Raw genomic sequence first — 57,671 nt, forward strand, 5'->3', positions numbered from 1 at the left:
CTTGCATGTATTAGGCACGCCGCCAGCGTTCGTCCTGAGCCAGGATCAAACTCTCCATTAAAGACCAACCGAAGTTGATTTATAGAAAGAGCGATAAGCTCATGTTGAAACTGACGAGATAAAATATCTCTTGTTTGATTTTGCAAGCAAAATCATTTTACTCACTCGTTGTTCAGTTTTCAAAGATCAAACATTTCTCTTTCGCCGCGTTTTTCAGCAGCTATAAGATCATATCATGTCCGTTTCAAAAATGCAAGGGTTATTTTTTTCTTTTTTTGAAGATCATTTCACCCAAGCTTTTCGCTTTTGAAACTGCTGTTTTGTTGTCAGCTCAAATAATATATCATAAACCCCAGCAACTTAGCAAGCACTTTTTTTGTTTTTTTATTTTAGAATAAATCCACTCATCTTTCAGCTCATTTAAAATCAGTCGAGGGGCTAGTTGCCCCTTCATTAGCTGATGACTTCCTCTGGCTCAAATACCTCTGCAGGCCAGTGCAGTTCCACACCTTGGCGAAGAAGAACATTTTGAAAACATCCAAGATGCTCTGCTGATCGGCTCACTTCAATGGGATATACTTCGTTGGAGACACAGTAAGCCGCTAGGCTTCCCGCTGATTCTCCTATATTCCATTCTGTAGGATGCAATCGATAGCAGCCATTGGCTATTTGGGTCATCCCTATATTTTTGCAGGCAGGAAGTAAATTGCGCACCCTCACCGGAATAAGTGAGCCCAATGGAATTTCATAGGGATAGTTAGGGATGTAGAATGTTCGCTGAGATACCGTAGTTGGATGAAGATCCAAATGATAGCTACCTACACCTACACTGTCTGTATATCGCTTAGGGCCCTCTTCTCCCCGAAGCTCACGACTTACATCAAACTCAGATATCATATAATTGGCCTGAATTCGGCGTGACTCGCGAATATAAGCCGTTTTAGCCAGACCGTCAGAAGTGCCGAGAATATCACCCCGTGGTCGAATTCCCGGATAGCCGAACCCTCCATCTAACCGGGGCGCTTCGGTTTGAAGCCAATATATTAATGAACGAGTCAACTCACGCGCTCCTTCTCGATGTTTTGCCTGCTCTTGAGCGGTAACACCGATCAATGGCCCTAGGTAATAATCATTTTGCGCCCAGTTTAAAAGAGTTACCTCACCATCATTTAGCGGTTTGCTCCATATCGAGGGATCTACAATACGACGATAATCCCATAAGGATACAATGCCCTGATCGTTAGGAAACAATGTGAACTGTTTTAGTTTACTGGTATCATCCGCGTCAGTAGCAAACCAGCTCAAAATCGGAAAACGGGAAAAGGACGGAATATAATTTCTCCAGAAATCATATTGTTGCGGCCGCTCTATAATGAAGCTTTCCTGGGGAATATAGTCTACGGCAGCCACATGTGTGATAGATTGCATATCAAAAGGGTTAGCACACTCCAGTGCGTGAGGTTCACCCGTAGCAGCCCGCGACTCCGCTCCACTCGTATGCTCCACGCCCGCCATCGGAAGGAGATCACCACACTCTGTCGCATCCAGATAAAACGTTCCGTGCAGCACTCTAAATCCACACTTATGATCAGCGCTATTCGAGGTACGGACAGTTACAGAAGTAATACAGTCCCCATCCGTCTGAACGGCAATAGGCACGGTGTGATAGTATACATGAACGCGCCCCGTATTCAAATAAGGAGCGAGCATATCTTCAAGCACCCGCAGAGCTACCCGTGGTTCATGGGCCAGACGGCTTACCCAACCGTTCCCAGGATTGAGAATGGGATTATTTCGAGCTTCTTCGGTTAACGGATAGTTCTGACGGTAATAGTCACGTACACGATTACGGAACTCACGGTATGTTGCTGTGCAACCAAATTGTTCGATCCATCGATGCTCATCTGGAGGAACAGCCTGTGAAGTTAACTGCCCCCCTAACCAGTCCGTCTCCTCTGTCACGATGACTCTCATGCCAGCCTTCGCCGCCGCAAGAGCTGCCGATGTCCCCCCCAGACCTCCGCCAATCACAACAATGTCGGTATCAAGCCGTTTTTGCGTCATGGTTCGTTCCCCTTTCATTCTTGTACTAGGACTCGGTCATTTCGAAGGCAAGCCGTGCAGCGCCGATGATTCCAGCGCGATTGCCCAACAATGCCCGACTTACTTCCGTTTGAACTCCAAATTGGTGCAGATGCTTTTCCAGCATGGGCCACCAGACCTCTCCCGTGTCCGCTACTCCTCCGCCTACAATGATCCCCTCAGGATCAAGAGTCACCGAGATGTTAGCTAGAAGGACAGCTAAATCTGCGGTGTAATCATCCAGCACCTGGATTGCCTCCTGGTTACCGTGAACGGCCTCTTTCACAATCTCGTTTCCCGAGCGGTACAATTTACCGACGTGTTCCCTACCTCGACGTAACAGGGCGCTCCCCGATACATATTGCTCGGCGCACCCTTTTTTTCCGCAATTACAGGGGTGTCCTCCGGGGTATAGAATACTGTGCCCCCAATCACCGCCGCTCCAATGAGCCCCTCTGCACAAGAGGCCATTTTCCATATATGCACCTCCGACACCTGTTCCCAACGTGAGCATCACCAAGCGTCGCTTGCCTTTCCCCGCTCCCTGCCACGCTTCTCCAAGTAAAGCGGCGTTCGCATCATTATCAGCAACCGCTCGTAAAGCCAGTTTTTCTTTAGCCCACGTTACTAAGGATGTACCTTGCCAGCCAGGTAGGTTATCTGTGGCATACACAACTACGCCGCTCTCCACATTCACTCTGCCAGCAGTAGCAATGCCTAGAGCGCCTATATCTATATAGGCACCGATGCTGGTATCCCCAAAAGAACGCAACAGTCCGAGCACAGATTCTGACACCTGCGACAACACCCATTCACGTCCCCGGGAAGCGTCCGTATCCAGCCGGATTTCATCAAGCACCGATCCGTCCTGTGCCACTATGGCGGCCTTCACAGATGTGCCCCCAATGTCGATTCCAATGACTCTGTTCACAGCAGCTGCCACCACACCAACCTCCTTGTTGCCCTACATAAAAGCTTACTAACTCTTTGTACAAACCTTCTATATAATAGCAATACTTGAAATAACCATTCATAAGCACCACAAACACAAGTCATTGAACTGTCGGAGCACAAGTTTTCAATTCACAACTGAAAAATCTCAATAGCTTCGTTCAATAACGGCCCTCGCTGTTTTTTCCTTCATCTGTTTGGTGTGATTCGTATGCTTGCGAGCAAGCCCTTCGCAGATGAGGTCAATCACGAATAGTTGTGAGATTTTAGCGCCGATTGAACCACCTTCTATTGGAGCTTCCTTGCCTGCGGTCAGCAACACGATATCCGCAATGGAGGTAATGGGTGATTTCGCATAATTTGTAATTGCGATAACCGTTGCACCGTTTTGCTTGGCTTTATGCAGCATATCGTTCGTATCCAGCGTACTTCCTGATACACTAATGCCGATAGCCACATCACCCGGGTTCATGGACACCGCCATCATCGACTGAATATGTCCGTCTGCCACAGCCTCGGCGCGACGCCCGATCCGTAAGAAACGGTTTTTAGCATCCTGCGCAGAAATTCCCGAAGCGCCCACACCGAAAAATTGAACATAGCTCGCTTGATCGAGACACGCAATCGCACGACCAAGCTCTGAATGGTCCAGCAGCCCCATACTGGAGTGCAAAATATCGAGCATGTTGTGATACACCGTACGCGTAATATCTTGTTCGTCATCTGGGTCGATGTTCTCCTCGCCCATATCAGTTTTACGATAATTCTGGTTTTGCGCTAGGGACAGTCGGAAATCCTGATAACCTTTGAAACCAATCTTCCGGCAAAAGCGCATGACGGTCGTTTCGCCTGTACCTGCAAAATCCGCCAGCTCTGTCACGGAGAAATATATGATGTCTGCGGGATGCTCCAGTACGCACAAGGCGACTTTCTGCTCCGATTTCGTTAATGAAGGATAATATGTGTTAATTCGGTCGTTCATCTCCATAGATGCATTTCACTGCCTTCCTTGCGGCATCGGCAAACCGCTGCGTAATCAATTGGGGTCTGGTAATCGCCGAGCCTACGACCACTGCATGTGCTCCCATTCGGAATGCTTCCTCAACCTGCGCCGGATCATAGATTTTGCCCTCTGCAATTAAAGGAACGGGAACCAGTTCTGACGCTCTCCGAACCAGCTCCAGATCAGGACCCTCAATCCGAGTAGAGTACGGCGTATACCCGGATAACGTGGTGGATACGCAGTCTGCGCCAAGAGAGGCCGCATGAAGCGCCTCCTCCAGTGTCGAAATGTCTGCCATGGAAGTAACTCCCTGCTCATGGGCATAATCTATGAGCCTCTTCAGCTTGCATCTCGCTGGGCGCGGTCGTAATGTGGCATCCAGCGCAATGATATCCGCGCCTGCCTCTACCAGTTCCTCCATTTCACGAAGGGTAGGCGTAATGTAAATATCAGAATCATCATAATCCCGCTTAATCAAGCCAATGACTGGTAGAGAAATCGCCTGTTTAATCGCACGTACATCCGATGCGCCATTGGCGCGAATCGCTACAGCTCCACCCTGCTGTGCGGCAAGCGCCATTTTGACCATAGAATCTGCTCCATGCAACGGTTCGCCTGGCAGCGCCTGACAGGATACGATCAGTCCGTGCTGAACTTTGGATAACACACCTTCCATTCCCATAGGAATCACCCTCTCTTCTCGGCATGATGCCGTACGGTTAATCCGACTTCAAAGGTGCGGTTCCACGGCATGTAGCAATCTGTAATTTCCACGCGGCCTTCCGGCCCGTTCACATATTCATTGAGCGCCTGCTCCAGCCGTCCGTGAATAACCGCAGCCACCGAGCCTCTCGGTCCATCGAGCATAAACTTGGTAAAACCCATCTGCTCCACAATCCCGTTATTCATAGCCGTACGTACCACAGCGCAATAACAGGCATCCTCGGCGTAGCGCAGCGACAGAAAATCCAAATGTTCCTCCGTAGAGCCATAGTGGGTATACAGCATAGACTGGGCAATGACGGTGCCCAGCGTGTTAGAACTGGTATTCCAGCCTGCATAACCCGCCAGCTTAAAAAGCACTCCTTTTTGCTTCAATAGTCTAATTAGCTTGAGATCTGCTCCATTGGCGTAGCCCACATCAGCAATTGCAACATTTTGACCTGCATATTGCAGCATATAATAACCGTACTCAACCAGCTCTACTACATTCCGATGTACATCATATCCGGTCATTGCACGCTGCTGGGATGAAGCTTCTGCCATCGTGTCACCGGGTGTGTTAGCCAACAAAATCAAATCAGCCTCCATTGCCGTGGAAGCTATTAGCCCACCTGCCGCCATAATCTGATATTTTAAGGTTTCGTAAAAATAGCGATCTTCAAAAAGCGGAACTACGAATGCCCCCTGCAAAGCAGACAATCGAGGATACACCAGTGGGACTACATTATTCATCTTGTTAACCCAACGAGCCAGCAACGTACAACCCACTTCATCTGCCCCTGGGTACATGTATACATTCAAATCCAGCTCAAGCTCAGAAATACGACTTCTTAGCCGCTGCTGATCCTTGGCGGTATAGCCGTAGGGAGCCGAATCATCCTGTGGGATGATCATAAAATCAATGATACCTTCTGCTACGAGATCCAGTGCAACCTCATTGGCCTCCAAATTCACATGGCGACGTCCCAAATAATCATCCAGTATTTCCATTGGTAAACGCTCGCTGATATCAGCTAATTCGAGCAACTCTTCTGAGGTAGCGATCCCCAGCTCCTGACGATGCTCAATGAAGCCCTTTCGGAATATCTCACGGCCCCAATCGGCATAGTAATCCGGTTCTTCATCAGCCAAAGAGTATTGCGGACAACGCATAATCAGTTGAAATGCATACAGAGTCAGTTGCGGATATAATTGCTTTAGCCTGCGAAGCCGATTCACTCTATCTCTGACCTGCTCGCTCGACATACCGTGTAGTCGAGAAGGTACGATTCCTCCGTACAGCAACGTATCCATCGCAACAATGGCTCCATCAGCAGTCGCTGCGCGTTCTTCGAGCCATGCCCATAGTCTGGTCGTATCGCCAGGGGTTTTCTTTTGTCCCATCCATTCCAATGGGGGCCGCTCCATTTCCAAGTCTGTGCCTTGTGCCAGTAAATAAGGAAATTGATAATTACAGGGCCGCTCATCCAGCGGTATAAAAAGTAATCGGGTGTTTGACTTCACCGTACATTCCACCTCTCCTGAAAATTACCGTTATCCTAACGGCAAATGATTATTTTCAGGGCAGCTATGCTGCCTTGGTTTCTTAATCCATCGCAAACACTCACAAGATCAGCCGATATTTGCCTTGTTCGTCCTGATCGACATAACCCCACTGCGCGGCAGCACGGATTGCTGGATTGCTACCCAGCCGAACCTTCGCTTCTAAGCAAGCAGTGATACCGCGTCGCAGTTCTCCTGCGATTTCGTCCGTCAGAGGCGACGGCTCTTGCCCGTCAACTGCTTCGCTCGACGTGCTGCTCTCCCCCGACTGTGCATCGTCCTGTCGCTCGCTGCTGAGCGCAGCTTGACGCAACACCTGCCACAGGCCCGCGTCCAGCTCGGCACGTTCCAGCCACGGCGCGGCCTGGGACACGAACCCTGCGGCTAGATCATCGGCAGGCACGTTCCGTAGGACGCTCACCGCCTGAAGCAGCCGCTCAAAGTACATATCCAGCGCAGGGATATCGCGCATTTTCAAAGCAAGGTCCACGTCCTCATACGTGTTGCCGCCTAATCGGCTGTTCCTGTTTTGACGACAGAAAAACATCAGTTCATCCGCACGCTCTCCCGCTAACTCCCGCGCAGCCCATTCCCAAGATAGCTCAGGCATATACCGTTCACTGTTCCACATGTAGTGGGACATCGTGATGAGCGTCACTTTGGAGCATTCCCACTGATTCATCGGGTTGGCCACCATACCGGTATGTCCGCAGTCCGGTAGCCCGGAATACCGTCCGCGCAGCGGATCAAGGAATAACCGATCATGGTCACAATCATTCACCGGGATGTTATCCCACAGCCACAGCTCATGCCCAAAGTATGCATGATTATCAGCGGCGTGCTCGCGGCTAATCTGTGGAGCAAAAACAAAGTACCCCGTCCAGAACACCTTAATCTCCGGATGCAGCCGCTCACGGAAATCCTTTTTGTATTCGGTATCCCAATATGACCAATATTCCGAAGGACAGACCGTCAGCGTAAATTCAGGCAGTCGTTCAGCCAGCCATGCATGCACCTTGTTCGTCAAAAAGACATGAGCGTGACCCGAGCGGCCCAGCAAATGTCGATTTTCCCCTTTGAGTACATAGTCAATGTCATCCATTAATACAGAAAAATGACGTACGCCAATCGCAATCACGGCCGCCAGCTTTTCCGTCAATTTGAGGAAATCTTCATCGCTGCCAAAGCTCAGGTCGTTCCCTGGGCTGATACAATAATGAAAATCAACCTCATGCCGTTCGCAGGCTTCCTTTAATTCGCGAATCTGGTCAAACGTATCCTCAGGGTACGGTTCTCTCCATAGCTCACGATGATATGGATCATCCTTGGGGGCATACATGAACGTGTTCATCCGGTGCGTAGCCATAAAACGGACGGCATCCAGCCGATCCGCGAAACTCCACGGTTTCCCATAGAAGCCTTCAATAATTCCTCGGACCGGAAAGGAAGGCTCATCCCGAATAGACATCACCGGCAGAGTACATCGCTCCTGTTCCACCTGAAGCAGGAGATGCAGGGCATCCATGCCGTATTTGAGCCCTCTTTTATTAGAAGCGTGGATTTCAATCCGCCCGTCCTTCTGAATGTCCAACCGATATCCGTCTGCAGCAAGCGTTCCGTCATATTCGAGCATCAACTGTACGCTTCCCCGTGTTTCAGTCCGTACACCCGGCCCTGGAGGTACAATGAGCTTGATCGGTCCCTCAGGGTCCAGCACACCTTCATACTCCTGATTCATTGCAAAGCGAGAGGACAGTTCACAGATCAGTCGCGGTTCGGAGATAACCAGCCTTTCCCCGCTGTCAAACACATCACGAAAATAATATTGTATCTCCTGCCGCGATAGCCCTACACCTGAATGAGGCCCCATTCCTTGGGACAATTTCATCGCAATCGTCTCCTTCCCTTCACAGGCTCTTCGTAGCCGTAACTACTGGCTTATCCTTTTACCGCTCCCGCCAGACCTTCCATATAGTAGCGCTGTGTAAACAGGAACAATATAATGATCGGCAGTACCGAAATCATTGTGCCTGCAGCAATCCAGCCGAAGTTATAGGCAAATTGACCGTTGAGATACGTGAGCGCAGCTGCCAGCGGATATAGCTCCGTATCGTTCAAAATAACGATAGGCCACAGAAAGCTGTTCCAGAACGACATCGCCTCCAATAGAGAGATTACAGCCAGCGCTGGCTTGACCAGCGGAAGCACCAGCTGCCACCAAATTCGGAACTCCGAAGCGCCGTCCATTTTACCGGAATCACGCACATCGGTAGGGATATGAATAAACGTCTGTCGCATTAGAAAAATGTTGAAAACGGAGACTGCCCCAGGCAACACCACACCCAAATAGGTATTGCCTAGATGAAGCCCCTGAATGGTCAGATAATGCACAATAAATGCGGTGTAGGAAGGAATAATCATCGTGGCAATCAGCAGCGTAAACACCAGATTTTTACCCTTAAAACGAAATACAGCCAAGGGATATCCTGTCAGACTGGCGAGCACCACATTGAGCACAACGCCCAACACCGTAATGATGACCGTATTCAGCATATACTTTGGAAAATTCATGAACTGCCACACCTGAACGTAGTTGTCGAAATCAATAAAGGTCGGAAAAATAGCGGGTGGCGTTGAAAAAATGTTGCGGCCTGGCATGAGGGATACGCTGAGCAGCCATAGGAACGGTCCCATTAAAAAGAGGGCGAGTAGCACTAGAAGCACGTATATGACCGTCATTCTCAGTATTCGAGCAAGACTGCGCATGATGCGGCTGCTTTCCTTTTTAGGAAGAGATGAGCGTAGCATTTTGTCATCCTTTAGATTCATCAATAGGGATTGACACCGCCTTTCCTATTGAATCGGAATACGATAATACTAAGTACGGCAATCATTGCACCGACAATTAAGCCAAGCGCGGAAGCATATCCAAAATTAAACTGCTCCATGCCCTTTTGAAAAATATACAAGCTGGATGTCAACGTGGCCGTTCCCGGCCCACCCTTGGTTAGTACATATACTTCATCAAATACGCGAATAGCTGACATGAGCGATATAAGGGTACAGAACAGAACGTAGGGTCTCAGCAGCGGAAGAGTAATATGGACAATCAGACGCCATCGGCTTGCTCCGTCGACTCTAGCGGCTTCGTACAGATCTTGGGGAATATTTTGTAATCCAGCCAGATAGAGCATCATATAATACCCGAGTCCCTTCCACATTGTGATGAACATTAGTACATACAAAGCCAAGTTGCTGTCCGATAACCAGTGTATGTCTTTGCTAATCAAGCCGACCTGCATGAGCAAGTAGTTCACTATGCTGTTTTTGCCCAACAGCCAGCTCCAAATTAAGGCTACCGCTACCATCGAAGTCACAACAGGGATGTAGTAGGTCGTACGAAATATTTTAATTCCCGGGATACGGCTATTCACAAGCACAGCCATCAGGATGGAGAAAATTTGAAGAAAGGGGACAATGAGCACGTACAACAATGAGTTCCAAATCGAAATAAGAAAGTTACGGTCCTTAAACGCCGCTTCAAAATTATCCAAGCCGACAAAATGGGTGTCTGATATGACAGAGTAGTCCGTCAATGCCAGCGGAATGCTGTAAATAATAGGCCAAAATACAAAGACGGCAAGCAATAACAGTCCCGGCGTCATAAAGGCCCAGGCCGTAAAGGACTCCGACCTCAACCATTTGATCATGCTGCATCACCACCTGATTTTGATAAATGAACAGGGGAGTATTCACTTACTCCCCTGTCAAACCTATCGCTTTAAAATATCGTTCACTTCCTGCTCCAAAGCAGTAAGCGTCTGCTTCGTATCCGTGCCATTCAATACCATATTTTGTAAAGCTCGCGCGATGGCACTATTCACATCTTTGGCATTAGGCACACCGACCATATAATCTGTCGCCTTATCCAAGCTTTGCGCGGATACTACCTTGGCTTGTGCTTCTAATGATTTGTCAGACTGAGTAAAATATGGATCTTTAATGGAGTCTTTCGTGGAAGGTAGTGTATTCGCCGCTTTAGAAAAAGCTGTTTGACTCTCTGCGTTTGTCAAGAAAACAGCAAATTTCACTGCTTCGTCCACATGTGCAGACTTAGCAGGTACGACCAGGTCCATGGAGTTGGAGAGCCGCACATCGGCTTTGCCGGTTGGGACAGGGACAGCAATTGTGTTCTTATAAACATCCGGCGCTGCCGTTTTGATAAAATTGATGAACGTCGGGCCTGCCAGCTCGAAAGCAACCTGCTCGCCGGCATAATATTTCACTTGCTGTGAGAATTCAGCGTCTTCCTTGAGTACAATGCCATCTTCCATCTGTTTCTTTAGATTATCAATCATAGTGACTGCTTCTGGTGTGTTGAACGCCGCTGCTGTCTTTTCTTTATTTAGGATAGGAATGCCGTCTACAGCGAAAAGCTTGGATACAAGCTGCTGAGCATAGCCTGCCTTGCCAATTTTTCTATTAATCTGACGGCCCCATTCAGACAATTCCTCCCGGGTTTTGGGCGGATGAGCAGGGTCCAATCCGGCAGCTTTGACCAGCTTTGTATTCATGTAAAGCACTTCTGTACCGGTATACCAGGGTAGCGCATAAGCTTTACCGTTAATAACTGTAGAATTATAAATACCCTCGAAATAAGCAGCCTTTTCATCGGGCGACAAATGCTCATTCATATCAACAACAGCACCCTTGGAGCCCATTTGGCTAGCAAATTCTGTATTGAGGTTGACTACATCTGGACTGCTGTTGCTAGCGATACTTGTCAACAGCTTGTTGGTTACTGCGTCATAAGGGTAATCCTTCCAGTCAATTTTGACATTGGGGTTCTTCTGCTCATAATCGGCAATCACCCGATTGAAATACGGGGTAAATGTAGGTTGTAGTGCAATGGTCCAAAATTGCAGTGTTACTTTCCCTCCGTCAACCTTTTCCGACTTTGATCCTCCACCACCGCAGCTGCTCAGCAGTACAACCAGCGCTAGCATAGATACAAGCAACCGTAACCTGCCTTTCGCTTTCTTTGTCACATGGTGACCCCCTTGTTCTTAGTTGATTAAGGCAAATTATAGCAGAAATACCGCTAAAGAAGGAACGTTTTTTCAATAAAATAAATTTAGAAGGAATAATTTTTCTTTTATTGGATACAAAAAAGGCGTCTCTTCAGCAGAGACGCCTTTTCCCTAAATCAACCCGCAAAGGGTTCACAGCTATTAATAGTATGGGGCCATGAAAACGTACACCAGTACCCCGGTCAAGCTCACATATAGCCAAATCGGCATCGTCCAGCGTGCAATCTTACGATGTTTTGCTACCTGCATCGTCCATCCCCATACAACCGTGAACAGGGCCAGCGGTACAATAATCGCAGCCAGTATGCTATGCGAAATCAACAGCGTAAAGTAAATTGGCCGAAGGATACCCACCCCACCATATTTTGCAGTTTCCGGAGAAATGTAGTGAAAGGTCAGATAGGAAAATAAAAATAAAACGGTACTGGCGAAGGCCAGCAAAACAAAGGTTTTATGAAGCTTAATGTTCTTTTTGAAAATAGCAACCAGTGCAGCCACCAGAAAAATAAATGTGAAGCTGTTAAAAATCGCATTCAGCCTTGGGAAAATAGTGAGATCAAAACTCACACTACCCTGGTATCCGATCGGCGAAAAGAACAGCAGCAAAATAATCACGTTGGCTATAATGGAAACGGTGATAATCAAGGCTGTAAAATTACGATTGCTCGTTGGAACGTACTGCTTGTCCTCACTCGCTTTATTCATCATGAGCGTCTCCTTCGTTAAATTCAGGTTTTCGTTACTGTTGTAGTCATAACCATAATATATTATATAGAACTGATGGACAGCCTGTGAAGTGACAACAGTATGAACAATTTCATAGCCATCTGTCAGAAAATATGATTCAACATTTGAGAATAGCCCTTTACTTCCCTATATCAACGGTAGAATGCATTGATTTTACAAGCTTTATGCACACAAAAAACACCGGGAAGGTCTGATTACCCGCTCCGGTGTTGTATCGGTTATGCAATTAAGCAGCCTTGATGATCCATATTCATTGCTGCCATACGTCACTGTATTCCTGATGGCGCTTGAATAGAGCAAGCGCGTACGAGCAAGCAGGAATAACCTTTTTATGCTCATTCCTTGCCATATCAACCACTCGGTCGATAAGCTCCTTGCCGATTTTTTGACCCCGTAACTGCTCGGATACAAATGTATGGTCAATGACCAACGAGTGGTCATCTATGGATTTATAGCCTACTTCTGCAACTACCTGCCCATCATCCACCATGACTACTGCATGGTCCTCCTCGCGAATTTGTCTCATGAAACCAATCTCCTTTCTGACTGAAGAACATCCCGTTACAACTCCATGCTAACGAATTACGAATTACTGCAATCACTTCATGCCGGCGCAAGATATCCTTATCATTCCCCTATTTAGGAATCAGCGAAACATCACATACATAAAATAAGATCTATCGTCGACACTATATTTATTCCAATGAAGGCAAGGGAGGTGCTGCGTTGCGTACGGAATTAAAACCTGTCATCCCGTTTGAACCGGAACTGAGCGAAAAAGTACCTGTAGATGCAACAGGCCTTTGGCGTTACGAAATAAAATGGGACGGTACGAGAATTTTGACGTATCACGACCAGGGCAGCACGCGTCTGTTCAACCGCAAACAGCACGAACGAACGCTTTTATACCCGGAGCTTGCTCTCTTCCCCTCCTACTGTAAGGCTGATTCGGTCATATTGGACGGGGAAATGATCGCACTCGGTGCCGACGGTAAGCCATCGTTCCATGAAATTATGCGAAGGGATCTGATTCGTCGAACGGATCGAATTCAGTCAGCCTATGAAGCTGTACCCGCTACTTACATGTTGTTTGATATTGTTTATCTGAACGGGGAGTGGGTTCATCTTAAACCGTTACAGGAAAGGCTTGAACTGCTGCATCAGATCATCATACCGAATGAACGGATTCAACTGGCTCCCGCTCATCCTGATGGACAAGCTCTATTTCAGGTCATGTGCAACCAAAGAATGGAAGGCATTGTGTGTAAAAAGCTGGATAGTCCGTACACATTGGGCGGAAAAGACGGACGATGGGTCAAAGTCAAAAATTATGGCGATATCATTGCCGTTATCGGTGGCTATACCCTAAACGGAGGCCTTATCAACGCTGTGTTGCTGGGCCAATATGATAAACAAGGAATGCTGCGCTATATCGGACATGTGGGTACGGGTAAGCTGACTCGGGAAGATTGGCGTCAGCTTACCGAGCGCCTGCTGCCACATACCATATCGGAGCGACCTTTTAGCAATAAACCGGATCGGCATCAAGATGCATTTTGGGTGCAACCCATGTACACCGCCAAGGTTCAATATAGTGAGTGGCGATGGCAAGAAGGACGTACCCTGCGCCAGCCCTCCATACAAGCCTTTGTGAATCAGGGCCTCGATCAGTGTATCGGCCCCTGGATATAACGTTTTGCAGATATATTTTTAAAAAATGCGGAACAAAGTTTGTATAAATCATTGCAACCAGTGGTTAATTAAATTACAGTTAACTAATTAACTACATCGAGGTGGATCGCATGTTCTTTTTTTTGGACTCCGAAATTCGTCAACTGGCCTATAATCTCTTTCCAGGTGGCAATAAACCGATTGGTGTTTTGGTAGATTTATTTTCCATAACGTATGAAATACGCAAAAATATGGAAAAACGTTCACGTGAATTTGGTCTCTCCTACGGGCAATATATCGCGCTTTGTGTACTTTCAGCGCAAAGAGATGAAATGTCATCTCCTTCTGCTTTGGCTGATAAGATGGGTGTAAGCCGGGCAGCAATCAGTTCTATGGTTATTTCTCTCGAACAAGAGGGATTCATTAATAAATATGACGATCCCAATGACAAGCGGGGAGTGTTCGTGTCCCTGAACGATAAAGGAAGAAGTAAAATTCAACAGATGGATCCCTTTTTCCTAGGGCTGGCTTCACGTCTGATGTCAGACTTTAGTGAGTCGGAAATCTGTCAGTTCCAAACCTATTTGTCACGCGTACGTTCTGCGTTTGAAGATGTTAAAGGTTCGCGTCTAACCGACTCCAGAGAGGAGAGAGAAAAATGGTGCGAAGACTGAGACAAAAACTGTTCGTCAAACTTGCTCGCATATCGGCTGGCAGAATGGTAGCTGCGTCCGATTTCAAACCTTCGCATTCTCCCAAAGTACATCGGAAAGAAAGGATCATCCCCACCTCTATTGGTGACTCCAGGGTGATTGTATATGAACCTTCTCACCGGTCTGCTGATCCACTCCCTGTATTCGTTAATTTCCATGGCAGCGGTTTTGTAATGGGTAGCGCCGAGATGGATGATCCCTGGTGCCCGGTCATTGCTGAACGTGCGAATTGCGTCGTCGTTAATGTCGATTATCGCTTGGCCCCAGAACATAAATTCCCTATCCCGCTACAGGAAAGCTATGAGGTGACCCAATGGTTGTACAAGCATCCTGATGTGCTTAACGTAGATCCTCAACGCATTGCGGTCGGGGGACACAGTGCGGGTGGCAATCTAGCGGCAGCGCTGTGTCTTATGGCCCGGGAGCGCAAGGAATTTCCGATTGTATATCAGGTACTGGATTACCCACCACTGGATATTGCTACAGATCCCAAATTGAAACCCCAATTCGAGAAGGGGATCCCGCCACGAGTAGCAAAGATCTTTAATGAAAGTTATCTGAACTCACCAGATGAGGCGCGAAATCCGTTGGTTTCCCCCATTTTTGCAGAATCACTACATAATCTCCCTCCTGCTCTGATCATAACCGCGGAGTTGGACTCCTTGGCTGACGAAGCCGAGTTGTATGCCAAACGGCTGATTGAAGCAGATGTCCCCGTGAAGTATAAAAAATACATGGGTGCCGCACATGCCTTTACTCATAGCGGCGATCTCGCTGTGGCTGAAAACGCCTGGCGCCTGATGAGCGATCAGTTGAAATTGGCATTTGAATTCCGCATCGAAGATGTCCTGGCAGAACTGAAGAAATAAAAATAAGCCTCCTGCTTCCACTGCCATTATGCAGTCGGGTTCAGGAGGCTTATTATTTATCATTACAAGCTATTAAAAGCGTCAGTCAATACAGGCACAATTTGCGATTTGCGCGATACAACGCCTTTTAGAACAGCCTTATTGTCGTCCAACTGTACATTATAGGCTTTCTCAACCGCTTGTGCTTGGCTTCCCAGAGCAATACCAATGGAATCACTGTTCACAATGTCTGTTACAACGAACAGGAACAGATCGAGATTTTTGGCCTCGATGGTTTGGGATAATGCAGCTTCTAGGTCAGCTTGACGCGATAGCACATCGTTGACGTCTACTGCGTTCACTTGAGCAATTTCCACTTTGCGACCATTCATCTGAAATTCTTTGGCATCCAGACTTACTAACTGTTCAATGGTATGACCACTCAAATCAGCTCCCGCTTTAAGCAAGTCAAAACCGTAACGATCTGCATCTACACCAGCAATTTCAGCCAGTTCACGAGCAGCAGCTACGTCTTGATCCGTGCAGGTTGGGGATTTAAACAACAGGGAATCGGAAATAATCGCGGACAACATTAGACCTGCGATCTCTTTCGGAATCGCTATACCATTTTCCTTGTAGAGCTTGTTCAAAATGGTGGCTGTGCAACCCACCGGCTCAGCGCGGAAGTATAACGGCTGGCTTGTTTCAAAGTTAGCGATCCGGTGATGGTCGATGACTTCAGTCACACGTACCTTGTCAATATCAGCGGCGCTTTGCTGGCGTTCATTATGATCGACCAGAATGACGTTGTCCGTTTCAGCAGCAACCTGCTCAACCAGACGTGGCGCGCTCACTTTGAAATAATCCAGTGCATACTGCGTTTCCCCGTTCACCTCGCCCAGACGAACCGGCTCTACGTCCGCGCCCAGTTTGGTTTTTAAGTCTGCATAAGCAATAGCTGAGCAAATGGTATCCGTATCCGGATTTTTATGCCCGAAAATCAACGTTTTTGCCAACATAATCGACTCCTTTGCCTTAGGCATTTTACATGATTGTGAAACCTCAACAATTCCAATGCAGATTATATCATTAAATCTCGCATTCTCCCATTCCCCTTTGATTGTTTTCAAAAATAATCTAGTAAATTCATAACATTTCCATGGAATCTACATGTAATGTTACCCTTATTTTTTCTAAAAATATAAAAAACATATAGTAATATATCCCACCAATATGGTAAGATATGCCTCAAAACTGGCAAGTTAGTCACCAGTGGTCAATTCTATTATTTTAGATATTAAGGGAGGCGTGAGAACAACGGCAGTGGCTTCAAATCCTAGTATGTAGACATATCATATTTTGATTGAAAAGAGGGAAATCTTTGAAAAAGCCTATCATTTTGAAAAAAATACCTGTCGTATCACTCGCTCTTGCCTTGACGGTAAGCTTGTCTCTGCCGTCTGTCAGTTCTGCTGCTACCGCAGATCTACAACTCAACTCATTTTTGGAAGCTCAGCAAGCATTGACTATTGAGGCGGCTCCGGCCTTCATTTCGCCAGAGCTAAGCACAGACTCTTCCCGCCAGATCAGAGTCATCGTACAGCTTGATGGTGAGCCCTTAGCCGTGGACAAATATGCGGCACGTTCAGGCGTCCAAGCTTTCACAGCTCAATCTGAGCAAAAAGCGGAATCCGCGATTGCCACCGAGCAAACTACGTTCGTGGACCAAGCCGCTGAGCATGGTATTTCTCTCCAGGTGAATTACCAGTACAACACGGTGCTTAACGGCTTGGAGGTCACATTGCCGGCCAATAAGATTCCAGAACTGGCTAAACTGCCAGGCGTAAAATCCATTCATGAAAACAAAACGTATTATTCCATCCCCGTACAGGACCCGCCAACACTTACAGCCAGTGAAGCCACTTATGATAACGCACCGCTGGACCAGATTGGTGTTCCTGAAGCCTGGGCCAAAGGATTGAATGGCGAGGGAATCAAGGTGGGGGTTATTGATACCGGTATCGATTATGAGCATCCGGATTTGAAAGAAGCCTATAAAGGCGGATATGACTCTTTTGAACAGGACAACGACCCTTACGAGGAACCGTTCCTTGAAAAAGAGAATGACCCATACGGCACAGGTTTTAGCGGAACGACACATGGTACTCACGTCTCCGGCACGATTGCCGGTAAAGCCGCAAATAAATCCTCAGATATTGTACAAAAGGGTATTGCCTATAAATCGGACTTATACGTGTATAAAGTGCTTGGACGCAATACCAAGACGGGTCGTTCCTCCGGTTCCTCCGCACAGGTCATTGATGGCATTGAACGCGCTGTCAAAGATGGTATGAACGTCATTAACCTGTCGCTGGGCTCGGATTCCGAAAAGGACCCGAACTCCCCAGATTCCATTGCTATTAATAATGCTGTACTTTCCGGCGTAGTCGCGGTCATAGCGAATGGTAATGCGGCACAGGAAGGCCCCTATTTTTATTCCATGGGTTCTCCCGCAACATCACAGCTGGCGATTTCCGTCGGTGCAGCTACTTCGCCGAGCAAAAGCTTCTCAGGTACAGCTTCGGTCACCCGTGACACCTATTGGGAGGCTAACGGTGAATTGAAAAAGACCGTAACTGATGATGCTTATGCACATTATGATTTTAATTTGATGGGCTGGGAGACAGGCAGAGAAGACTTTGCCTCCATTTTGGGAACTGCCCCTTATGAGCTGGTATATGCGAATCTGGGACAACCTGATGATTTTGAAGAGAAAGACGTAGCAGGAAAAATCGTCCTCGTTTCACGCGGCAACTTGGCATTCGTGGATAAAATCGCAAATGCGAAGAAAAACGGTGCGAAGGCTGTTATCGTTTTTAATGGGAATACGAAAGCGGGCGACATCACCAAAGCTGATTTAGGTGAAAGTATTTCAGGTCGCGATGACTACGTTAATTCCAATTTGGGTGACAGCTTTGACTTTATTCCCACCTTTGACATGAAAGGTAAGGAAGGCCGTGCACTGGCTAAACAAATCGTAGACAACGCTGGAGAAAAGTTCTCAGTTTCCTTTGGAGCAGACTATATTCGCACAGATAATGCAGGTAATACCATGGCCGATTTCAGCTCCCGCGGACCGAACGGAGATGAACTGCTCAGTATCAAACCGGACGTGAGCGCACCAGGTGTTGGCATTTTATCAACCTACCCTGCTTTCGCCAAGTTTTATCCAGATGCATCTTATGAGCAGGCTTACAAACGTAGCAACGGTACAAGTATGGCGTCTCCACATGTGGCTGGACTTGCTGTGCTGCTGAAGCAGCAGCATCCGAACTGGACACCGTTTGATATCCGCGCTGCGCTCGCCAACACTTCGATTACACTCTTTGATGAGGATAAAATTCAATATGATGTGTATTCCCAAGGTGCAGGCCTTGTAAACATCGCTAATGCGATTCAGACTCCCGCCCTGCTGGAAACTGTTGAAAAGATCACGATTCTCGACAAGAACTTTAATCGGCAGGAGGTTGTGAATTACAATCCTTCCGCCAGCTTCGGGGTGTTACGACCTGGTAGTGATGCGAAGCAGATTCAGCTTCAACTCAAAAACCTGTCGGCTAACACTGTGCAATATGAAGCCAGCACCGTTTTACATGATAATGTAACTTCTGATCCAACTCAACCGATTGCTACACCTGACGTGAGCAACATTGCCGTTCAGTTGCAAGGTGTGGGCGCGAATGGAGCAATCTCGGCAGAACCGGGTAAATCGCAACCGTTCTTCCTGTCTGTACAACCAAATTCGGGTGCAGCCACAGGTGTATATGAAGGGGAAGTTATTCTGAAAAGCGCCGGACTGCCAACACTTCATCTGCCGTTCGTCGTTCATGTAGGCAAAGAAAATCCTACAACTGGCTTCGGCTTGCAGGACTTGAGTGTCACCAACCCGATTATTTATCCGAGTCGTACAGGTGCTCAACGTTCAACAGATTTGGCATTCCGCCTGACCACAGATAAAACCAACCAGATCGCGCTTTATGTATACGGCGTAGATGATAAATTAATTGGTCTTATTGACGGCATTACGACTTCCAAAGAACAGGGAGCCAACGCTCGTCTCAAACAAGGCGCATATTCCTTCAAGGATATTGACGGAAGTTACGTCGAATTAGATGACAAGGGAAAACCTGTTCTGGATGCTAATGGTCAGCCCGTGATTCAGCATTTGAAGGACGGCGTATACAAGCTGGAAGTCAGTTCTCCAGAACTGAATAAAGACGGCGAAGTCGTACGCAATGCCGACGGTCCTAAACTCTTCACCGCCACTAAAGCTATTCGCGTGGATAATAGCGCCGCATCTAGCGGTAGTGGTGGAGGCGGAGGTGGTGGAGGTGGCGGCAGAAGCAATACTACACCTTCTACTACAACGAACACATCCACTCCTGTCCCTACATCTGCACCTTCACTTCAAAGCGTTGTAAAACAAGGACAGGCTGTTAAAACTATCACTACAGCCGTTGCATTGAACAATAATGTACAGTCGCTGACAGTAACCGATGCAGATTTGCAGGCTGCCGTGACAGCAGCAGGTTCCAGCCCGACAGCTATTGTACTGTCGGCTACTAGCCAAGCAGGCCAAACGACGAAGGCATCGCTCACTTCCACACAACTGGTAACGCTGGGCAAGGCTGCAGCAGGAAGCAGCTTGATTGTAAGCAATACAGGTTCTTCTCTGGCTTTGCCAGTATCCGCTCTGAAAAATGTTCCTGCTGGTGCAGGCATTGAAGTGGTAATCAGCAGCCAGACAGAGGCGAGTAACACTTTTACAAGTAAGCTGAAAGGCTCCAATGTGATCGGCACCCCGGTAGGGTTTGAAGCTAACGTTGTTACTGGTGGCAAGAGTGAATCGCTCAAAGTTGCTCCAGAACAGTTCATAAGCAGATCCTTTACCGTACCTGGTCAAATTGATTCCAATACAGCTGGTGTACTTTATACGGCAAACGGAAATGTCTATCCCGTTCCATCCGTCTTCACCAAGCAGGCTGATGGATCTACCGTCGTCAAGGTAAGCCGTCCGGGCTTCTCGACGTATGCAGCGGCGACACGTCCCGTTAGCTTTGAAGATATTTCATCGTCGTATGCCCAATCCGAAATTCAATCGTTGGCGAACAAGTTGCTGATCAACGGCACGACCGACACGACTTTCTCACCGAAGAAGAGCGTGACGCGTGCAGAATTTGCAGCCCTGGTAACTCGGGCACTCGGCCTGACACCGGGTACTGCTGCACCATTCAGTGATATCCCGGCAGGTAGCTGGTACTCCGGCGATGTAGCAGCCGCTTATGAAGCTGGATTGATTACGGGCCGCAGCAGCGACAAGTTTGATCCGAACGCTAATATCAGTCGTCAAGAAATTGCTGTCGTGCTGGGTAAAGCTGTAGATCTGCTTCAAATCAAAGCAACAGCCGATGGCCCTGCACGTACACCGTACCATGATGCTTCATCCTTTGCAGGCTATGCCAAGGACAGTATTGAAAAAGTAAGTGCAGCAGGTATCATCAACGGAGAAGCGATTAAAGGCTCTTCCTACTTCCAGCCGAATGCACCTACAACCCGTGAGGCATCTGCCAAGGTGCTGCACGTGCTTTTACAAAAAGCTTCGCTGATTAACTAACAATAGAAAAGCCTCCCGAGCCGTGTTATAACCAAAGCTGCGGTTCGGGGGGCTATTTTTATGTTACGCCATAATCTTAAATACTATACTGTTCCCGCTAAAGGTAGCGTTACTTTGAATACACTTCCCGTTCCCGGTGTGCTTTCAGCCGTAATGTTCCCGCCGTGTGCCTCCACGATAGACTGTGTAATGGCCAGACCAAGGCCCGCCCCACCTGAGCTACGTGTACGCGATTCATCTCCACGATAAAAACGCTCAAATATCCGCTCCAGCTGTTCTTTACTCATGCCTGGTCCGTTATCACGAATTTGGATATCCACCAACTTCTTACCTGCAGATAGGTTTACCTGGATCACACCTCTTTCCATATCAGTATGCTGAACAGCATTATGAAACAGGTTGAGCACTACCTGCTTGATTTTATCCCCCTCTGCCAACACCCGTATACCTGCCGTCATATCAAAAACTACCTTACGTGTACCTGCCAGCATAAGGAGCTGCGGTTTCATTTCCAACAGCAACGCATCTAGTGACATGTCCTCCAGTTTCAACTCCGGTGTTCGGTCCAGCTTAGCCAACAATAGTAAATCAGAGACCAGTTTATTCATCCGCTTGGATTCACCGTACATACTTTCTAGTGCCGATTGAAGCTGCTTCGGATTAGATGCTGCTCCACGAAGCAGCACTTCCAAGAAACCGTGAATAGATGTGAGCGGGGTGCGCAGTTCATGGGAAGCATCCGCAATAAATCGTCTCATCTGCATCTGCAATTCCCGTTCGGCAGCAAACGAATGCTCCAACCGTTCCAGCATCCCGTTAAATGAAACTGCCAAACGATCCACCTCATACTGCCCCTGCTCTGCGTCAAAGCGCTCGGCCAGATTGCCCGCATCAATACGTTTGACTGCCTCGACCATCCTGGAGAGGGGGACCAACGTGCGTCGCAGCACAGGAAGCATAAGCGCCAACCCAATCGCAAGCGCAATCAGTGATAATAAAATAAAGGTGCGGAGCTGGTTTATCAACTGCTCTTGCATAGAATTCGTGGATACGCCCATTTGAAGTAAACCGGACGAACGGTCAGGTGGACCGAGCGGACGGAATACAACCAGTTGCTCTTTCCCCTGAGCATCCGTGATTAATTGATAGCCGTGACGTATACGTTTGCTCTGCTGCATCGCATGATATTGCTCAGTGGTGAGACGTGGCGGCTTAAGCCCGTTTTCGTTGGACAAGCTCTGGAAGGTGCCATCTATATCTATAGAAGCGAGCGACATATCCGGCCAGAACAAAAACGGCCCCGGTCGATTATTCCTCCGATTGGTTTGTTCTCGGGGAGCGGTTACCCCACTCTGCTCCTGTGAATCCTTAATCAATAAATCGGCAGGAATTGAATTCAGCTGCGTATCCATAGCTTCTGCTCGACTGCGATACAGAAAATCTTTCATCAGAAAATATTGTAGAAAACCAATTAATACGAGCAGTAAAGCCAAAATGAGTAACGTTCTGGCTAAAAGCTGGGATCGGAGAGAACGGAGCGCATATTTTCTCCGACTTTTCCCGCCCGCCTTCATAGCAGATCCACCCGGTATCCCACACCGCGCAGCGTACGAATGACCCGGTGCTCCTTGTCTTTGAGTTTTTCACGTAAGGAGCGGATGTACACTTCAACAATATTATCCTCGCCCCCAAAATCGTACCCCCATACCCTGTCCAGTATACGACTTTTACTCAGCACAATCCCGTGGTTTAGCACCAGAAACTTCAATAGTTCATATTCGGTAGGCGACAGCTCCAGCACCTGACTCTGATAACGAATTTCCTTCCGTCGATCATCCACTTGAAAGGGTCCGTGGACCACTTCGCCCAGCAGATCGGGGAACTGATTGCGCAAGCGCGCTTCAATGCGAGCCAGCAACTCATTAAAACTGAAGGGCTTCACAACATAATCATCCGCGCCGATTTTCAAACCCTTTACCCGATCGTCTACATCATCCTTGGCGGTCAGCATAATGACAGCGATGTTATCCTCCGTCTCCTTGAGACTTTGGCACACCTCAAAACCGTTCATTTCCGGCATCATCACATCCAGCACCGCTACATGCGGACGAAACTCTCTTGCCAAATCGAGCGCTTCACTCCCGTTCTCGGCGGTTCTGACTTCATATCCTTCATTAATCAGTCCAAGCTCTAAAAATTGCAAAATATGAGGCTCATCATCTGCCAGCATAATTTTAACTCCGTGTATTGGATTCATTATTAATCTTCCCTTTCATGTTGCCGCATTTTTCTCATAAAAAAGTCGGTTCATTTTTCACCTGTATCTAATATACCTGAATCCTGTCGCAAAAAAAGCACCTCTGCTCAGCTTTCAGCTAACGTTCAGGGAGCGCTCAGAACCCATTAAGGTACGTATGGCATGATAATAGCAAGCCGGTAGTTCACCGGGCCAAGATCAGAAGCGACTGGTCATTCCTCAGTCCTGAAGATAGCGGCTAGAACAACGGAATAAATACAAAGAATTTTCACAGGGAGTGGAATGAACATGATTAAGAAATGGTTTAAGACCAGGGCGGACATCCCTCTGATCATCATTATGCTGATATCCGCATTTTTGAACGGATACAACATCTGGCAAGACAAATATGTAAACACCTACTATACGACGGCCGTAGCAAGCATGCTACAGAGCTTTCACAACTTCTTTTTCGCCTCACTTGATTCTGCCGGATCGGTAACGGTAGACAAACCGCCTGTGGTGTTCTGGATTCAGACACTGAGCGCCTATATATTTGGGCTTCACGGATGGAGCGTTATCTTGCCACAGGCGCTAGCTCAGGTCGGATCGGTCTTGCTCGTTTACTTGCTCGTCAAACCGAGCTTCGGTACGATGGCCGCACGATTGGCCGCCTTCGCCATGGCAACGACACCGATAGCCGTAGCGGTTAGCCGCACGAATAACATCGACGCTATGTTGGTCTTCACACTGTTGCTCGCAACATGGCTATTGTTCAGAGGCATTAGAAATAGCAAAACCCGGCTGATCCTTGCTGCTTTCGCAGTCGTAGGCATCGCCTTTAACGAAAAAATGTTGCAAGCCTATATGATCGTTCCCGCACTGGGTTTGTTCTATCTGCTGGCTTCCAAGTTTAACTGGAAGCGAAAAGCAGTAACACTGGTAGGGTCAGCAGTCGTTCTCCTGATCGTATCGCTCTCCTGGGCAGTCGTGGTGGACTCCACCCCAGCAGACAAACGCCCTTATATGGGAAGTAGTGGTACCAATTCTGTACTGAATTTGGCCTTTGGTTATAACGGCCTGTCCCGTCTGACAGGAGATCAGGGTACAGGTGGCAATCGTGGCGGTGAACGCACAGATCGGGACAATATCGCTACAACGAATAGCGGCAATACGAGCACGGATCAGGCTCAGACGACTACATCATCGGACAGTACTACCACTACGGGTGACTCTGGTGCCAACAACATGGCAGCAGGCGGATTCGGTGCAGGTGGTCAAATGCCACCGGGTGGATTTGGCGGCAACGGACAAAGTGGTCCTGGAGATGGGCAAGGTGGCCAGGGTGGACCAGGCGGTGGACCAGGAGGAAATTCCGGTGGTGGCATGTTCGGCACTGGCGAAAAAGGACCTTTGCGGTTGTTCCAATCTTCCCTGTCAGGCCAAGCCAGCTGGCTGCTTCCATTCGCATTGATTGCTTCCATCGGTCTGCTTGCAAGCATTCGACGTCGTAATATCACACAAAAGCACAAAGAGGTCATCTTCTGGCTGGCCTGGTTGATTCCCGTAGCTGCATTTTTCAGCGTAGCAGGATTCTTTCATCATTATTACCTGATTATGCTCGCACCACCAATTGCAGCGCTCTTTGGAGCAGGATTCGTAGAATTGTGGAACCAGTATCGTGAGCGTTCCAAATGGCTCTCCTGGCTGTTACCCGCCGCAGTATTGGCAACCTCGGTATTTAGCTGGTTTGTTTTGCAAAATTACAACGATACCATTGGTAGCGGCTGGTCCATCGCGGTATTGATCCTAGGGATCATCGGCACGGTGTTGCTGGTAATAGCACGAATGAAATCTGAGAAGTTCACAAGATTCGCCATCATTGCAAGTGTACTCGCTATGTTTATCGGTCCTGCATACTGGGCATTGACACCGATCGTCTACGGGGGGAACAGCATGATTCCACAAGCCGGACCGACTCAATTTGGCGGCGGTGGTGGCGGAATGCCGGGTGGCAATGATCGCACTAGAGGCCAGAGCGCTAATGGACAACAAGCCGAAGGAACTCAAACGAATAACCAGACTAATAATGTAGAGAATTCCAGTCCTGATGGAAATACTTCAAGCACACAAACAAGTACAGACACGGAACAAAAATCTTCTACCCGTTCCAGAGGAATGGGGGGACCAAACGGTAGCCAAAGTTTAGATCAAAAAACGTTGAGCTATTTGCAAAAAAACAACACAGGTGAAACCTACCTTTTCGCAGCAAGTAATTATTCAACGGCTGCTCCTTACCTGGTCGAGGCCGGACAAAAAGTAATTATTATGAACGGTTTTGTATCTTCCGATCCAGTCTATACCGTCGATAAAATCAAGGCGCTGGTCGAAAGCGGCCAAGTGAAGTACTTCATGATTTCTGGTGGAGGCGGCGGACCGGACGGCGGTAACTCTGAAGTCACTGCATGGATCAAAGAACACGGCAAAGTGATCCCTACAGATGAATGGAAAACAACAACAGGCGAAACAAGTACAGACGTTAAAGCAACCGAGAGCGGAAGCGATACCACAAACAGCAATGCAAACGCCCAGGATGGTCAAGGTGGCCCTGGCGGAGACGAACGTGGTGGAAGCGGTACTTTATACGAAATCACATTATAAATGAGGAGGAACTACGAATGAGTGAACCTATCCGTTATTCCATAGTTATTCCGATGTACAACGAGGAAGCCGTTATTACGGAAACCTACCGGAGGCTGAAACAAGTCATGGGCTCAATGGGTGAGCCCTACGAGCTGATCTTCGTAAATGATGGAAGTTCGGACCGCAGCGTCCAATTGATCAAGGAATTCAGTCTCAGAGATGACACCATTGTATTGATTGATTTCTCTCGCAATTTTGGTCATCAGCTAGCGATTACCGCCGGTATGGATTATGCGGTGGGAGAGGCGGTCGTCGTCATTGACGCCGACCTCCAGGACCCGCCGGAACTGATTGTTGAGATGGCTAACAAGTGGAAGGAAGGCTATGAGGTGGTCTACGCCAAACGGCTCAAACGCAATGGCGAAACTCGCTTCAAGAAATGGTCTGCCAGCCTCTTCTATCGTGTACTTAAAGCATCAACGGATATTAATATCCCGGTCGATACCGGAGATTTCCGCTTAATGGATCGCAAGGTTATAGATGAATTGAAACGGCTGCCGGAAAATAACCGATTCGTTCGTGGACTGGTCAGCTGGATCGGGTTCAAACAAACTGCTGTAGAATATGAGCGCGACGAGCGGCTCGCAGGCGAAACCAAGTATCCGTTGAAACGAATGATCAAGCTCAGTCTGGACGGGATCACATCCTTTTCGATTAAACCGCTTAAGCTGGCAGGGTATATCGGTGCACTTCTATCCATGTCCGGCTTCCTGTATCTGATGTACGTATTGTTTCTCAACTTTTTCACCGATTCCTATGTGATGAAGGGCTGGTCGTCTATGATTAGCATCAGCCTGATCTTTGACGGGGTGATCCTGATCATTCTCGGTATTATGGGTGAATATGTTGGACGGATTTATGACGAAACCAAAGCACGCCCGCTTTACATTGTCCGTGAGCATCTGGGTGGACAATACGAAAACGGTCCGACACATGCTATGAAAGCCCCTGAACCCCGTGAATCCCTGTACATGCAAGGAGCTCGTGAAAGTCTGATTTCGGTAGGACGCACAGTGCGCGGCAACAGTGCGGTATATACCGGACCCAAATCCGGTCATGGAGCCTAAACCATGAAAAGTCGCATCGCCCAACTGCTTCCTATGATCCGATTTGGTATCGTAGGTCTGGTGAATACGGGTGTTGATTATATCATTTTTATGCTGCTGGCTTGGGTCGGAGTGCCGGTCATTGTGGCGCAGACCATTTCGTACAGCTGCGGCACAGCCAACAGTTATATTTTGAACAGCAAATGGACATTCAACAAACAACTATCAAACGACACTAATAAGCGTCAATTACCTAAATTTATCGTCATCAACCTGATCGTTTTGGGGATAACCTCCTTATTACTGCAAGTGCTTCACACTGGAACCGAGCTGCCACTTGCTTTAAGCAAGCTGATCGCGACCGCAGCCGGAATGATCATCAATTATATCGGGAGCCGATACTGGGTATTCAGTTCCCCATCCCGAAAGGAAAGTGAGTTTCTATGAGAAAAATTACAAAAGCTGTTATTCCAGCCGCCGGGTTAGGAACCCGTTTTCTACCAGCTACGAAAGCTTTACCGAAAGAGATGCTTCCAATCGTAGACAAGCCAGCTATTCAATATATCGTAGAAGAAGCCATCAAGTCCGGAATTGAGAGCATCATTATCGTAACGGGGCGTAATAAAAAAGCCATCGAGGATCATTTTGACAAGTCTGTGGAGTTGGAGCAGGTACTGGAGAGCAAAGGTAAATATGATCTCCTACGTGAAGTTCAAAGCATCGGGGGTAAAGCAGTCATTCACTATATCCGTCAAAAAGAACCCCTCGGCCTGGGACATGCGGTCAGCTGCGCTCGTCAGTTCATTGGCGATGAGCCCTTCGCCGTGTTGCTGGGCGATGATATTATGAATTCCTCCACCCCGGCGATTCGTCAAATGATGGATGTTTACGAAGCGACTGGCAAGCAAGTGGTCGGCGTGCGCACAGTGGAAGAACAGGATGTAAGTAAATACGGCATTATTGACTCCACTCACCAGAACGGTCTCATTCATGAAGTCGGTGGACTTGTTGAAAAACCATCTCCGGCAGAGGCCCCCTCGCGGCAGGCAGTCATTGGTAGGTATGTGTTGGAGCCTTCCATTTTCTCTATATTGGAAAACCTGTCCACTGGAGCGGGCGGTGAATACCAATTGACAGATGCCCTTCATCAAGTAGCATTGCAGAACCAACTGCTCGCATTAGAGCTGGAAGGCACACGTTATGATATTGGAGATAAAGCTGGATATCTGGAAGCCGTGCTCCACATGGGTATGCAACGCGAAGATTTGCGTCCGATGCTTGACTCCATGATGCGCGAGTGGGCACTTGCTTCAATGATAAAATAGGGGAATTTCCTCCCTCCGAAATCCGACGGGTGCTGTGAAATCACGAGAGTAGATGGATGAACATGTAAACTTGTACAATATAAGAGTACAGCAGCATTTGAATCTACACGGCCGCCCAGTCGAAACTAAGGAGGAAAAGGACCTATGATCCCTGAGGGAAATCTGCAAAGTAATGTGGATCGTTTCAACGGTTTTGCCGACAACTACGATCAGCACCGCCCGGAAGCGCCGTCACTCGTCGTGGAAATCATCAGCCGCTATCTGGAGCGAAATGTAGAGCTAGTTGCCGATATTGGCTGCGGTACAGGACTTTCAACTTTCATATGGGAAAACGCCGCTCGGCAAATCGTCGGTATCGAGCCTAACCCGGACATGAGAGGAAAAGCACAGCACAAGCTGGAAACAGCAGGAACGACAATGGCAGAAACCATTTCCTTCAAAAGCGGATTCTCCAACAACCTGCCCTTTGAAGACGGAACTGTAGACGTCATTACCTGCTCTCAATCCTTTCACTGGATGGACCCCGAGGGCACGCTCAGGAAGCGGGCAGGGTCTTGGCTCAGGGCGGCGTGTTCGCAGCCTTTGACTGTGACTGGCCTCCGGTGCTGCAGTGGCAGATAGAGCAAGCTTATACAGAGCTTATCACCAAAGCGGATACCCTTTTGGAACAGGAAGCCCCAGTAGAGCAACAAGCTCATAAATGGAGCAAGGATCAGCATTTAGCTAATCTGCACCGCAGCGGACAATTCCGATATACCCGGGAGATTGTCTTTCACAACCGTGAGCAGTGTGACGCAGCTCGCTATACAGGGCTCGCTCTCAGCCAAGGGGGTATTCAAAGTCTCTTCAAACTTGGCAATCGAGCGCTTGACGACGATATAGCCCGCTTCGTGAAGCTGGTAGAGAATCATTTTCAGGGCAGAACACTAGATATCCTGTTCAGCTATCGCATGCGGCTCGGCATCAAGTAGAAAGGAATCAAGGTCATCGTGGATGATACGCTCTTCGGCTTAAGGCAAAAAAAGACTCTCCCTCGCCTCGTAAAAACGAGTACGTATAGGAGAGTCTTTTTCACTTCAATAAATAGTCACAGTCATATCCTTGCAAACCTTAGTCACAGTTCCGATGTGTCTTCGACTTAGGAAGAGCGAACAGCCAATAAGTGCGCCAACCGATCAGGGTAGTCCGTGATGATGCCGTTCACCCCGGCCTCCAGCAGACGCTTCATTTCTTCTGGCTCATTCACCGTCCATGGGTGGTAGACGACGCCTAATGCCAAAGCCTCTGATACAGCTTCTGGTGTAACAACTTGTTTGTAGGCATGAAGTGCTGTAACCCCGAATTGGGTGGCATACTCCGATGGACGAACCATAATTTCGATATACAGCGCCCCCGTCTTGATTTCAGGAGCAAGCTGCGCACAGAGCGCCAGCGATTCGTGATTGAAGCTGGATATGATTACCCGCTGTTCCAACCCAAAACGCTTCACGGCAGCAATGACCTCTTCCTCCATTCCCGGATAGAGATAAATGCTATTTTTCAACTCTAAATTAATAATTGTATTCGAGGACTGGGCTAGTTCCAGTAGCTCATCCAGCATCGGGACCCGCTCACCTCGGAATTTCTCATCAAACCAACCGCCCGCATCCAGTTTATTTAATTCTTCCAGCGTAATATCCCTTACATCCAGTGAGCAACCTGTCGTACGCTCCAGCGACTCATCGTGAATTAGCACCAGATGCCCATCTTGGGTGCGCTGCACATCCGTTTCTATACCTGTTGCTCCCAGTTCCAAGGCGTGGCGGAATGCCGCCATCGTATTCTCGGGACATACACCTGAAGCTCCGCGGTGTGCGAAATTAATCACCTTTTCGGTTACAGTCACAACATAACCCCTCCTGTCATTTCACAGGAACATTATACCTGCTCATTGTTTGGGCTGTATAAAATATTCGTCACAGCTACCACTTCTTCTATGCCGTTTGAACAATTTTCCCGATCCAATCGGAATAAAACGTATTCCCGTTCCGTCGATCAAAATCAGCCGCCGCTGACTCTGCCAGTGGCCTAAAATACGCAATGATTTCTGCCAATGTGCGATCCTCTCTAGCCCATTCCAAGGAAGCCGGCAACCGGATCAACCGTTTTTCTCCCGAAGTATCCAACTTTTGCAGTAGACTCACCATCGTCGCGTAAAAATACATCTGCTCCAGCCCGCTCTCATAGTCCAGCGCCATATGTAGATGACGCTCTACCACTTCGATTCCTTGAATCGGATCGGCAATCGCCAAATATTCGATATGCTCCGCTATCGTTTTCAGGAAGTCGCGGTCATCCCGAATTAGGCGATAGCCTTTGCGATGATTGTCCTTTGCCTGATCAACCTCGCCTTGACGATAAAGCGGCAACAGCACCTGCGAAAGCGTCACATGCGGTACTTCTGCACATTTCATGCGACCCGACAAAATCGGTTTTGCCACGGCAAGCGCCTGCTCGTCTTCTCCGGTCAAATAATAGAACCGCACCATCTGGCTCTGCTCGCAGGCCTCACAATCACTCATACTGTCCCGCTCGACCAAGCGGAAGGTATCCAGATATCGCCGTGCTTCATCCAGTTCACCCATGTCCATCGCGATGCGGAACTTATAATAGTAATATGGACGCTCATTATACCCATATTCGGCATAACGTCTGCGCATATCTTCCGCCAGATCTTCTATTTGAGTCTTCGATATATTGGAAAAGCTGCACACCTTCCCGAGTATCCATTTGTAATTCCACAACAGCTCATCTGCGTCGTATTCCTCTGGATTTTGATCAAATTGGCCGAGCTGCCACGAAAAAGCAATCAGCGACTTCAATGGATATCCGTTAAAAATAGCGCAGTCCACAATCTCTCCCCGGATTTCATAAGCAAGTTCCTTCAACCCGGATGTGTCTGCCAAGCGGACAGCTTCTTCCAGAATCGCCAGCTTTGCTGCACCCCCGGGCAAATCCTGCGCCTGTTCCATCAATTCATATATCGTATCTTCCATTTGGCTCCCCCTATAATTACGCAATTACGCATTTTGTCCGTTCCCTAATCCCCAATTGATAAAATGCAGCACACTCCGATTCATCAGTCCCAACTCACTGCGGTTCATCGGGTAGTGCCCCATCATAAGCGCATTCACATACATCATTTCTGTAGCTGCCGTGACCATCTGCGTATCGGTAGCTTCAAGAATCCGCGCCACCACCGGGTTGTTCAGATTAAAGTATAAGGTGGAATAGCCCGAATTTTGCTGGACTCCTGCTTTCAGACTATCAAGCACATTGGAAAAAAGTGAGGTTGTCTCCTCAACCGTGTTTTCCATGGAGCGCAAGGTCAGGGCATCCTGAGAAATGGTATACAACACTGGCAAACTCGCAGGCTCAAAACGCTTCAACTCAGCGCGGCAACGCATCGGCTGCAAAGCTGCATCCATGACACGTAGCACACCGTAATAACTCTCGCGCTCTTCCTGCGTTAGCCCGGTAAATGAAAGGGATACTTCCTCAGGGCTAAGACGCTCTGTTTGCAGGTTCGGGTCAATCCAATGCAGCCTTTCCAAAATGTCTGAATCATAAATATAGCCGCCATTGATCACCAACATGGATTGCGCCGCCGCCACATGCGTAATCTGACGATACTCATCTACTGTCGATGTGTAATGCAGTGGACGTCCGTCCGCCTCTCGGATCAGTTCTTTCAGCTCACGCCGTCCAAATGTACTTTCGAAGGAAAACCAACGGTACATTATTCGCAAAAATTCATCATCCTCCACGGCGAGCGCCTTCATGGACAGCTCATGCAAACGAATCCAGTGCTGCAAGCGGTCTGGCTCATACTGCGCCATGCGTAGCAGTTCTTCCCGAATACAGGTTCCCAGTTCAGAACGAACATCGTCAAGCTGCTCATTTTCATAAAAATACTCACGTGATGCCGTTGGTTGCAATTCATCTGTCCAAATCAGGCTTTTAATGAAGAATGCCCATTCCGGCAAAACATTTTCCGCCTTGTCCGACACCAGCATATGCTTCAGGTACACCCGATGCAGCCGCTTGCTGTTCAGATTAACACTGCGAGGCAAAATGAACGCAATCCCGCCTGTTCTGCCCGATGCCGTCCGCAACGGTATAAAATCACTGAAGCGCTCGCCCATCAGGCGATAGCCTAAATCCAGTACCTCACTACGGCGACTCCGTAATTGCTCTGGGTCCTGCATCCAGCTCGTCGACGGAAGATTGACGCGCTTGGTCCCCCCATCTACAGACAGCATGACCGGATACGGCAGCAACGCCCCATAATAGAATAAAGACTCCTCTACATGCGCTGGCTCATAATAAAACTCACTTCCCGGCTTGCAGCGCAAATAAATTTGCGTCCCTACAGGCAGCTCTGTTTCCAATCGACGAATCGTATACGTCCCATCCGGCTTCCCTCTCCATTCCATGGAGATGCCTTCCTTCACCGAGCGGGTCAGCACTACAATTTCATCGCTCACCATAAAGCAGGATAGCAACCCAATCCCAAAGCGTCCGATAAACGAAGTCTCAGAAGCCAGCAAATCGGCTCCCTTCTTGGAAGACTGACCGATGATCGACAAAAAACGGTGAATGTCTTCTTCTGACAATCCAATGCCGTTATCCTGAATCATCAATACCTGATGCTCCCCGGAACCAGATAACTCCACGATGACTTTACCTTCATAGTCGTTACTCTCAGAAGCTGTATCTTCAAGGGCCTTGTCTTCTTGTAATACATTACTTTCAGCAGCAACCTTCCGCAGCTCCTTGCGAGCCGTGATCGCATCTGTTGCATTTTGCAGAACCTCACGTATAAACACTCGTGGACTGCTATATAAATGATTGGCCAAAATATCAATCATACCGCCCAAGTTCACTTGAAAACGATATTCGTCTGTTTGACTCATACAGATCATTCCTTTCTCGAAATACTACAACCACCATTTGGATTTAAATAGACTGTCTTTTAAAGTATAACGTGGATTTAAGTCCGATTGCACACCCTGCATTTCAGATATCAATACGTTGACAACGATATAATAGGGTCTTTTTTCACCTGGGAAGTCTGGCACTGGGTCTAATTAACTTCATAAAAATGTACGGAGTACGAGCACTTAGTGAATAAAGGTCATCTTTGTCTAGTTAAATTTAGTAATAAATATAATATTTATTTAAAATCCACCTTTCTCTTAGAAACCTATATCTATGGAGGGACAAATGGCTCATTTTACGCAAAAAGCCCGCATTGCCGCTCTTGTAATACTCTTACAAGAGAGAATGCGAGCTTATTTAGATACAGTCGAAGCTGTACCTTTTACAGAAGAAAATTAATGAGACTTAGCGAGACGGATAACGTTCCACGATGCTTTGCCCAAATGAGCTTTTACAATTCCGTCTTCAAGCTTAGCATTGCCGCCGTTGTGAGGCGTAACTTTTTCACCAGCTGGACTGTTGGTCGCTTTAAGATCATCATGCTCCAATACAGTATGCTCGACAATGCGGTAGCCTTCAAAACTGCGTACATCTACTGTCAGCTCCAGCGATTCAGACAAATGACGGTTCACTGCAAAGACAGTCAGTGCATCTCCCTCTTCATCATAAACTACAGCGCTATCCAGATAAGGAATGTCTGTGAAGTCCTTGGAATCGTATTTTTCCGAATCCACGACAGGCATCAGCGATATCCCACGACCATAACGGGAGGCATGCAAATACGGATAGAAAATCGTTTGTTTCCACGCCTTTCCGTTATTCTCGGTCATGATCGGCGCAATAACGTTAACCAGTTGGGCGAGGCAAGCCATTTTCACACGATCCGCATGGCGCAAGAACGTAATCAACATACTGCCTACCAACAATGCATCCTCAAAGTTATAGATGTCCTCAAGCTGCGGTGGTGCCACAGACCACGGATCAATTTTTTTGTCCGCATCATTGGAGTGGTACCATACGTTCCATTCGTCAAAGCTGAGCATCATTTTTTTCTTGCTGCGTTTCTTTGCTTTGATATAGTCACAAGTCGAAATGACTGTATGAATAAAATGATCCATATCCATAGAGCGTGCCAGGTAATTAGCCGTATCATTGTCATGATTGCCGTAGTATTGGTGCAAGGAAATATAGTCCGCTACCTCATAGGTATGATCCAGTGTGGTTGCTTCCCATTCCGGGAACGTCGGCATTGTGGAGCTGGAGCTGCCACAGGATACAAGCTCAATGTCAGGATCAATCAGCTTCATGGCTTTTGCAGATTCAACAGCCAGACGGCCATATTCTTCTGCTGTCTTGTGACCAATCTGCCATGGGCCATCCATCTCGTTACCAAGACACCAGGTTTTAATCTTATGTGGTTGCTCTACACCGTGACTACGACGTAGATCACTCCAGTAGGAGCCACCTGTGTGGTTGCAATATTCCACCAGATTACGCGCAGCATCAATTCCGCGCGTACCCAGATTAACTGCCATCATGACTTCGGAACCTACATCCTTGGCCCACTTGAAAAATTCATTCGTACCCACTTCATTCGGCTCGACCGTTCTCCACGCCAGCTCCAGTTGTCTAGGTCTGGACGCAACAGGGCCGACACCGTCCTCCCAATTGTAACCGGATACAAAATTGCCTCCCGGATAGCGTATAATGGGAACATCAAGCTGTTTTACCAACTCTTTAACATCATTTCGGAAACCGCTTTCATCACTAGTTGAATGAGTAGGCTCGTAAATGCCACCATATACGGCACGCCCGAGATGCTCTACAAAAGAGCCATAAATGCGTTTATCGACTTCAGCAATACGAAAAGATTTGTCTACAATCATCTTTGCTTTTACAGCTGCTGCCACCTAAACCATCCTCTCTGAATGCGAAAATAAAATCCGTTGTACCACCAAGACTAAGAAGCCGTTTTATTTACGGTTTTAATATAACACACCATATTTATTATAGTCAACATAATTATTAAATACTTAATATAAGTATTAACGTTTATGATAAACGATAATCAATTGGTTACGTACTGCAAAATATTTCGTTTTATAAACAAACTTATTGAGTGAATAACTCTTTGCTAAATAGTATTAGTTATCCTGCTGCTCATATTTCCATTAGAGTAAACGGCGTAGTCTCGTTGGTATAGAACCAAGAAACTACGCCGTTACTATGTTCAGCCTATAGTTCGTCACTACACTATTACTTAATCCCCGAAATCGTATAGTTCTCAATAATATACTTTTGGAAAACAATGAAGATAATCATGATCGGAACGACCATGAAGGTTGAGCCTGCCATTTGCAGGGCAAATTGACTTTCGTTCTGCCCCTTGAGCAGTGACAGTCCGACGGACAAGGTGTACAGCTTCTCATCGTTCGCAATAATGAGCGGCCACAAGAAGCTATTCCATCCGCCGATAAAGGTTAAAATGGCCTGTACTGCTAGAATTGGTGTCGAGATAGGCAATACAATTTGTAGAAAAGTACGGAACTCCCCTGCTCCATCGAGACGTGTCGCCTCTAGCAGTTCTTCCGGGATATCGGACATGAACTGCCGGAACAGGAAGATCGCGAACGCACCTACCAATCCAGGCAGGACAATCCCTAGCATGGAATTGGTCAATCCCATCTGGTTCAGGATCAAATAGACGGGGATCATCGTCACTTGACCTGGAATCATCATCGTTGCCAATACCAGATAAAACAAAAACCCTTTACCTTTAAATTGGAATTTGGCAAAGCCATAACCCGCCATAGCATTCAGGAATAATCCGAAGAAGGAAGCTAAAACAATGATCAGCGTATTCGTCAGATAGGTTCCAAAAGCCATGCTATCGAATAGTAATTTAAAATTATCCAGTGTAAAATGCTGCGGCCAGATGGTCGGAGGAATTTTGGTTACCTCCCCCTCTGTCTTAAAGGAGGATAAAATCATCCACGCAAAAGGCAGCACCATCAACAGACCTCCCACGGTCAGGAGAATCGCCACGAACCATTGAAATGTTTTTTCACCACTGCGCGTATTGGCGCGGGCTTGCTGAACAGCTGTTTTCACGTTCATCACCTCTCTCTATCAGGACTCCGCTTTATTTTGCAAACGGAACTGAATCAGCGTCACCGCGATGATCGCGAAGAACAGAATGAACGATCCCGCCGCGGCATACCCGAATTTACTAAATTGGAATCCGTTATTGTAAATGAACAGGGATGCCGTCAGCGTGCCGTCGAGCGGTTTCCCTTTGGTCATGACAAACGGTTCCTCGAAAAATTGCAACCAGCCGATCATCGTCGTGATGGACACGAAGAAAATAGCGTAACGAAGCTGCGGAAGCGTAATATATCGAATTTGCTGCCATGTATTGGCACCGTCAAGCTGAGCCGCTTCATAATAAGAACCCGGAATCCCTTTAATAGCCGCAATAAAAATAATCATGTTTAAGCCGATGCCCCGCCAAACTGCCAACACAATCAACGAAACTTTCGCTACTGTTGGATCAGTCAGCCATGGGACGGGACCTAAATTCATCAAACCAAGTACATAATTAAATAATCCAAGCGTCGGATTATACAGGTAGCTCCAAACGACTGCGACCGCAACCACATTCGTTACGGACGGTAGATAGAACACAACTCGGAATACTTTGAAAGCACGTGACTTACCCATGTTAATTAGAATCGCGATGCTAAGCGAAAATATCAGCACCAACGGAACACCGATGATGACGAAGAACAGGGTATTACCAAGGGACTTTATAAAGGAAGGGTCCATTAGTACGTTTGTATAATTTTCCAGACCTATAAAGCGAATACTATCATAATTAACGAGTCCTGACAGATCCATATCCGTGAAGCTGATTACGAGCGCCAGTAGAATCGGCAACAGCGAAAACAGCGTCAACAGGATGATGGAGGGACCGATAAACAAGTATGGCGCAAGCTTCTGCGAGCTTCCTTTCATGCCTTCACTCCCTTTGACAATGGCGGATATGGATCATTATTTTTTCATAATACTTGCAGCCTGCTGATTAAAGTCATCCATTTCCTTCTGTACGTCCGCTTGACCACGGTAAACACGCTCAAAGCTCTTGATGAATTGTTGAGAAACCTCTTCCCATGCTGCCAGTTGCGGCAATGCTGCGGAATGGTCCAGCTGTTTACGAATCGTTTGAAGCATCGGATCACTCTTAAGCTTGGCATCTTCCCACGATTTAGTAGCCGCAGGCAAGTTGCTGGACAGTTCCATCCATTTTAGCTGCGTTTCTGGTTTGCTCATGTAAGCCATGAATTTGGCCGACTCCTCTGGGTGCTTGCTGAATTGCATAATTGAAAGGTTCGCTCCACCCAAAACGGACAGGTTGTTTACTTTGCCAGGAAGCTCCGCTATATTCCATTTACCTTCCAGTTCTGGTGCCTTGCTCTTGATTTCTTTAATCATAAAAGGACCACTGATAAACATTGGAACGATACCATCACCTTGTAAACCTTGAACAGAGTCAATTCCAATATCCACTGCGTTAGAGCCGTTTTGGAAAAAAGTATTCAAATACTTCACAGCATCTACAAACGGTGGTTGGTTGAACAACGGATTGCCCTGCTCGTCAACCAGTTTGGAACCGTTCTGGAGAGCAAACATAAAGCCCATAGACTGCTCCTTTGCACTAAAGGAGATACCATATTTGCCTTTGCCCCGAGCCGCCAGCTTTTGGGCAGCATCGGAAAGCTCTTCCCACGTTTTAGGTGCTTCATTATATCCGACTTGTTTCAGTAGGTCGGAACGATAGAACAAAACTCTCGTTTCAGTGTACCAAGGCACACCGACCGGTTTCCCTTCAAATTTTGTCGTACCTACAGCACCCTCGAAGAAATTCTTCGATTCCAGTTCAGGATACTTGCTGATATAAGGGGTAATATCCGTCAATGCACCCGCAGACGCAAGTTCGGGAACCCATGATGTACCTAACTGAACCACGTCCGGACCGGATTTTGAAGCAACTGCTGTCAGCAGCTTATCGTGAGCGTTATCCCAAGGCAACGCCTGTACATCAACGTGAATATCTGGATTTTCTTTCTCAAAATCTTTTACAATTTCAGGCAGCAGTTTCCCTTCTGCTCCCATGCCCCACATGGTGATGGTCGTCTTGCCGTTCGCATCTTTACCGGACGAATCATCCTTGGACGAACAACCTACCAGCGCGCCCCCCAGTAATAAGGTGCTTGCCAAAATGATCCCCAACGTTCTTTTCATCATACGAATTCCTCCCGAGATGATCGGTTTACCGATCATGCAATATGATAACGGATTCAAATACGAGGATTTTGCGAAAATACAATTAGCGACTTCCAATGAACAATATATAGAACGAAATGGTCTCGTTCATCTATATATTGCATTTTGGAGCGACTGGAATCGAATCTTGCAAAATCCTGATGCATGTAAATACATAGCGATTAAAGCATACCGCTATAACACTTATGTTCAAAGCACAAGGACCATACCCGTCAATAGAAACGTTTCGATAGTCATTATAGAACAAATTGAAACCGTATTCAATAGAAATATTATTTTTTATTCGCACAGAATCCCGACTTTTTTTAGTTTATATCATCTTTATTACGTTATTTAGCCTATGAAAACCCCCTGAATTGGATTTGACTCTCCATTTGAAAGCGTATATAATCCAACTGAGTTCAACAATAGAAACGTTTCGATTAATAATACGACAGAATATTATGCTTCTATACTAGCTATTAGCCTGTTCAGCACTTTTTTGAATCAATTTTATCCAAAAAATCTCATGAATCTGAAAAAAAAGAGCTGTCCACCAACAATACAGCTTATGGAGGATTATGATGGAACAACACCTGAATTCCTATTTAGAAAACATGACGCTTGAAGAAAAAGTCGATCAACTGCTACAGCTTGTGGGTGCCTTCTTTGAAGAAGCGGGAACAGATAGCCAAATTACCGGCCCTATGGCTTCTCTCGGCATTACAGAGAAAAATGTCCATAACGTCGGTTCCGTACTTGGCATCGCAGGGGCTAAAGAAGCGATTCGTGTTCAGCAGGCTCATTTGAGCAAAAACCGTCTGGGTATTCCGCTTTTAATTATGGCAGATATTGTACACGGCTTCAAAACGATTTTCCCTATCCCGCTGGCCATTGGTTGCTCATGGGATATGCAACTTGCAGAAGAGAGCGCTACCATTGCAGCCCGCGAGGCAGCTGTATCCGGTGTTCACGTCACATTCGCTCCTATGGTCGATCTGGTGCGTGACCCGCGCTGGGGCCGTGTGATGGAATCTACAGGGGAAGACCCTTACCTCAACAGCGAATTTGCTCGTGCGTTTGTGCGCGGGTTTCAGGGTAAAGATCTGACGAACGATATCGACCGGGTGGCCGCATGCGTGAAGCATTTTGCCGCATATGGAGCTGGCGAAGGCGGACGGGATTACAACACTGTAGATGTATCCGCATGGCAGCTGCGAGAGTATTATCTCCCCTCCTACAAAGCTGCTTTAGATGAAGGCTGCGAAATGGTGATGACGTCCTTCAATACCGTAGAAGGCGTAGCCGCAACGGGCAATAAGCGCCTGATGCGTGATTTGCTTCGTGATGAATGGGGCTTTGATGGTGTACTCATCTCGGATTGGGCCGCCATCAAGGAGCTTATCCCTCACGGCATTGCCGAGGATGAGCGCGAGGCAGCGATGAAAGCACTGCTGGCTGGCGTAGATATTGAAATGATGACCTCCTGCTATAACGGGCATCTGCCTGAGCTGGTTCGCAGCGGACAACTGGATGAAGCGCTCATTAATGAAGCAGTGATGCGTATATTGAAGCTCAAGCAAAAGCTGGGCTTGTTCGAAAATCCGCTACGCGGCGCAGACCCTGAGCGTGAACGTGAAGTTGTGTTCTGCGACGCTCATCGTGCGGTTGCCAAAGAACTAGCCATTAAATCATGCGTGCTGCTCAAAAATGATTCCGTTCTTCCATTGAATCGCAATCAACCTATTGCGTTGATCGGACCTTTTGTAGAGAGCGGTGATATCCTAGGCTCTTGGTCGTGGAGTGGTTCGCAAGAGGAAGCTATTCGCGTTGTTGACGGGTTCCAATCGAAAATATCCTCCTCGCTGCTCACGGTAGCGGCAGGATGCTCTGTAGACAACATAACAGAGGAGCAATATGCAGAAGCTCTGCATGCTGCTAGTCAAACAGAGGTCATCGTATTAGCGCTTGGCGAGCGCTCGGATATGAGTGGTGAAGCAGGCAGCCGTTCGGATATTCGTCTGCCACAGGCCCAATTGGAGTTGGTGAAGCGCCTGAAGACACTGAATAAGCCAATGGTAGCCGTACTGTTTAATGGTCGTCCATTGGATCTGCACGGCGTCATTGAAGAAGCAGACGCTGTACTGGAAGCCTGGTTCCCTGGTGGCGAAGGCGGCGCGGCGATTGCCGATTTGTTGTACGGTGATGCCGAACCTACGGGTCGCCTGACCATGTCATTCCCGCAATCGGTCGGACAGGTGCCCGTGTACTACAATCATTTTAATACAGGACGCCCGCAGCTAGACCCGAATACAAAAGAACGCTACGTATCTCAATATCTAGACGTACCGAACGAACCTTTATTCCCGTTCGGCTACGGCCTGAGCTACACCGAAGTAGCCTATGACAGCGTACAGCTGTCCGGTGATACCCTTATTCCCGGTCAAGAACTGACCGTTAGAGTCCAGGTAACGAACACAGGAACACGTCCAGTCGAGGAGACCGTTCAGTTCTATGTCCGTGATATCAGCGGTGATACGGTTCGTCCGATGAAAGAACTGAAAGATTTCTGCAAAGTCCTGCTTGCCCCAGGCGAAAGCCGGGAAGTGGAATTTACAGTGACCGAGCCTCAGCTGCGCTATCATCATGCAGATTTGAGCTTTGACAGTGACAGCGGTGAATTTGCCGTCTTTACAGGACCTAACAGCCGAGATACTACAGAAGGCCGTTTTCGGTTAGTAAAAGAAACAGGAAAGTGAGGCGTTCCCTTTGATAAATACAAGTCTAGATCAAAATATTTTGCTGCGGGCCGGAGACCTGTCTTTTACCTTCTTAAGCAGTGGTGATGTGTATAAGATCGCCCACGGCTCAACGATGATCAACCAACTGTTGACCAATTCAGTCGACGGTTCCTTGAACAATCTGTACTTGAGATTGTACCGTCCGTCCGGTGTAAGTATCACTCCCCTGCTTGGGGTTCGCTCACCGGGAGTAATCCGACAAACGGATCAGCAGATTATTTGGGAAGGTTTCACCGCTGGTGTAGGCTATCAGGTGACCTTCACGCTAAGCCGCCTGGGAGTATGGTTCTGGGATGTAACCCTACAGGGCGATGACGTGGAAGCAGATGTCGTGTATGGTCAGGATATCGGCATTGCCGATACCGCTGCTGTGCGCAGTAATGAAGCTTATTTGTCTCAATATATTGACCACACCGTCTACCATGATGAACAAAGAGGCTACACCGTTTGCTCCCGTCAAAACCAGCCTCAAAGTCAGGCGTTCCCATACATTCAACAAGGCTCGTTAACCCGCACTGTTGGTTACTCGACTGACGGATTTCAGTTCTTTGGACTTTCGTACAAAGAAACGAATGAGCCGGAAGCACTCCGTCGCGATTCGCTCGCCGATGAAGTGTACCAATACGAATTCGCCTATACCGCGTTGCAATCTGAGCGGGTGAAACTGGCTGGGGAAGCTCGCTTTACTTTTTACGGTCTGTTCCAGCCCAATCATCCAGCCGCAGTGACAAAGCTGGAGTATCAGGAACTGGTGACAAAAGCACGTGACGAAGTAGCTGCCATTCTAGTGGACGCTTCCGAGACCATCATACCGGTACGCGCGGCAAGTGATCTTCAGGCAGGGCGTGTGGCTCCAGCTCAAACCATCGGTGAGCCGCTGCGTACACTGGACTTGACCGATGCCGAAGTGGATCAACTTTTCCCCAAACGGCAGGAGGAAGAACGGGATGGCGATGAACTACTTTCCTTTTTCACGGACAGCTATGAGCATGTCGTACTCAAATCCAAAGAGCTTCGTGTAGAGCGTCCCCATGGGCACATTTTAATGGGTGGGCATTACTCAGGAGGTAAGGAAGAAACCATTACAACCACCTCCTATATGTACGGGGTGTTCAATTCCCAACTCGTAATCGGCAATACAAATTTCAACAAAATGATTACCAACGCGCGTAATGCGCTTAATATTCCCAAGACATCCGGTCAACGTATTTATGTCGGAATCCAAGGGAAATACCGCCTGCTTACGATGCCTTCCCTGTTCGAGATTGGCTTCAATTATGTGCGCTGGTATTACAAAACGGCTGACGATACATTCATTATTACAAACCATACGAATGTCGATAGCCCAGAAGTACGGCTTCACATGCGTGCGGCGAGTGGCAAAACCTATCCGTTCCTCATCACTCAGCAAATGTCTATGCATGTGAACGAATATGAGCTCCCGTTTCATATGGAACGTGAAGGTGACGCCCTACTCTTCCGGGCAGACTCCGCCTCTCTGAGCGCCGAAGCCTATCCAGACCTGCTGTACCGAATGCACATAGAGGGCGCTCCATTACAGCATGTGAGCGACGCTCACGCATTGCTACAGGGGAAAGCTTCTCCTGATGCGTCTCTGGTTGTGCTGGAGCTGGGTGACAGCAGCGAATGGACCTGCACCGTGCAGGGTTGGCTGAATGGGCTTTCAGCTGGGCAAGAATCAGCGCACAAAGAGCGTCACGCTTCCTTTGAAGATGAGCGCGAGCGCTATCGGGCATATTTTGCCGAGCTTATGAACGGTTTCCATCTGACTCTGGGTCAACACGAAACGAGCGAGCTATTCCGTGTGAACGCAGTGGCTTGGTGGTACACCCATAATATGCTCGTTCACTACTCTGTGCCTCACGGTCTGGAGCAATACGGTGGTGCAGCCTGGGGAACACGTGATGTGTGTCAGGGACCTGTGGAATATTTCTCAACTATGCAAAAGTTCGATGAGGTTCGTTCCATTCTGCTGACTGTTTTCAGCCATCAGTACGAGGACAGCGGAAACTGGCCGCAATGGTTTATGTTTGACAACTATACTCACGTGCAGCAAGAAGAAAGCCATGGGGATATTATCGTCTGGCCGCTCAAGGTACTGGGCGACTATTTGACCGCTACCCGTGATTACAGTATTCTGGAAGAAAATGTGCCTTACACCCATCGGCATACTTTCGATTATACCAAGCAGACCGCGACTCTCATGGAACATGCCCTGAAGGAAATCGAATATATTCGGGAGAATTTCCTGCATGATACGTATTTGTCGGCCTATGGCGACGGCGATTGGGATGATACCCTCCAACCAGCCAATGCTCAGCTGAAGCAATACATGGCGAGCAGCTGGACGGTTGCACTCACCTACCAAGTTATTAGTAACTTTGCTGCTGCTTTGGAGCAGGCCCCCGCGGGTGTAGTAAGTGAAGCCGACAAGATCGCACAAGATCTACATCAGATGGCCAATGGCATCCGTAAAGACTTTAACCGCTACATGCTGGAGAGCGGAATTATTCCGGGCTTCGTGTATATGGAAGAGCCCGGCCTACCTAAGCTGATGCTCCATCCGTCTGACACCGAGACAGGAATCCATTATCGGCTGCTGCCAATGACACGCAGCATGATCAGCCAGCTGCTCACGCCTGAGCAAGCATTGGCTCATGAGCAACTCATCCGTGAGCAGTTCCTCTGCCCGGATGGCGTGCGTCTGATGAACCGCCCTGCACAGTATGATGGCGGTGTGAGCTCGCACTTCAAGCGTGCAGAGCAAGCGGCCAACTTCGGACGTGAGGTCGGGCTGCAATATGTGCATGCCCATATCCGCTTTGCGGAAGCGATGGCCAAGTTGGGACGCAAGGACGACGCTTGGCACAGCTTGAAGCTCATCAATCCGGTTGGCATCCGTGCGTCCGTGCCGAATGCCGAATGGCGCCAAAGCAACGCCTATTTCAGTAGCTCGGACGGTAAATTTAATACCCGCTATGAAGCACAGGAACGGTTTGGTGAACTACGTGAAGGAGCCGTACCCGTCAAAGGTGGCTGGAGAATCTATTCCAGCGGTCCAGGAATCTATATGAATCAGCTCATATCGAACGTCCTTGGTGTTCGTCAGTCGGGCGAAGATCTGATCCTAGACCCCGTGCTGCCGGATCATCTCGATGGATTGGAATTTGAATTTTCCTTTGCAGGAAAACCAATTACCTTCGTCTACCGCATGCTGCAAGAGCATACTGGCGGTGAGCAAGGCCGTACAGTATTGAACGGAACACCACTGGAAAGCGTGCCAGCCGATGATAATCGCTACCGCTCCGGGGCCTTGCGCATCAAACGCGAGATTTTCGAGCAAGCCTTGGCAGAACATGACGGTGTACACCGTCTGGAGATTATTTTATAAAGCGTTTTTAATGCTAAATCTGGTATAGGCAACAAAGGGATGGCGATCTTGCGGGATCGCCCTTTGCTGCTTATGTGTAGGACTACGACATTTGGAATAGATATGTGGTTAATAATGAATATACAATAGCAATTATAAGATGGACGACAAGGAGGTGACGATGTGGTCAGCATTAAAGATATCGCCAAACAGGCGGGCGTTTCCATATCTACCGTTTCATATGCCTTGAATGGTAGCGATAAGGTAACAGAAGAAACTTGCGCACGTATTTTAGCCATTGCCAAAGAGCTTAACTATGTGCCCAATGCCGCCGCACGTAATCTCAAGAAAAGGCAGACCAAAATTATTGGCGTTTTCCTGACTGATTTCCGTGGAGACGTTTATGGAGATTTACTGTATGGCATCAAGGAAATTTTGAACCGCAAGGGCTATGATCTCATCGTATGCAGCGGTAAGCAGTCTCACCGAATGTTGCCGGAACGCATGATCGACGGCGCCATTGTGCTGGATCAGACGTTTGATAGTCAGGAGCTACTGAACTACGCCGAGCGAGGACATAAAATTGTCGTGTTGGACCGTGAACTGAATCATCCTAACATTAACCAGGTGCTGCTGGATAACAAAGCGGGCGCCGCTCTCGCAATCGAACATTTATTGGAATTGGGACACCGTAAGCTATATGTGGTTACCGGACCAGAAGGTTCTTACGATTCATGGCAACGGATGCAGGCGGTCAAGCAGACCATTGAGCGTAGCGGCGTGGCTGAAATGATCGAAATTGACGGCGATTTTGAGAAATCGGGCGGTGAACAGGCGGCTGAGATCATTTTGCAGCAACAAGTTAGCCCGGATTCGGAATCTGTAGCCGTATTTTGTCTCAATGATGAAATGGCAGTGGGCTTTTACAATCGAATGGCTCAGTCAGAGCTGACGATTGGCAAGGATATTCATATCGTCGGCTTTGATAATATCGAGCTGGCGCAATATATTCAGCCCCGTCTGACAACGATTGACTATTCCAAGCGTAAATGGGGCGCTGTAGCTGCCGAACAAGTTCTCAAAATCATTGCTGGGGAAGACGTGGAGCATGAACGTTTATACGTTACGCTTGTCCAAAGAGAATCGGCAGGCGCAGCATTCATCACCCAAGATCAACAGAATCTGTGATGAACAACGCAGAAGTAACCTGCTCGCCAGCCTCCTCAAAAAAAAAGAACTTCCACAGGCCCAAAACACGGGGTGGAAGTTCTTTTGGTTATACTTATTTAACCTAACAAATCCTCAATTGAATTCGACAACGACCGTAAGGGATTACCAATCGTTTGCCCCGTCTGCAGCTCCACCTGTAACGCAGCATCAACCATAGACAACTGTGCTACAGCCAGCCCTCTGCTTGAATCAGCCTCCCTTAGCTCATACAGCGAACGAACCAGCAATTCCTTATACTCGTCTTCACGTCCCTGCATAATCAGTTCAAAAGCGTCCTCCACCACCTTAACCTCTATCCAAGAAGAGATATCCGGTTTGCCTAACAGAGCAGCCGTATGATAAAGACGCTTCATCGTTCCCTCTACAGTAGCCGGATTCGTGAATACCAAGGTCCGTGGCAGCAAATCATCGCATATCTCATGAAAAAAGGGCTCATCCAGCGCAATTACTGGTGTAGACAGGGTCAATTGAGCTTTTTCTGCCAAAACAATATAATTCGTGCACGTTATCAAAATAACGTCTATATCGCTTTGAGCAATCCATCTTAGTTGCTCTTCTACCTTGCGACTGGCATCGTCCGCAGAAAAATGCGGGTCTGACGAGATCCGGCGCATAAGCCCAGGGTCCACAAAATGTATCAGCTCCACCTCATAAGAAGCAAAAGCTCGTTCCACATAGGCTATGTTCGAGTGATGTGCATGCAGGCAGCCCACACGTTGCTTCAAGCCTTCCATCGTCCAACCTCCTGTTATAAGTTTGCATCATTTTAACAGGAACAGGACGATTAGGAAAGCGTGCCAATCACGCCATACCACAAACGCACTTTCTTAAAACTTGCCGTTTGTATTTTTCCACTCTGTTTTAGCTGGAACCTCCTGAACTACGTCCCAATGTTCCGCTACCTTGCCGTTCTCTACCCGGAACAGATCATAGACAGCGGCTGAAGTTCCCTTAGACGATGTCAATTCACTCACAACCAGCACAAAGTTGCCTTCTCCAATGACCATGTGAACCTGATCATATCCAAAGGGAGAACCCTGGCTTCCCGCTGCGGAAAATGCTTGTTTCAAATTGGATACACCGTCACCAAAAAGAGGATTATGCTGAATGTAATGGTCACCGTTATAGTAGCTTTCCAATGCAGCACGATTTTTGCCAACCAGGACATCATCCACAAACTTGCGGATCAGTGTTTTGTTCGTCTCAGTTTGGTTGAGATCCGTGATCTGTGTTGTTCCATCAATCATGGTGTGTCCGCTTGGATTGGCTGGAGCCGAGTCCTGCATATTGTCCCAATGCTCAACAATTTTACCATTGCTATCGAAGCGGAAAATATCAAAAACAATGCTCGTTTTCCCTGCAATGGACTCTTTATAATGAACTGCTACATAATTACCATCCTGAATTACACGTTGGATTTCAACCTGTACATTGGCTCCCTTCGACTGGCTAATCCCTTGCAGCAACGTATCTCTTCCGCTAGCAAAGCTCAGATTGTGCTGAATGTACTGATCCTTGCTGATCCAAGTCTCGGCCGCTTTCGTGTCTCCGGTTTCAAAGCTTTTCACGATTTCAATGACCTTATCCTTATTGCTCACCCCGATTTGTACCGTTTGGCTGGCCGGGTCCCAAATCACTTGCTTGCCCCACGCTTCTTTTATGACATCAACCGGTACATAGGTTACCCCTTGTTTAGTCAAGATGGTCGAGGTGGACAGTGGTACCTTAATCCCGTTGATTTGCGCTTCCGGGCTGCCTGACACCAGTACAACTGTCGCCTGGTCATAACGAATGGTCGTGCTTTGTCGCGCCGTATTGAACGTAATATGCTTGGAATCCAGCGGAATCCCCAAACTGGAGGCCAATTGTCTCAAGGGAATTAAGACCTGCTTATTTCTCACGATAGGCGCAATTTTGTAAGCCTCCTTCTTGCCATCTACCCAAACCTGAATACCTGTAGCGGGTTTTGCTTCGGCCGCCAAGGCCGGTACAGCAGAAGATAGCACGAGCAAGCCAGCGAGTGCGGCAGTAACCGTATGTTTTTTCATGAATGTAAGCCCCTCTCAACATAAAAAAAATAGAAAATTGAAAACAATTCCCTTTTATGTAACTAATTAAGTTACACCTAATCACAAAAAATGAACTTTTCACGTCCTGCCTTATCTTTAACCCTCATCTGAATCTCTTGAAACCTCAATACCCCTCCTTTCAAAATTCTATATGCATACTTAGAATAAAGGATATGGGGACTAATAACAATGTATGCTTATGGTCTTACAAATGAATTTATGATGAAACCACAAAAAAAGCGGCTCCTATCGCAAGCGAATGAACGCTTTTTGAATAGTAAGCCGCTGTTAACCCCATTGCTATTGTTATACGGATAACGTTCTCCGAAACTTGATAAAGCTCCCGATTCGCCAGATTGAGATATACACCAGCGCCATCGTAATTGCCAGCATGCTAATTTCGGTGGTACCCAAACTACTGAGGTACTGAGTCAAAACGACGCGAATCAAGATAATAGCGATAATAATATATTTAAAATATTGGTTCGGCTTGGGATAAATAAGACCATCATCCCGTCTTTCATACGCTGTATGCAGCAAAATAACATAGCCAAACAGAGCCCCTAATAGCCCGGCAACCAGCAGTTCCCAAAAGGCGGGGAGCTCGTACGTTTGACCGGGAATATGCATTAATTGGTACACAGACATCATCATAAGCGGGAATGCGATAAACAAGGGGAGCAGAATCCGGATTCCATTTCCTTTTACCGGCCCCCGTCGTCTCTTGGTCCTTAGCCAGATCATCAGCCCCACTAGAACAGCCATCAATACATATATAAATATCGTCGTCATGGTGTAGTAACTCCTTCCTCATAGATCCTGTAGATACGCTAGCCTAAATCGACAGTTTTTTCTCCAGCAAATACGCGCTCAAGCGGATTAATACATATGCAGCAACCCAACTCATCAACACCGCAATCGGGAAATGCCAGGTAAATGGAAACCATTGTCCTGTTTGAGCATGGTCAAACTGCTCATAAAGCCCCTGATCGCCCGACCAATAAAAGACACTCCCGCCACCCATCAAAATAATCCACAGTATCGGGTTAAGCGGCCTCAAGGTGCTGTATTTGGTACTGGCCGTCAATAGACCCAGCGCAATAACCAACGGCGTGAAGGCGATAATCATAACAAACCAGTTCAATCCAGCTACAATAAAAGACGCTGCATCCGCAAATGTATAAGGCTGTATGGTTGATGAGATGAACAACGCGTACAGAGAACCCACCACAAACAGAAGCAATATTACGACCATGGTTTGTAAAATAGCCGCAATCCATTTGGCGCTAATCAGCCATATGCGCGGATAGGGAAGGGTCAGCCACCATCCGTAGGTGTCATTTTCCCATTCTCTTCTCAAGCTTCCCACACCCATGAAAATGATCATGTACGGCAAGCCCAGGGTGACATACCACAGCCTTGTCAATTCGAGCTGGTTGTGAAGTGCGAAGTACAAGGAAATAGCGAACGCCGCAATTAGAAATAATGAGAAATATACGAGTCTCCACGATCTCGGTAGTCGATTGCGGCCCTGCTTTCTCCAGCTTCCTTTATTTCGAAATTCATGGCGTATCAAATCTTTGAACAGCCCTGATGAATTCACGCCTTCCACCCCTTTTTGTACAAATTGCGGAACACCTGATTCAGCGAGCCATGCTCTGCACGCAGATCATCCGAATCACCAGACCATATGATCCGTCCGCGGTCCATCATGACCGTGTAGTCAAACAAGCCTTCCACTTCCTGAATATCATGCGTGCTAATGAGTATAGACTGCTGCCGACCCTCCAAATAATCAATAATCCCGGCTACAATCGCCTCTCTAGAGAGAACATCAATACCCGCAAACGGTTCATCCAGGATCATGAGTGGAACCTCACGTGCCAGACATAAAATCAGTAGCACACGTGCCTCCTGCCCGCGACTCAGCCCAGTCATTTTAAGTTCCAGCTCGACGTCCATATGATCAGCAAGCTTATACGCGTCTTTTATATTGAAACCAGGCAAAAAAGACTTCCCCCATTCCAGCGTCTGCTGAACTGTATGATTGGGGTACCAGCGTGCCCGGTCAGGAAGATAGGATATATCCCGGTTGGTTTCCCAACCAGGCTGTCGGCCCAACACCTGAAGCTCGCCCCCATCTGGCTGAATCAATCCGGTGATTGCCCGAAAGAAGCTGGACTTCCCACAGCCATTGGGTCCAAGCACGCCTACAATACGTCCTGCCGGAATGATGACATCTAATTGATCCAGTGCTTTTTTACTGCCGTATTGCTTCACCAGATGATTCGCAACCACAACAGACTCCGTCATGCCTTATCGCCTCCTTCCTTGTCATTTCCGTCCTGTTTGCTTCTTATATACTGCTGTACATCTTCCCACGATAACCCCAGGCTACTCATCTGTCCGAGAAACTGATCTATATATGTTATAGCCAATTGTTCCCGAAAGCTGGCAATCCGTTCACTGGACGAAGTAACATAAGTGCCTAACCCGCGCCGCTTCTCAGTCAATCCGTCCCGCTCCAGCTCCTGATATGCCCGCATCACGGTATTCGGATTCATGCGTAATTCCTGCGCCAGATCACGAACAGATGGCATTTTGCTTCCCATTTCGATCTCCCCTTTAGCAATGGAGCTTCGTACTTGATTTAATATTTGTTCATATAATGGCTGGCTAAAGTCAATTAAAAATCGGAACGAGCCAACCCGTTGTTCTTCCATAGGTGTTTCCCCCTAATCGGCTGCATCTATCGTGACTGTAGTGTATTATATCACTTAATACACGTAATACAAGTTTATTTTAGCTGAAATTTTAGTCATGCCACCCAAATTTCATTCAGTAAATGCTCAGCTTGCGCTCAGATAGCATTCAAGTTGATCCCTTATGATGTATCACGTACCAAACAAACCACAATCGAAAGGTGGAAAATGAAGATGAAGAGCACCAAGAAAGCAATTTTGGCTGGAACGATGGCCTTGGCATTTTTAGGAGGCGGGGCACTGTACTCCACAAGCGCAGCCCATGCTGCTTCAACTACACCTGAGAAGGCTCCCATCGCAGACAAAGCACAGGCACCTAAGGGGAATCCCGGCGATGCTAATGGCCCTAAAATCGCAGGAGGTAACTATGCTGAGAACAAAGCTCTCCTGAAATTATTGAAATTATCCTCCAGTCAGTTGGATACACAGTTGAAAGCAGGTAAATCCCTTGCTACGATTGCCAAAGCACAAGGCGTGAGCGTAAATTCCGTTATTGATGTAATGGTTTCAGATATGAAAGCAAAACTGGCTACGGAAAAACAGAACGGCAAGATTACGGCAACTGAATATAACCAACGTGTCTCTAATCTGAAGCAAATGATGACAGATATGGTGAATGGCGTGAAACCATCCAAGCCACCAGTAGATGACGGTAAAGCGGGTGCAGGTAAAGCTCCTGCTCAGGGAGATGCAGCCAAGGCTTCTGCTAAAACCAATGCAGCTAAAGCCTCTGCTAAGCAGAAATAGCCACAACTTCCGTTTTCCAAAGAGCTGTAGCTCGATAAGTCGCATTCATTAGAACCATTTGTTAATCTGACACATCCACCCATGTATAATAAATCTCCATCCGGCTTCCCTGTACGGATAGAGAAATCAATAAGCCTGTCCCCTGCTGCGATACAACAGGAGGAGACAGGCTTATTTGTCATGTAAACAAGATAATATGTGGTAGACTAACATGATCCAGAGGTCATTTTTCACTCTAATTCATAATAAGGAGAATGTAATGAAAATAAATAAACAGGAATTTGATGTGCAAGGAATACACTATACGATCAGATCAGCCATAATTCAAGATGCGAAGAATTTGTCTGAAATCCGCTTGCTGATTGATGGAGAAACTGAAAATTTAGATAGAGAGAAGGGAGAAGCGTTTATAAGTACATCCGGTTTTGAACAGCTCATTGAATCAGATACAGAGAATAACAGAAACCTATTTTTAGTTGCGATAGTTCATGATAAAATCGTCGGATTTTCAAGATGTGAGGGCCATGTTCTGAGCAGATTCTCTCATAAAGTTGAATTCGGCGTATGTGTACTAAAGGATTTTTGGGGTTACGGGATCGGGACGAATCTTTTAAAAAAATCTATTTCCTGGGCTGACTCCAATGGCATCAAGAAAATAACTCTACAAGTTTTGGAAACGAATGATAAAGCCATTGAGCTTTATAAAAAACATGGATTTGAAATCGAAGGGTTATTAAAAAACGATAAGGTTCTTTCAGATGGCAAATACTACAACACCATAATCATGGGGAGATTTCATAAATAAAAAAAGACCCTGTTCAACAGGATCTTTCTTTTTGCATCGCCACACTTACTCTAATAGCGATAATCATCATAAGGATTGCGATTACGATACTGATCACGCGGCTGCTGGGCTGCGGTAATCATCAAAAATATGCCTGAGAGCAAATGCATCAACCAACCCACAATCGGAATCCATCCAATAACCGAGGTCACGATCCCTAAAATAGATCCATAATAAGACTCTCTATTCGTCACCGATAGCACCAACGTAACAATGTGGAAAATCAGCATAAAGAACAATATAGTATACGCGGAATTTACGATCAGCAACCCGCCCAAAACGGGAATAGCTAAAAACAGCTCCAATCCGCCTGTAATCCATTTTAATGTTTTTGATGGTGTCATTGTTCCACTCTCCCGATGCTGTTTCATTCCATAATTATATCCTATCCCTATACAGGATGACATACATTTTTTGACATATTATATGCTTATATCGTGACAGACTCATCCCTTTTTCGAATGAGCTAAGCCCTGGCTACATATATGTGAGAGAGAATGAAATGACGTGATTTCTAGAGGGGTGAACACGATGGGATATTATATTGAGGTGGAACGCGGCGTGAAGCTGTATGTCGAGGATATTGGAGAAGGCATCCCTGTTCTGATGGTGCACGGCTGGCCGCTGGATCACCGAATGTACGAATACCAGGTCGCCTTGTTGCCTGCTTACGGGTATCGCTGTATTCAGGTTGATCTTAGGGGGTTCGGCAAGTCTGATCGACCATGGCATGGATACAATTATGATCGATTGGCGGACGATCTGCTGGCTGTTATGCAGGCGCTTCAGTTAAACCAGATACGGCTGATCGGTTTTTCCATGGGAGGAGCTGTGGTCACACGCTACATGAGCAGGCACCGGGGATTTGGCGTCAATCAGTTAATCTTGATCGGAGCAGCTACACCCCGGTTCACCCCAACCAGCGACTTCCCTTATGGCACTCCTGTCACAGAGGTAGATAAACTCATCAAACAAGCCTATACAGATCGTCCACAATTGGTAACTTCTTTTGGCGAAATGTTGTTTGCCAATCCCGTCAGCCAGAGCTTACGCGACTGGTTACGTGATCAGGGCTTTGCGGCTTCAGTTCATAGCATGGCCTGTACTTTGTATTCACTACGTGACTCTGATTTGCGCCCTGATTTGCCATGTATACAGGTGCCTACTTGGATTCTACACGGCAAGCTGGATCGGGTCTGTCCTTTCCCCCTGGCTGTCCAAACTCAAAAAGGAATCGCCGGATCAAAGCTTATTCCTTTCGAACGTAGCGGCCACGGTGTATTCTACGAAGCGCTACCTGAATTTAATTCTATCTTACTGAGCATACTAGCCCCATCCTACACACCATAATTGAAAGCCTGTTCATTCTTATGTATAATTTATATTTATAAAAAACAAAAAGACGCCTCAGCGCCGTTAATGGCTATGGGGCATCTTTCACTACAAACATTTATCCGCTTAGGATTGTTTGGTATGATTGAAGCTCGTATTATTTAAAACTGCCAGCTTTTTCTCGCCCTTCACCATGGCAGAACCGCAAATGGGGCATGTCGGCTCGACAGAAAAAGCGAAGTTATCCCGCATCCAGCCGTTACATGTATCGCTGGCGCAATTCCAGACAGTTGTAATTTCCTCAGGAATCTCATCCATTGGCTTTTTCCGTGAATTGTACATAAACATCCCTCTTTCTTCATGATTTATAAAGCGATAAGATGTAATCAGTTCAAAAACGGTCTTGTGAACAGATAAAAACAAATGCCCCAAACGCTATGTTCGGGGCATCTGAAGTAGGCTGTAATTTTAAATTACAGTTTTACAACGTTCTCAGCTTGTGGTCCACGGTTTCCTTCAACTACGTTGAATTCTACGCGTTGGCCTTCGTCCAAAGATTTGAAACCTTCGCCTTGGATTGCGGAGAAATGTACGAATACGTCGCTTCCACCTTCAACCTCGATGAAACCGAAACCTTTTTCTGCGTTAAACCATTTAACTGTACCTGTTTGCATGGAATTACCTCCAAAATGTATTTATATGACCTTTATTTTTTACAAATAAAAATTCACATATTGCACAAGGTTATTTCAACCTAAAACAATAGCCCTCTACAATATGCGAATCTCAGGTCACAATTTCAATATACTCATATTACCATAAGTGTATTGAAAACGCAAGCACTGGTGAATTTAATTTATGCAGAGTGCTTATGTTCTCTATTGCTGCTTCAAAGCTGTGTTCATTCGGCAGGAGTGAATCATTAACGCCTACTTAAAACATTATATCCGCAGTTACCCCCTATTATACCAGCAATCAAGAAATAAATATACAAAACATTGTGCAGGAGACGAACTTCTTACTAAAAGCTCATCTCCTGCGTTATTTGCTCATTTTAGTTCATTTGAATTACAACTCCGCCAGCGCTTTAATTTCCTCAGCTGTCAGCGCTTTGTTATACAATTGAACTTCATCCAGGCTGCCATTGAAGTAAGCATCGGAGGCAAAGCGGCTTTTGCCGAGATAAGCCTCGCTCGTCAGCAACTCATCAGGATTAAAGGTAATGCCGTCATTAACAGCTACTTCCTCACCGTTTACATACAACTTCCCTGTATTCCCCTCCAGTGTAACCGCTACATGCGCCCACTGGTTTAGTGGTAATGATGATTTGGAAAGCAAGCTTTGATCCGTACCCTCATGGATTGTAAACTGGAGCACACCACTTCCTTGGGATGGGGTAAGAAACATATGCCGGGCTTGCCCGTTGCCAAAGTCAAAAATCCGTTGCCAAGCTGCACCGCCCTTCCAGTTCACCCAAGCGGAAAAGGTAAAATCCTTCGCATCTGTTACCATATTTGGTAGTTGAACGTAACCATCCTTACCGTTGAGGCCAAGAGCACCGCCAAGCTTCCCGTCTTTATCCCATGCGGCACCACCATAGATCTTACCATCGAATTGATTGTATGTGCTATCGACAACCGAAGTTCCTTGATCCTCACTCCACGAATAGCGTGCGAGCTGAGGACCTCGGGCCTGCCCGGGGACAATGGCTGTAAAGCTTTTCTTAGCGGTGGCTTTGTCCTTTCTAATGGTCGCCGTCAATGTAACTGTTACAGGCTGAGAACCGGCATCTGGACGGTATACTTCACCTGTCACAGATATATTCTCCGGGTGGGTGGACTCCCATGAAATAGTGGTATCTTGTGCTGCTTGAGTAGGTAACGTCAGATTATAAAGAACATTGCTCGTATCGCCCAGGCTCAGATTCTTCTGCACAGCAGCTACAATCTTGCTGGCCTTCAGGTCAGGCTTTAGCGAACCCCATACCGCAACACCCTTGGAGGACAACGCGGTAAAAGCAAGCGTCTTGGCACCTGTGTCTGGATCACGGTGCCGCAGGAATACACCTTTGTACTTCGTGCCCTCTGCTGTAATTTCCAGCTGATTGCCTGCCCCCAACTTCCATGTACCGTTCACTCCACCAGACAGCTTGCCGCCGCTATCCAGACTGACGTTAACGGCTTGCTTAATTTTTGCCGAAATTTCCTTCCCGTGATTTACATACGAATATTGACCGAGGACTTCCTTTTCTGACAGCTTTTTCAGTGAATCCTCATCTCCCGAATAACGATAAGGAGCAACCACAGGCCAACCGTCAGCGTTCATGAACATTTCATGTACCCGCACTTCATACTGTTCGCCTCTCCCCGGGAAACGGGAATGGAAAATGACAAAATGCTTTTTCGTCTTGGGATCATAATAAGCCGAGTTGTGTCCGGGCGACACATAGCCTGCACCCAGTCCAGTACCCGGATCACCAATTTCTCTTGGAATCAGGTAATTACCTATCAGTTTGACACCGTATGGTTCAATGGAAGCGTCATCAAAAAGTGGTTTAGCAGGATTTGCCTTGACCTTGATCATATCATTGCCTTCAGCATCGTAGAAAGGGCCATCCGGTGTTTTGGACCGAGCCACCCGCAGGTTGTATCCGCCATCCGCTGACAATCCACCATAGGACAGGAACAAGTAATAGTAGTCCGTTTGCGGACTGTATTGTATGTACGGCCCTTCCATACGAGCATGGTTACCGCCTGTCAGCTTTTTCCCGTAGCCTTGACCAGGGAGCGGCTTCCCTGTTTTTTCATCCATCTGCATAATGAAGATGCCTCCTGAGTAGGAGCCATATACCATCCACAGCTTGCCGTTCTTATCATAAAAGGTGTCCGGGTCCACGGCATTCGGATGCTTGGTTGCATCATAGATCGTTCCATCCTCACTCGGTTGATCCCACATGCCGGATTTTAGAAAAATGCCTTTATTCTTATAAGGCCCTTCAATTTTATCAGCAACTGCTAGGCCCATCGCTGAACGCGGGGAGTCACCCTTGCAAGCGTTATAATACATATAGAACTTACCATCTGCCAGTTGAATGACATCAGCTGCCCACAGCGTGTCCGTCTGCGCCCAATCCAGTGCTTCCTTTAATTCTTCTTTGACATTGGGAATCAATGCATTACCATTCGCCACTCCTGTAGCAATCGTATCCCAATTCATGAGGTCTTTGGACTTGGCAGCCGCCAGATGTGAGCCAAAAATGTAAAATGTGTCTTTCACTTTCAGAATGGATGGATCATGTACGGAAGTCTCCTTGAAAGAGACAGCCTTTTTACTTTGAATTGAAAAGTTTCCTAGGTCTTGAGCTTGAAGGGAAGTTTGCCCTACATTTTGAATTCCATCTGTATCTGAATTGAGTGTTTGCACGGCGCCTACCAAAGAAGCAGGCAACAACAGCGCACCTGCGAGTGAAGCTGCCGTTACTTTACGAACAAATGATTGCTTCATAAATCAATCTCCTCTCGTTTTGAACATCCCTGATAACATAAAAAAATATTGAGAAAGCGGTCAGGATTATGTTTGTATTAACTTCTTTACCCTCGAATTTAATGTTGGTCATCCCTCCTGTTTCGCATTAAAGCGCTTTCAATTGATTTGAAAAATAAAAGCACCTTCTGTTAAGAAGGACGATTCAAACCTGGCGGTTAACCGTACCTCTATATTATTCAATGGATATGGAAAATTCAATATGTAATTTTATGTTTTTATAAATTATTCATCGAATTATTAACATTAATAAATGTATTGCGTAAATTTCTAGTTTAAAGTTATAATTTTACAAC

Annotated in this window: 45 protein-coding genes, 1 rRNA gene and 1 pseudogene; 15 read left to right on the forward strand and 32 right to left on the reverse strand. The window is 47.2% G+C overall.

Annotated features, from left to right (window positions below; translation table 11 throughout):
- The 12 genes from NLX73_RS20980 to NLX73_RS21035 form a co-directional block, all read right to left on the reverse strand.
- A 16S ribosomal RNA gene (locus NLX73_RS20980) occupies positions 1-61 on the reverse strand; the annotation flags it as partial.
- Positions 62-453: 392 nt separating this feature from the next.
- Positions 454-2,064 (reverse strand): FAD-dependent oxidoreductase, encoded by a 1,611-nt coding sequence (locus NLX73_RS20985; protein ID WP_250259747.1) that lies wholly within the window; start codon positions 2,062-2,064, stop codon positions 454-456.
- Between the two features lie 25 nt (positions 2,065-2,089).
- Positions 2,090-3,025: an ROK family protein gene (locus tag NLX73_RS20990; protein WP_254327239.1), complete on the reverse strand. Its 936-nt coding sequence runs from the start codon at positions 3,023-3,025 to the stop codon at positions 2,090-2,092.
- Between the two features lie 156 nt (positions 3,026-3,181).
- Positions 3,182-4,021, reverse strand: coding sequence for a MurR/RpiR family transcriptional regulator (locus NLX73_RS20995; protein ID WP_254327240.1), 840 nt, complete (start codon positions 4,019-4,021; stop codon positions 3,182-3,184).
- Positions 3,999-4,718 (reverse strand): N-acetylmannosamine-6-phosphate 2-epimerase, encoded by a 720-nt coding sequence (locus NLX73_RS21000; protein WP_254327241.1) that lies wholly within the window; start codon positions 4,716-4,718, stop codon positions 3,999-4,001. The genes NLX73_RS20995 and NLX73_RS21000 overlap by 23 nt, the downstream gene beginning before the upstream one ends.
- Positions 4,719-4,723: 5 nt before the next feature.
- The gene (locus NLX73_RS21005) at positions 4,724-6,262 is read right to left on the reverse strand and encodes a DUF4127 family protein (RefSeq protein ID WP_254327242.1); all 1,539 of its coding nucleotides are present in this window, start codon (positions 6,260-6,262) and stop codon (positions 4,724-4,726) included.
- 100 nt (positions 6,263-6,362) lie between these two features.
- On the reverse strand, positions 6,363-8,189 hold the full coding sequence (locus NLX73_RS21010; protein WP_254327243.1) for a protein O-GlcNAcase: 1,827 nt from the start codon (positions 8,187-8,189) through the stop codon (positions 6,363-6,365).
- Positions 8,190-8,239: 50 nt separating this feature from the next.
- Positions 8,240-9,130: a carbohydrate ABC transporter permease gene (locus NLX73_RS21015; protein ID WP_069290894.1), complete on the reverse strand. Its 891-nt coding sequence runs from the start codon at positions 9,128-9,130 to the stop codon at positions 8,240-8,242.
- Positions 9,130-10,011, reverse strand: a complete 882-nt coding sequence (locus NLX73_RS21020) for a carbohydrate ABC transporter permease (protein WP_061830675.1) — start codon at positions 10,009-10,011, stop codon at positions 9,130-9,132. Before NLX73_RS21020 ends, NLX73_RS21015 begins: the two co-directional genes overlap by 1 nt.
- A 63-nt stretch (positions 10,012-10,074) precedes the next feature.
- Positions 10,075-11,349, reverse strand: coding sequence for an ABC transporter substrate-binding protein (locus NLX73_RS21025; RefSeq protein WP_254327244.1), 1,275 nt, complete (start codon positions 11,347-11,349; stop codon positions 10,075-10,077).
- A 183-nt stretch (positions 11,350-11,532) separates the two neighbouring features.
- Positions 11,533-12,099: a DUF420 domain-containing protein gene (locus NLX73_RS21030; RefSeq protein ID WP_013308403.1), complete on the reverse strand. Its 567-nt coding sequence runs from the start codon at positions 12,097-12,099 to the stop codon at positions 11,533-11,535.
- A gap of 289 nt (positions 12,100-12,388) precedes the next feature.
- Positions 12,389-12,664 carry a GNAT family N-acetyltransferase gene (locus NLX73_RS21035; protein ID WP_134903211.1) on the reverse strand — a complete coding sequence of 92 codons (276 nt, stop codon included), beginning with the start codon at positions 12,662-12,664 and terminating at the stop codon, positions 12,389-12,391.
- Positions 12,665-12,864: 200 nt separating this feature from the next.
- Between NLX73_RS21035 and NLX73_RS21040 the strand changes: the two genes are divergently transcribed.
- The 3 genes from NLX73_RS21040 (at position 12,865) to NLX73_RS21050 (ending at position 15,391) form a co-directional block, all read left to right on the forward strand.
- On the forward strand, positions 12,865-13,830 hold the full coding sequence (locus tag NLX73_RS21040) for an ATP-dependent DNA ligase (RefSeq protein ID WP_254327245.1): 966 nt from the start codon (positions 12,865-12,867) through the stop codon (positions 13,828-13,830).
- A 110-nt stretch (positions 13,831-13,940) separates the two neighbouring features.
- A complete protein-coding gene (locus tag NLX73_RS21045; RefSeq protein WP_061830683.1) occupies positions 13,941-14,483 on the forward strand; it encodes a MarR family winged helix-turn-helix transcriptional regulator in 543 nt (180 codons plus the stop codon).
- Positions 14,468-15,391 (forward strand): alpha/beta hydrolase, encoded by a 924-nt coding sequence (locus NLX73_RS21050; protein WP_254327246.1) that lies wholly within the window; start codon positions 14,468-14,470, stop codon positions 15,389-15,391. Before NLX73_RS21045 ends, NLX73_RS21050 begins: the two co-directional genes overlap by 16 nt.
- 62 nt (positions 15,392-15,453) lie before the next feature.
- Here NLX73_RS21050 and NLX73_RS21055 read toward each other — a convergent pair whose 3' ends face one another.
- Entirely contained in the window at positions 15,454-16,386 is a 933-nt protein-coding gene (locus NLX73_RS21055) for a manganese-dependent inorganic pyrophosphatase (RefSeq protein WP_061830773.1), read from the reverse strand.
- 365 nt (positions 16,387-16,751) lie between these two features.
- On the opposite strand from NLX73_RS21055, the gene NLX73_RS21060 reads away from it, so the two are divergent.
- Positions 16,752-21,044: a S8 family serine peptidase gene (locus tag NLX73_RS21060; protein ID WP_254327247.1), complete on the forward strand. Its 4,293-nt coding sequence runs from the start codon at positions 16,752-16,754 to the stop codon at positions 21,042-21,044.
- Positions 21,045-21,127: 83 nt separating this feature from the next.
- On the opposite strand, the gene NLX73_RS21065 is transcribed toward NLX73_RS21060, so the two are convergent.
- Complete coding sequence (locus NLX73_RS21065) at positions 21,128-22,618, reverse strand: sensor histidine kinase (protein WP_254327248.1); 1,491 nt, start codon at positions 22,616-22,618, stop codon at positions 21,128-21,130.
- On the reverse strand, positions 22,615-23,301 hold the full coding sequence (locus tag NLX73_RS21070; protein WP_061830691.1) for a response regulator transcription factor: 687 nt from the start codon (positions 23,299-23,301) through the stop codon (positions 22,615-22,617). The genes NLX73_RS21065 and NLX73_RS21070 overlap by 4 nt, the downstream gene beginning before the upstream one ends.
- Positions 23,302-23,589: 288 nt before the next feature.
- Between NLX73_RS21070 and NLX73_RS21075 the strand changes: the two genes are divergently transcribed.
- The 5 genes and pseudogenes from NLX73_RS21075 to NLX73_RS21095 all read left to right on the forward strand — a co-directional run bounded on the left by NLX73_RS21075 (position 23,590) and on the right by NLX73_RS21095 (position 29,325).
- Positions 23,590-25,941, forward strand: coding sequence for a glycosyltransferase family 39 protein (locus NLX73_RS21075; protein ID WP_254327249.1), 2,352 nt, complete (start codon positions 23,590-23,592; stop codon positions 25,939-25,941).
- Positions 25,942-25,958: 17 nt separating this feature from the next.
- Positions 25,959-27,050, forward strand: coding sequence for a glycosyltransferase family 2 protein (locus tag NLX73_RS21080; RefSeq protein ID WP_254327250.1), 1,092 nt, complete (start codon positions 25,959-25,961; stop codon positions 27,048-27,050).
- A gap of 3 nt (positions 27,051-27,053) precedes the next feature.
- On the forward strand, positions 27,054-27,476 hold the full coding sequence (locus tag NLX73_RS21085; RefSeq protein WP_254327251.1) for a GtrA family protein: 423 nt from the start codon (positions 27,054-27,056) through the stop codon (positions 27,474-27,476).
- Positions 27,473-28,354: a UTP--glucose-1-phosphate uridylyltransferase GalU gene (gene galU, locus NLX73_RS21090; protein ID WP_025723867.1), complete on the forward strand. Its 882-nt coding sequence runs from the start codon at positions 27,473-27,475 to the stop codon at positions 28,352-28,354. Before NLX73_RS21085 ends, galU begins: the two co-directional genes overlap by 4 nt.
- A 144-nt stretch (positions 28,355-28,498) precedes the next feature.
- Positions 28,499-29,325, forward strand: a pseudogene (locus NLX73_RS21095) (class I SAM-dependent methyltransferase).
- Positions 29,326-29,492: 167 nt separating this feature from the next.
- Here the strand turns inward: NLX73_RS21095 and NLX73_RS21100 are convergent.
- The 7 genes from NLX73_RS21100 to NLX73_RS21130 form a co-directional block, all read right to left on the reverse strand.
- Positions 29,493-30,239 (reverse strand): glycerophosphodiester phosphodiesterase, encoded by a 747-nt coding sequence (locus tag NLX73_RS21100; protein ID WP_069080765.1) that lies wholly within the window; start codon positions 30,237-30,239, stop codon positions 29,493-29,495.
- A gap of 88 nt (positions 30,240-30,327) precedes the next feature.
- The gene (locus tag NLX73_RS21105; protein WP_254327252.1) at positions 30,328-31,389 is read right to left on the reverse strand and encodes a hypothetical protein; all 1,062 of its coding nucleotides are present in this window, start codon (positions 31,387-31,389) and stop codon (positions 30,328-30,330) included.
- A gap of 24 nt (positions 31,390-31,413) precedes the next feature.
- Entirely contained in the window at positions 31,414-33,309 is a 1,896-nt protein-coding gene (locus NLX73_RS21110; RefSeq protein WP_254327253.1) for an HSP90 family protein, read from the reverse strand.
- Between the two features lie 420 nt (positions 33,310-33,729).
- Positions 33,730-35,244 (reverse strand): arabinosylfuranosidase ArfA, encoded by a 1,515-nt coding sequence (gene arfA, locus NLX73_RS21115; RefSeq protein WP_023986630.1) that lies wholly within the window; start codon positions 35,242-35,244, stop codon positions 33,730-33,732.
- A 346-nt stretch (positions 35,245-35,590) separates the two neighbouring features.
- Positions 35,591-36,445, reverse strand: coding sequence for a carbohydrate ABC transporter permease (locus NLX73_RS21120; protein ID WP_023986622.1), 855 nt, complete (start codon positions 36,443-36,445; stop codon positions 35,591-35,593).
- An 18-nt stretch (positions 36,446-36,463) separates the two neighbouring features.
- The gene (locus NLX73_RS21125) at positions 36,464-37,348 is read right to left on the reverse strand and encodes a carbohydrate ABC transporter permease (RefSeq protein ID WP_028541958.1); all 885 of its coding nucleotides are present in this window, start codon (positions 37,346-37,348) and stop codon (positions 36,464-36,466) included.
- Between the two features lie 36 nt (positions 37,349-37,384).
- Positions 37,385-38,638: a sugar ABC transporter substrate-binding protein gene (locus tag NLX73_RS21130; protein WP_034094959.1), complete on the reverse strand. Its 1,254-nt coding sequence runs from the start codon at positions 38,636-38,638 to the stop codon at positions 37,385-37,387.
- A gap of 602 nt (positions 38,639-39,240) precedes the next feature.
- Between NLX73_RS21130 and NLX73_RS21135 the strand changes: the two genes are divergently transcribed.
- The 3 genes from NLX73_RS21135 to NLX73_RS21145 all read left to right on the forward strand — a co-directional run bounded on the left by NLX73_RS21135 (position 39,241) and on the right by NLX73_RS21145 (position 46,036).
- Complete coding sequence (locus NLX73_RS21135; protein WP_254327316.1) at positions 39,241-41,415, forward strand: glycoside hydrolase family 3 N-terminal domain-containing protein; 2,175 nt, start codon at positions 39,241-39,243, stop codon at positions 41,413-41,415.
- A gap of 13 nt (positions 41,416-41,428) precedes the next feature.
- Positions 41,429-44,869: a GH36-type glycosyl hydrolase domain-containing protein gene (locus NLX73_RS21140; RefSeq protein WP_254327317.1), complete on the forward strand. Its 3,441-nt coding sequence runs from the start codon at positions 41,429-41,431 to the stop codon at positions 44,867-44,869.
- Between the two features lie 162 nt (positions 44,870-45,031).
- Complete coding sequence (locus NLX73_RS21145; protein ID WP_254327254.1) at positions 45,032-46,036, forward strand: LacI family DNA-binding transcriptional regulator; 1,005 nt, start codon at positions 45,032-45,034, stop codon at positions 46,034-46,036.
- Between the two features lie 98 nt (positions 46,037-46,134).
- On the opposite strand, the gene NLX73_RS21150 is transcribed toward NLX73_RS21145, so the two are convergent.
- The 6 genes from NLX73_RS21150 to NLX73_RS21175 all read right to left on the reverse strand — a co-directional run bounded on the left by NLX73_RS21150 (position 46,135) and on the right by NLX73_RS21175 (position 50,870).
- Positions 46,135-46,812: a hypothetical protein gene (locus NLX73_RS21150; RefSeq protein WP_254327255.1), complete on the reverse strand. Its 678-nt coding sequence runs from the start codon at positions 46,810-46,812 to the stop codon at positions 46,135-46,137.
- 93 nt (positions 46,813-46,905) lie between these two features.
- Positions 46,906-48,126 (reverse strand): stalk domain-containing protein, encoded by a 1,221-nt coding sequence (locus tag NLX73_RS21155; protein ID WP_254327256.1) that lies wholly within the window; start codon positions 48,124-48,126, stop codon positions 46,906-46,908.
- 327 nt (positions 48,127-48,453) lie between these two features.
- Positions 48,454-48,939 carry a cytochrome c biogenesis protein CcdC gene (locus NLX73_RS21160; protein ID WP_235306981.1) on the reverse strand — a complete coding sequence of 162 codons (486 nt, stop codon included), beginning with the start codon at positions 48,937-48,939 and terminating at the stop codon, positions 48,454-48,456.
- Positions 48,940-48,982: 43 nt separating this feature from the next.
- Entirely contained in the window at positions 48,983-49,750 is a 768-nt protein-coding gene (locus NLX73_RS21165) for an ABC transporter permease subunit (RefSeq protein ID WP_254327257.1), read from the reverse strand.
- Positions 49,747-50,460, reverse strand: a complete 714-nt coding sequence (locus NLX73_RS21170) for an ABC transporter ATP-binding protein (RefSeq protein ID WP_254327258.1) — start codon at positions 50,458-50,460, stop codon at positions 49,747-49,749. The genes NLX73_RS21165 and NLX73_RS21170 overlap by 4 nt, the downstream gene beginning before the upstream one ends.
- Positions 50,457-50,870, reverse strand: a complete 414-nt coding sequence (locus NLX73_RS21175) for a GntR family transcriptional regulator (protein WP_235306978.1) — start codon at positions 50,868-50,870, stop codon at positions 50,457-50,459. The genes NLX73_RS21170 and NLX73_RS21175 overlap by 4 nt, the downstream gene beginning before the upstream one ends.
- A 213-nt stretch (positions 50,871-51,083) precedes the next feature.
- On the opposite strand from NLX73_RS21175, the gene NLX73_RS21180 reads away from it, so the two are divergent.
- Both NLX73_RS21180 and NLX73_RS21185 read left to right on the forward strand, forming a co-directional pair.
- Positions 51,084-51,656, forward strand: a complete 573-nt coding sequence (locus tag NLX73_RS21180; protein ID WP_254327259.1) for a hypothetical protein — start codon at positions 51,084-51,086, stop codon at positions 51,654-51,656.
- Positions 51,657-51,915: 259 nt separating this feature from the next.
- Positions 51,916-52,461 carry a GNAT family N-acetyltransferase gene (locus NLX73_RS21185; RefSeq protein ID WP_254327260.1) on the forward strand — a complete coding sequence of 182 codons (546 nt, stop codon included), beginning with the start codon at positions 51,916-51,918 and terminating at the stop codon, positions 52,459-52,461.
- 50 nt (positions 52,462-52,511) lie between these two features.
- Here NLX73_RS21185 and NLX73_RS21190 read toward each other — a convergent pair whose 3' ends face one another.
- Positions 52,512-52,844, reverse strand: coding sequence for a hypothetical protein (locus NLX73_RS21190; RefSeq protein ID WP_061830729.1), 333 nt, complete (start codon positions 52,842-52,844; stop codon positions 52,512-52,514).
- Between the two features lie 187 nt (positions 52,845-53,031).
- On the opposite strand from NLX73_RS21190, the gene NLX73_RS21195 reads away from it, so the two are divergent.
- Positions 53,032-53,850, forward strand: a complete 819-nt coding sequence (locus NLX73_RS21195) for an alpha/beta fold hydrolase (RefSeq protein WP_254327261.1) — start codon at positions 53,032-53,034, stop codon at positions 53,848-53,850.
- 108 nt (positions 53,851-53,958) lie between these two features.
- Here NLX73_RS21195 and NLX73_RS21200 read toward each other — a convergent pair whose 3' ends face one another.
- The 3 genes from NLX73_RS21200 to abnB all read right to left on the reverse strand — a co-directional run bounded on the left by NLX73_RS21200 (position 53,959) and on the right by abnB (position 57,336).
- Complete coding sequence (locus tag NLX73_RS21200; protein ID WP_013308357.1) at positions 53,959-54,174, reverse strand: cold-shock protein; 216 nt, start codon at positions 54,172-54,174, stop codon at positions 53,959-53,961.
- Positions 54,175-54,305: 131 nt separating this feature from the next.
- The gene (locus NLX73_RS21205; protein ID WP_007428290.1) at positions 54,306-54,506 is read right to left on the reverse strand and encodes a cold-shock protein; all 201 of its coding nucleotides are present in this window, start codon (positions 54,504-54,506) and stop codon (positions 54,306-54,308) included.
- A 394-nt stretch (positions 54,507-54,900) separates the two neighbouring features.
- A complete protein-coding gene (gene abnB, locus NLX73_RS21210; protein WP_254327262.1) occupies positions 54,901-57,336 on the reverse strand; it encodes an arabinan endo-1,5-alpha-L-arabinosidase AbnB in 2,436 nt (811 codons plus the stop codon).
- Between the last annotated feature and the right edge of the window lie 335 nt (positions 57,337-57,671).

This window comes from Paenibacillus sp. CH40 (assembly GCF_024213605.1).
GTDB lineage: Bacteria > Bacillota > Bacilli > Paenibacillales > Paenibacillaceae > Paenibacillus > Paenibacillus polymyxa_B.

Bases quoted from the DNA above. Each gene is read 5' to 3' on its own strand.
- NLX73_RS21130 (WP_034094959.1), bottom strand. From the start codon at position 38,638: ATGATGAAAAGAACGTTGGGGATCATTTTGGCAAGCACCTTATTACTG.
- NLX73_RS21050 (WP_254327246.1), top strand. From the start codon at position 14,468: ATGGTGCGAAGACTGAGACAAAAACTGTTCGTCAAACTTGCTCGCATA.
- NLX73_RS21175 (WP_235306978.1), bottom strand. From the start codon at position 50,870: ATGGAAGAACAACGGGTTGGCTCGTTCCGATTTTTAATTGACTTTAGC.
- abnB (WP_254327262.1), bottom strand. From the start codon at position 57,336: ATGAAGCAATCATTTGTTCGTAAAGTAACGGCAGCTTCACTCGCAGGT.
- NLX73_RS21200 (WP_013308357.1), bottom strand. From the start codon at position 54,174: ATGTACAATTCACGGAAAAAGCCAATGGATGAGATTCCTGAGGAAATT.
- NLX73_RS21180 (WP_254327259.1), top strand. From the start codon at position 51,084: ATGAAGAGCACCAAGAAAGCAATTTTGGCTGGAACGATGGCCTTGGCA.
- NLX73_RS21105 (WP_254327252.1), bottom strand. From the start codon at position 31,389: ATGGAAGATACGATATATGAATTGATGGAACAGGCGCAGGATTTGCCC.
- NLX73_RS21085 (WP_254327251.1), top strand. From the start codon at position 27,054: ATGAAAAGTCGCATCGCCCAACTGCTTCCTATGATCCGATTTGGTATC.
- NLX73_RS21160 (WP_235306981.1), bottom strand. From the start codon at position 48,939: ATGACGACGATATTTATATATGTATTGATGGCTGTTCTAGTGGGGCTG.
- NLX73_RS21020 (WP_061830675.1), bottom strand. From the start codon at position 10,011: ATGATCAAATGGTTGAGGTCGGAGTCCTTTACGGCCTGGGCCTTTATG.
- NLX73_RS21000 (WP_254327241.1), bottom strand. From the start codon at position 4,718: ATGGGAATGGAAGGTGTGTTATCCAAAGTTCAGCACGGACTGATCGTA.
- NLX73_RS21150 (WP_254327255.1), bottom strand. From the start codon at position 46,812: ATGGAAGGCTTGAAGCAACGTGTGGGCTGCCTGCATGCACATCACTCG.
- NLX73_RS21080 (WP_254327250.1), top strand. From the start codon at position 25,959: ATGAGTGAACCTATCCGTTATTCCATAGTTATTCCGATGTACAACGAG.
- NLX73_RS21155 (WP_254327256.1), bottom strand. From the start codon at position 48,126: ATGAAAAAACATACGGTTACTGCCGCACTCGCTGGCTTGCTCGTGCTA.
- NLX73_RS21035 (WP_134903211.1), bottom strand. From the start codon at position 12,664: ATGAGACAAATTCGCGAGGAGGACCATGCAGTAGTCATGGTGGATGAT.
- NLX73_RS21110 (WP_254327253.1), bottom strand. From the start codon at position 33,309: ATGAGTCAAACAGACGAATATCGTTTTCAAGTGAACTTGGGCGGTATG.
- NLX73_RS21010 (WP_254327243.1), bottom strand. From the start codon at position 8,189: ATGAAATTGTCCCAAGGAATGGGGCCTCATTCAGGTGTAGGGCTATCG.
- NLX73_RS21195 (WP_254327261.1), top strand. From the start codon at position 53,032: ATGGGATATTATATTGAGGTGGAACGCGGCGTGAAGCTGTATGTCGAG.
- NLX73_RS21135 (WP_254327316.1), top strand. From the start codon at position 39,241: ATGGAACAACACCTGAATTCCTATTTAGAAAACATGACGCTTGAAGAA.
- NLX73_RS21045 (WP_061830683.1), top strand. From the start codon at position 13,941: ATGTTCTTTTTTTTGGACTCCGAAATTCGTCAACTGGCCTATAATCTC.
- NLX73_RS20985 (WP_250259747.1), bottom strand. From the start codon at position 2,064: ATGACGCAAAAACGGCTTGATACCGACATTGTTGTGATTGGCGGAGGT.
- NLX73_RS21065 (WP_254327248.1), bottom strand. From the start codon at position 22,618: ATGAAGGCGGGCGGGAAAAGTCGGAGAAAATATGCGCTCCGTTCTCTC.
- NLX73_RS21205 (WP_007428290.1), bottom strand. From the start codon at position 54,506: ATGCAAACAGGTACAGTTAAATGGTTTAACGCAGAAAAAGGTTTCGGT.
- galU (WP_025723867.1), top strand. From the start codon at position 27,473: ATGAGAAAAATTACAAAAGCTGTTATTCCAGCCGCCGGGTTAGGAACC.
- NLX73_RS21015 (WP_069290894.1), bottom strand. From the start codon at position 9,130: ATGAATCTAAAGGATGACAAAATGCTACGCTCATCTCTTCCTAAAAAG.
- NLX73_RS21185 (WP_254327260.1), top strand. From the start codon at position 51,916: ATGAAAATAAATAAACAGGAATTTGATGTGCAAGGAATACACTATACG.
- NLX73_RS21030 (WP_013308403.1), bottom strand. From the start codon at position 12,099: ATGATGAATAAAGCGAGTGAGGACAAGCAGTACGTTCCAACGAGCAAT.
- NLX73_RS21190 (WP_061830729.1), bottom strand. From the start codon at position 52,844: ATGACACCATCAAAAACATTAAAATGGATTACAGGCGGATTGGAGCTG.
- NLX73_RS21070 (WP_061830691.1), bottom strand. From the start codon at position 23,301: ATGAATCCAATACACGGAGTTAAAATTATGCTGGCAGATGATGAGCCT.
- NLX73_RS21075 (WP_254327249.1), top strand. From the start codon at position 23,590: ATGATTAAGAAATGGTTTAAGACCAGGGCGGACATCCCTCTGATCATC.
- NLX73_RS21125 (WP_028541958.1), bottom strand. From the start codon at position 37,348: ATGAAAGGAAGCTCGCAGAAGCTTGCGCCATACTTGTTTATCGGTCCC.
- NLX73_RS21170 (WP_254327258.1), bottom strand. From the start codon at position 50,460: ATGACGGAGTCTGTTGTGGTTGCGAATCATCTGGTGAAGCAATACGGC.
- NLX73_RS20995 (WP_254327240.1), bottom strand. From the start codon at position 4,021: ATGGAGATGAACGACCGAATTAACACATATTATCCTTCATTAACGAAA.